The sequence below is a fragment of the Pseudomonas sp. S32 genome (assembly GCF_016648095.1).
GTDB lineage: Bacteria > Pseudomonadota > Gammaproteobacteria > Pseudomonadales > Pseudomonadaceae > Aquipseudomonas > Aquipseudomonas parafulva.
In genome coordinates, this window is sequence record NZ_JACVVF010000006.1 from 115,344 (window position 1) to 172,539 (window position 57,196).

Sequence of the window (57,196 nt, forward strand, 5' to 3'; positions counted from 1 at the left end):
GTCGCAATCTCAGGCAATCGATTCTGGTTGCCTTTCCGCCCTGGAGCAAGCCATGCAAGACCTCGATCCAATCGAAACCCAGGAATGGCTGGATGCCCTGGAGTCGGTCCTCGACAAAGAAGGCGAAGACCGCGCTCATTACCTGATGACCCGTATGGGCGAGCTGGCCACCCGTAGTGGCTCTCAGCTGCCGTATGCGATCACCACGCCATACCGCAACACCATCCCTGTCACCCACGAAGCACGCATGCCTGGCGACCTGTTCATGGAACGCCGCATTCGCTCGATGGTGCGTTGGAACGCCCTGGCCATGGTCATGCGCACCAACCTGAAAGACTCGGACCTGGGCGGACACATCTCCAGCTTCGCCTCCAGCGCCACCCTGTACGACATCGGTTTCAACTACTTCTTCCAGGCCCCGACCGAAGAACACGGCGGCGACCTGGTGTTCTTCCAGGGCCACGCCTCGCCAGGCGTCTACGCCCGCGCCTTCATGGAAGGCCGCATCAGCGAAGAACAGATGAACAACTTCCGTCAGGAAGTGGACGGCAACGGCCTGTCCTCGTACCCACACCCGTGGCTGATGCCTGACTTCTGGCAGTTCCCGACCGTATCGATGGGTCTGGGCCCGATCCAGGCCATCTACCAGGCACGCTTCATGAAGTACCTGGAAGCCCGTGGCTTCATCCCGGCCGGCAAGCAGAAAGTCTGGTGCTTCATGGGCGACGGCGAGTGCGACGAGCCGGAATCCCTGGGTGCCATTTCCCTGGCCGGCCGCGAGAAGCTGGACAACCTGATCTTTGTCATCAACTGCAACCTGCAGCGCCTCGACGGCCCTGTACGCGGTAACGGCAAGATCATCCAGGAACTCGAAGGCGTGTTCCGTGGCGGTGGCTGGAACGTCAACAAAGTGGTCTGGGGCCGTTTCTGGGACCCACTGCTGGCCAAGGACACCAACGGTGCCCTGCAGCGCCGCATGGACGAAGTCATCGACGGCGAGTACCAGAACTACAAGGCCAAAGACGGCGCCTACGTGCGTGAGCACTTCTTCAACACCCCAGAGCTCAAGGCCATGGTCGAAGACCTGTCGGACGACGAGATCTGGAAGCTCAACCGTGGCGGCCACGACCCGTACAAGGTTTACGCGGCGTACCACCAGGCTGTTAACCACAAAGAGCAGCCGACCGTTATCCTGGCCAAGACCATCAAGGGCTACGGCACCGGTGCGGGCGAAGCCAAGAACACCGCGCACAACACCAAGAAGGTCGACGTCGACAGCCTGCGTAAATTCCGCGACCGCTTCGACATCCCGGTCAAGGATGCAGAGCTGGAGAACCTGCCGTTCTTCAAGCCTGAAGAAGGTTCCGCCGAAGCCAAGTACCTGGCCGAGCGCCGCGCAGCCCTGGGCGGTTTCGTGCCGCAGCGCCGCGCCAAGAGCTTCAGCGTGCCTACCCCGCCACTGGAAACGCTGAAAGCGATCCTGGACGGCTCGGGCGACCGCGAAATCTCCACCACCATGGCCTTCGTGCGTATTCTGGCGCAGCTGGTCAAGGACAAGGAAATCGGCCAGCGCATCGTGCCGATCATTCCGGACGAAGCCCGTACCTTCGGTATGGAAGGCATGTTCCGCCAGCTGGGCATCTACTCGTCGGTCGGCCAGCTCTACGAGCCTGTCGACAAAGACCAGGTGATGTTCTACCGCGAAGACAAGAAGGGCCAGATCCTCGAGGAAGGCATCAACGAAGCCGGCGCCATGTCGTCGTTCATCGCTGCCGGTACCTCGTACAGCTGCCACAACCAGCCGATGCTGCCGTTCTACATCTTCTACTCGATGTTCGGCTTCCAGCGCATTGGCGACCTGGCCTGGGCCGCTGGCGACAGCCGCACCCGTGGCTTCCTGATCGGCGGTACTGCCGGCCGTACCACGCTCAACGGTGAAGGCCTGCAGCACGAAGACGGTCACAGCCACATGATGGCCGGTACCATCCCGAACTGCCGCACCTACGATCCCACCTACGGCTATGAGCTGGCGGTGATCATCCAGGACGGCATGAAGAAGATGACCGAAGAGCAACAGGACATCTTCTACTACATCACCGTGATGAACGAATCCTACCAGCAGCCTGCCATCCCGGCCGGTGCCGAGGAAGGCATCATCAAGGGCATGTACCTGCTGGAAGAAGACACCCGTGAAGCCGCACACCATGTGCAGCTGATGGGCTCGGGCACCATCCTGCGCGAAGTGCGCGAGGCAGCGAAGATCCTGCGTGAAGAGTTCAACGTCGGTGCCGACGTGTGGAGCGTCACCAGCTTCAACGAACTGCGCCGTGACGGCCTGGCCGTGGAACGCGCCAACCGCCTCAAGCCTGGCCAGAAGCCACAGCAGACCTACGTCGAGCAGTGCCTGACCGGTCGCAAAGGCCCGGTGATCGCGTCTACCGACTACATGAAGCTGTTCGCCGAACAGATTCGCCAGTGGGTGCCAAGCAAAGAGTTCAAGGTCCTGGGTACCGACGGTTACGGTCGCAGCGACAGCCGCAAGAAGCTGCGTCACTTCTTCGAAGTCGACCGCCACTTCGTGGTGCTGGCTGCCCTGGAAGCCCTGGCTGACCGTGGCGAGATCGAACCCAAGGTTGTGGCTGACGCCATCGTCAAGTTCGGTATCGACCCGGACAAGCGCAACCCCCTGGACTGCTGAGGAGTATTTTTAAGTGAGCGAACTCATTCGCGTACCTGACATCGGCAGCGGTGAAGGTGAAATCATCGAGCTGTTCGTCAAGGTCGGTGACCGTATCGAGGCCGACCAGAGCCTGCTGACCCTGGAGTCCGACAAGGCCTCCATGGAGATCCCGGCGCCGAAGGCTGGTGTGGTCAAGGAACTGAAGGTCAAGCTGGGCGACCGCCTGAAGGAAGGCGACGAACTGCTGGTACTGGAAGCCGAAGGTGCCGCTGCTGCGGCCCCTGAGGCACCGGCGGCCGAGCAGAAGCCTGCAGCAGAAGCAGCGGCGCCAGCGCCTGCCGCAGAAGCTGCCCCGGCCCCCGCTGCTGCACCGGCTGCGGCCAGCGTGCAGGACATCCACGTGCCGGATATCGGTTCGTCGGGCAAGGCCAAGATCATCGAGGTACTGGTGAAGGCTGGCGATACCGTCGAAGCCGACCAGTCGCTGATCACCCTGGAGTCCGACAAAGCCTCCATGGAAATCCCGTCCCCCGCCGCCGGCGTGGTGAAGGAAGTCATCGCCAAGCTGGACGATGAGGTTGGTACCGGCGACCTGATCCTCAAGCTGGAAGTGGCGGGCGCCGCGCCGGCTTCTGCTCCAGCCCCTGCGGCTGCGGCGCCGGCGAAGGCCGAGGCTGAACAGGCCCCGGCGGCAAGTGCTCCTGCGCCTGCCGCCCCTGCCGCTGCACCTGCACCTGCTGCCGCTGCGCCGGCTGCCAGCAGCAACGCCAAGGTTCATGCCGGCCCTGCCGTGCGCCAGCTGGCCCGTGAATTCGGCGTCGAGCTGGGCGCAGTGGCGGCCAGCGGCCCACACGGTCGCATCCTGAAAGAAGACGTGCAGGTTTACGTCAAGGCCATGATGCAGAAGGCCAAGGAAGCACCCGCAGCTGCCGGTGCCACCGGTGGCGCAGGCATCCCGCCGATCCCTGCCGTGGACTTCAGCAAGTTTGGTGAAGTGGAAGAGGTGGCCCTGACCCGCCTGATGCAGGTCGGTGCTGCCAACCTGCACCGCAGCTGGCTGAACGTGCCGCACGTCACCCAGTTCGATTCTGCCGACATCACCGAGCTGGAAGCCTTCCGCGTGGCGCAGAAGGCTGTGGCCGAGAAAGCAGGCGTGAAGCTGACCGTGCTGCCGTTGCTGCTCAAGGCCTGCGCCTTCCTGCTCAAGGAACTGCCAGACTTCAACAGCTCGCTGGCCCCAAGCGGCAAGGCGATCATCCGCAAGAAGTACGTCAACGTCGGTTTCGCCGTGGACACCCCGGATGGCCTGCTGGTACCGGTGATCAAGAACGTCGACCAGAAGAGCCTGCTGCAACTGGCTGCCGAAGCTGCGGCGCTGGCCGAAAAAGCCCGCACCAAGAAGCTGTCGGCTGACGAGATGCAGGGCGCCTGCTTCACCATCTCCAGCCTCGGCCACATTGGCGGCACCGGCTTCACGCCGATCGTCAACGCACCGGAAGTTGCAATCCTGGGGGTTTCGAAAGCCACCATGCAGCCGGTCTGGGATGGCAAGGCCTTCCAGCCCAAGCTGATGCTGCCGCTGTCGCTGTCCTACGATCACCGTGTGATCAATGGCGCCGCCGCCGCGCGCTTCACCAAGCGTCTGGGCGATGTGCTGGGCGACATCCGCACCCTGCTGCTGTAACGCTGCACGCTGCCCCTCCTGGCGAGGGGCAGGACTTTTTTCGAGCTGCCACGCTCGTACCTCAACCCCGTCGTTTGGCGGGGCTTTTTTTTGTCCGCCGAAAAACCCAAGGCGATCTAACTTTCCCGCTCACCCGGCCGATAACCATTACACACCCTCAAACATGGCCGCTTGCCAGCCATAGGGACATGATGCAACCTTGCCAGATTCGACGTGGTCCAACGGGCGCGTTCCCTCTTCAAGCGAGTCTTCGATGAAAAGCCAAACCGATGCCGCCAGCCGTGTGGCGGCCGAGGTCGTCACGCCGTTACCCGTGCCGTCGCGGCTGGGTATGCTGCGGTTCGAAAGGCTCAACGAGGCAAGCTGGTCGCTGTTGTACCTGGACCCGGCCTGTGAGCGCCAGTTTGGCCTGCACGCCGGCGATTTGTGCGCCCTGGTGGATGCCCCCTACGCCAGCCTGATGGAGCCTGAGGCCCGCTACCGGCTGCACGACGACATCCAACTGCAATTGGCCCAGCGTGCCTATTACCGGGTGCGCTACACGCTGCATACCCCAAGCGCCTCACTGCGCATGCTGGAAGTGGGCGAAGGCTACAAGCAACACAACCGCCAGTTGCTGCGCGGCTACCTGAGCGTGCTGGACGACCACCCCGAAGACACCGGCGAGACCGCCAGTGAGCTTGAGTCGCGCAACAACCGCCTGCAACTGGCCCTGCAACTGAACCAGCGTGCCCAGCAGGAACAACTGGAGCACCTGGAGCGGGTGCGCAGCCAGCAAGACCTCATCCTGCGCCTGGCACGCCAGCGGTACAGCGCCGAAAACTCACTGCTTGAAGCCGCCGAATTGATCACCCGCAGTGCCTGCGAAATCTACAAGATCGACTGCGCTGGCATCTGGCACCTGGAAGACCAGCGCCTCGAACCCATCACCGCCTGGTACAGCGACGTGCAGGCCTACCGCCAGCCCGAAGCCATTGACGCCAGCCGCTTCCCCGACTACCTGGACGCCCTGCACGCCAGCCGGGCCATCGACGCCCACAATGCCGGCCACGACCCCCGCACCCGCGCCCTGTTGCAAAGCATGGGGCCCGGCAACAAGGCGATGCTCGACGCCAGTATCCGCGTCGACGGCCAGGTGGTAGGCGTGCTGTGCCTTGAGCAGACCGGGCAGACGCGCGCCTGGCAGTCAGACGAAATTGCCTTTGCCGGCGAGCTGGCCGACCAGTTCGCCCAGGTGATCACCAACCACAACCGCCGTGCCGCCACCAGCGCGCTGCACCTGTTCCAGCGAGCGGTGGAACAAAGTGCAAGTGCCTTCCTGCTGGTGAACCGCGATGGCCAGGTGGAATATGTAAACCCGAGTTTCACCGCCATTACCCAGTACAGCACCGATGAAGTCCAGGGCCACCATCTGGGGGAGTTGCCCGCGCTGGAAAACCTCAACGAACTGCTGTTCGATTCCCCTTCCAGCCTGGCCATGGGCAACAGCTGGCAGGGCGAATTCAAAAGCCGGCGCAAGAACCTGGAGCCCTACTGGGGCCAGTTGTCGATCTCCAAGGTGTACGGCGACAACCGCGAGCTGACCCACTACATCGGCATCTACGAAGACGTCACCCAGACCAAGCTGGCGCAGCAGCGCATCGAGCGGCTGGCCTACACCGACAACCTGACCAACCTGGGTAACCGCCCTGCCTTCATCCGCAGCCTGGACGAATGCTTCGCCCGCGACGTGCAAAACGCCATGTGCCTGTTGTTGGTAGACATTGACAACTTCAAGCGCATCAACGACAGCCTGGGCCACCACACCGGCGACAAGCTGCTGATCAGCCTGGCCAGGCGCCTGCGCAACAGCCTGCACGCCGGCGGCATCCTGGCGCGCTTCGCCAGTAACGAGTTTGCCGTGCTGCTCGACGACACCAGCCTGGAAGCGGGCCAGAGCGTGGCGCAGCAGTTGCTGCATACCCTCGACAAGCCGATGTTCGTCGACAACCAGTTGATCAACGTCACCGCCTCGGTAGGCCTGGCCAGTGCGCCGCAGCACGGTGCCGACCCCACCAGCCTGATGAAGAACGCAGGCCTTGCCCTGCACAAGGCCAAGGCCAACGGCAAGCACCAGGTGCAGGTGTTCACCGAGGTGCTCAATGCCGAAGCCAGCTACAAGCTGTTCGTCGAGAACAACCTGCGCCGCGCGCTGACCCAGAACGAGCTGGAGGTGTTCTACCAGCCCAAGCTGTGCCTGCGCAGTGGCCGGCTGCTGGGCCTGGAAGCCTTGCTGCGCTGGAACCACCCCGAGCGCGGCATGATCCGCCCGGACCAGTTCATCAGCGTCGCCGAAGAAACCGGCCTGATCATCCCCATCGGCAAATGGGTGGTGCGCCAATCCTGTCGCATGAGCAAAGCGTTGCGCGAAGCCGGCATGGGCAACCTGCATGTGGCCATCAACCTGTCGCCCAAGCAGTTCTCCGACCCGGACCTGGTGGCCTCGATCAGCAGCATCATTCGCGAGGAGGGACTGCCGGCACACCTGCTGGAACTGGAACTGACCGAAGGGCTGCTGCTGGAGGCCAGCGACGACACGCACCGCCAGCTGGATGAACTGAAAGCCCTTGGCCTGACCCTGGCCATGGACGACTTTGGCACCGGCTACTCATCGCTGAGCTACCTGAAGAAGTTTCCGATCGACATTCTCAAGATCGACCGCAGCTTCATCAATGATATCCCGGACAACCAGGACGACATGGAAATCACCTCGGCGGTGGTGGCCATGGCGCACAACCTGAAGCTGAAAGTGGTGGCAGAAGGCATCGAGACGCCTGCCCAGCTGGCGTTCCTGCGCCGCCACCGCTGCGATATTGGCCAGGGATACCTGTTCGACCGGCCGATTCCAGGGCGCGAGCTTGCCGAGCGATTGAAGCGTTACCCACGCGGGCCGGTGGCCTGACAGCAGCATAAACCTCGGGCACTATAGAGCCCATGAGGGCCTCTTCGCCCACAAGCCCACCACGGATTTCGAATACTGTGAAAGGCCTGTGGGAGCGGGTTTACCCGCGAATGCCTCAGCCCCTATCCAACTGAAAAAACACAGAGGAACGGCCATGGTCCTGCGTTCGGAAATCCTGGTGAACAAAAACGTCATGCCTACAGCGGAACAGGCCCTGCCTGGCCGCGAAACGCCAATGAGCCTGCCCGAATTCCACTACGTGTTCGAAGGCACCCCGCTACTCGGCCCCTTCTTCGAAGGCGCTATCGACTTCGCCATTTTCGGCCTGGGTTGCTTCTGGGGCGCCGAGCGCCGCTTCTGGCAGCGTGAGGGCGTGGTCAGCACCGTGGTCGGCTACGCGGGCGGCTTCACCCCGAACCCTACCTACGAAGAAGTCTGCTCGGGCCTGACCGGCCACACCGAAGTGGTGCTGGTGGTGTTCGACAAGGACAAGGTCAGCTACCGCGAGCTGCTGGCCATGTTCTGGGAACTGCACAACCCGACCCAAGGCATGCGCCAGGGCAACGATGTCGGCACCCAGTACCGCTCGGCCATCTACTGCACCAGCCCGGAACAGCTGGAGCAGGCCAAGGCCAGCCGCGACGCCTTCCAGGCCGAACTGAGCAAGGCTGGCTTCGGCGAAATCACCACTGAAATAGACCAGGCACCGACGGTGTACTTCGCCGAGGCCTACCACCAGCAGTACCTGGCCAAGAACCCCCAGGGCTACTGCGGTATCGGCGGTACCGGCGTGTGCCTGCCGCCTAGCCTGCAGGGTAACTGAAGCATGAGCACGATGACCCTGTTTCACGCCCCCTTGTCGCCATTCGTGCGCAAGGTCATGGTGGTATTGCACGAAACCGGCCAGCTGCAGCGTGTGAAACTGCACACGGTGAATATAAGCCCGGTGAGCGGCGATGCGCAGCTCAACCAGGGCAACCCGATCGGCAAGATCCCGGCCCTGCGCCTGGATGACGGCACCGTGCTGCATGACAGCCGGGTCATCTGCGAATACCTTGACCAGCAGCACGTGGGCCAGCCGCTGCTACCCCGGGAGGGCTCTGCCCGCTGGCGGCGCATGACGCTGGCATCCCAGGCCGATGCAATCATGGATGCGGCGGTTTCCAGCCGCTACGAAAGCTTCTTGCGGCCTGAGGACAAGCGTTGGGGCGGGTGGCTGGAGGCTCAGGCCGAAAAAATCCGCCGCAGCCTCGCCGACCTGGAGCAGGAGCATCTGGCTGAGCTGGCATCCGGGTTCGACCTGGCAGCCATCGGCCTGGCGTGTGCACTGGGGTATCTGGACCTGCGCCAGCCCGAGTTTGGCTGGCGGGAGCGCCAGCCAGGGTTGGCAGCGTGGTATGCCGAGGTGAGCTTGCGGCCGTCCATGGTAGCGACCGCTCCAGCGGCCTGAGCGGCCTCATCGCGGGTTTACCCGCGATTGTCCCTGCCCATTTTTAAGATGCAAACCTCAACCCATTCAGCAACCCGGCTTGCCCGCCGTATACTTCTTGGCCGGGTTGACTGCAGCCTTGAACTCGCGCAGAGCTTTGGCGCCCACCAGCAGCGGGTAATTGAAGTGGCTGCGGTCCACGAGGTTGACCTCGACCGTACGCTTCACATCGCCCAGGCAAAGCTCAAGGTCTACCACCGGCCGTTTGGTTGCCTCGGGCGCATCCCCTTCATCGTCCTCTTCGGCGCGCGCCTTGATCTTGCTGATGCGCGATACCTTGTGCTCATACACCTTGCCGTCCGCATCCTGGGTGGCGAGGCGGAAGCGCACCCACTCCTCCCCGTCACGGGTGAAGCGTTCGATATCCTTGGCCGACAACGATGCCGTGTAGGCGCCGGTGTCCATCTTGGCTTTCAGCGTTTCACCGATCTCCGGCAGTGCGATGTTTTCGTAACGTCCATACACGGTAGGCTCGGCGGCCATCACCGGTAGCGCCAACAGTGACAGCAGGGCAAACAGAGGTTTCACAGGCAAGCTTCCTTGAAAGGGGTCGGTGCTTAGACTGCACCGGCAGAAGAGGTTCGCTGTCACAAGCCTAACCAACATAATGTGAAACATTTGTCTTCATCGCAGCGCATTGGACATTTGGCGTAGGCCAACGCCCTGCTTATCATTGCCAACAGTTTTCATCCCACAACAAGAGTTTCCTTATGCGTCGCCTGCTGACCGGCATTCTCACCACCACCCTGCTGCTGCTCAACACCCTGGTGTTGATCGGCCCGCTGCTGGTATTCGCCCTGATCAAACTGGTGCTGCCGGGGCGTGGCCGCGACTACGCCTCATGGGCAGTGATGTGGGTGGCCGAAACCTGGTCGGAAATCGACAAAGCCATCTTCGCCCTGTGCATCCCTACCCGGTGGGACATTCGCGGTGTCGAAAGCCTGCGCAAAGACACCTCGTACCTGGCGGTGAGCAACCACCAAAGCTGGGTCGATATCCCCGCATTGATCGAAAGCCTCAACCGCCGCACGCCGTTCTTCAAATTCTTCCTGAAAAAAGAGCTGATCTGGGTGCCGCTGCTGGGCCTGGCCTGGTGGGGCCTGGACTACCCCTTCATGAAGCGTTACAGCAAGGCGTTTCTGGAGAAGCACCCCGAGCTCAAGGGCAAGGACCTGGAAATCACCAAGGCCGCCTGTGAGCTGTTCCGGCGCCAACCGGTGACCGTGGTCAATTACCTGGAAGGCACCCGCTTCACCGAAGCCAAGCGGTTGGAGCAGCAGTCCCCCTATCGCCACCTGCTCAAACCCAAGGCGGGTGGCGTGGCGTTTGTGCTGGCGGCATTGGGCGAGCAGCTGGATGCCCTGCTGGACGTGACAATCGTATATCCCGGCAACAAGGCGCCGGGGTTCTGGGACCTGCTCAATGGCAGTGTCAGCCGGGTGATCATTGATATTCAGGTACGCGAACTGGACCCCGCGCTGTGGGCGGGAGATTACGAGAACGATCCGGAGTTTCGCCAGACGATACAGGCCTGGGTGAACCGGTTGTGGGTGGAGAAGGACCTGCGGATTGAGCAATTGCGGGGCGAAATGGGCTGAACTATTCGCCGCCTGGCTTGGGCCACTTCGCGGGTAAACCCGCTCCCACAGTGCCCGCGCCGACCGTCAGACCGAAGGCTGGACTAACGGCGCCGGCGCCGTCCACAAGCTACCCAGGTTCTGCAACAACGACCCGGCAATCCCTTGCTGCCCCAGGTACTGCAGAATCAACGGCGCGAACTGCCCGATCATGCCGGTATCCATGCCCAACGCCTTGAACGCGCTGTCCAGGTCATTGCGGTTTTCGACATTGCCCAGCGCATTGCTCAGCGCCGAGCGCTGCCCAGTATGCTTACCGAGCAGTTCACCGAGACCATTAAGGCTACCCAGTGCATTTGCGCCCGCCAGCAGGTCCAGACCGGGCACCGCCTTGGTCAGCTGGCCGTATTCATCACCACTGAGGTTGTTGCGCGCCAGGCCCAGCATGGCGCCAGCGCCGCCTAGCGCTTGTTCCGGGCTGATCTTGAGTTCGCTGCCGAGGGTGTTGAGCAGGTCGGCCTGCGCTTGCGGGGCCTGTACGTTGCCTTGCTCGCCCTGCATGGCCGAAACGACGTTGGCGGCGTCGTTGAGGTTGAAGGCGAACACCGGGCTAGCGGCCAGGGTCATCAGGGTTGCCAGGGTGACTGCTTTCATCGTAACGGGCCTCGTTGACCACAATGGTCGGAAACGACGTGTTGGACTGGAAGCCCAGGGGAATGTTTCAGGCCGCGCGTCGGCTGAAACGGCATAACGAACCTCCGCTTATGGAGGCTCACTGATACTTTTGCTAGTTGAGGCTCACCGATAATCGTCAAACACTCGACGCAGCCGCTGTAACGATCAGCCTGTTCATAATGGGGACCTGTGTCATGTTGAAAGATGCCAATTACCGTATGTTCCATGCTGGCGAGCATCTTGTCACAGTGGTCCATGCACACGGCGGTACATCCTTGCTACGCGCTGGACGACTACCGCTCGCCCAATTGAGCACAGAGCAGCCGCACGCCTCGTTGCTACTGGCTTCGGATGAGAAAGCGTCGGTGCTCAAGGTCCTGCAAAACCGCCATGGGCAGCCCATCACTTATGATGTGTATGGCTATGCCTTGTCGCACAGCGAGTCGTTACTGAGGTTCGATGGCGAATTTCAGGATGCCATCACCCACTTGATATACATGGGCAACGGTAAACGCTGCCGTGATCCAAGGATGAGTCGGTTTCTCCAGCCGGATGAGCTGTCGCCCTTCGGCAAGGGAGGGGTGAATACCTATGGGTACGTATCGGGTGACCCGGTCAACCGCATCGATCCGTCCGGGCAGTTCTCGTGGCTGATCAAGGCTTTTCGAAGGGTTCAAAAGTTTTTCGGCAAGGGTAAAAACTCACCACCTCAACACGAAAATTTCGAGATGGTCATTGTGAACGACCGGCAGCGCTCGCCACAACCTGGACCGTCGCGGCTGGCTTCACAAACCGTAATGACTCAGATGTCGAATGATTCGAGGACCGCAGGTACAACGACTACAACATTGATCAGTGCACCTGACGCCGGTTCGCGCAAATTTTTACGGTATGAAACTTCCCGTGAGGGAACCTATGTTGTCTATCGAACGGGTGGAGGGATTCTTGTGCGAGCACACTACCCAACACATGAAATCACCGTCCAACCGGACGGGTACACGCTACCTGACGGGTTCACAATTCCCTATAACAGAAGCAGGGTGGTTTCAAACCCCAGTTCGGCAAGAGACAGAGTGAGATGCTCGCAGTGAGCCCAGCGTGCTACGCGGCAGCGATACGGCCAGCATGGCAGCCGAAGCCAATTGCAGTTTTGCTGAGGGCACGCAAGGGTGGCGCTGTACGCGGGGCGCTAGCCTCCAAGTGACCAACGGGGCAGGTAGGGAGCTACCCGATGACAGACCTGATAATTCTGTCAGTTGCGTCCTCTAAGCAAGCCATGGACACTTTTCCTGTGACCTACCGAGACAACGGGAGCTGCCGATGAACACGCATACACCTACAGCGCTGTATTATTTTCAAGGCGGGCCGTCAGTTAGCGTTGAACACGGCAAGTCAGCGAACTCCGTTTTCCATAACGAAAACACGCCGCTTGCAGAGTTCCGATAAAACGCGTCTTTCTATAACACACCGCTTGCGATCAATGCCGCGAACTCGAGCCAGCAGCCAGGTCGAAAGCGAAGCGTAATAGAGCGAATTTCACGAGGCACTAAAGATGAATAACAAGCCAACGATGTATTTTTACCAGAATAAAAAAATAACCACCATCAAATCAGATAATCACGCTAGCTCCGTCCTTCGAAGCAATGAAGCAATTTTAGCTGAACGCCCCATGCAAACGCCGAATGCCACCCGTCTTTATGCAACTAGCGAGTCGGGATCGGTACTAAGATCTTCGCTTTCCGATTCAGCAGCACATAACTATTCCGCCTATGGCCATGGCGCAATGCTGAACAGCTCCATGTTTGCATTTAATGGCGAAATGTGGCAGCAGCCTTCAGCAAAATACCTCCTCGGGGATGGATACAGACTTTACAGCCCCGCGATCATGCGTTTTCTGTCGCCAGACATTCTCAGCCCCTTCGGTGAGGGCGGCATCAATCCCTTCAATTATTGTGGGGGTGACCCAATCAATTATACGGATCCATCAGGCGCTTTTCGCATATTTTTCAAAACCCGAGGCCGCCCGCGAGTTCCCAAGGCACTTAAAAAACTCCCGCCTCCAGAGCACGAGCCATCATCTCCAAACCCTCCACTTTACAATTCGATAGACGATGAATTGCCCCCTCCTTCTTACATTAGCACGATTACAAGCTCCCAGAGTGAACTAGCGACTGTCCTACCAGAGCCGAAAAAACAGCTGGGAAAATTTTCAAAACGGATCGGTCACTTCGACCAATACCTTGAACGACAAGAAATAAAACTCGAAAAAGCTGAAAAATACCACTTCAATATTTTACAGAGACAAGGACGTTACCCAGCGAACGACAGGATCCAACAAACCCTCAGCTATCTGGAGCGAAGAGCCGAATACGATATCAATTATTACAACAATAAAATAACGAAATTTACAATGGATAGAGATCACATCGTGTTTTGGGTGGAAAAGATTCGCACCGCCCGTTAGATAGCGCTCACCCTGCAGCGATGTATGAACAGACTGCAGTATAAGGACCCCTCAACCAGCCAAGGGGTCCTTATTCAACGCCTCACGCAGCACTAAACGTCCTGTGCGGGTCAATCACAAACTTCTTCGGCACGCCCGCGTCGAATTCGCCATACCCTTCCGGCGCCTGATCCAAGCTGATCACCTGCACCCCAACGATCTCAGCGATATTGATGCGGTCCCACATGATCGCCTGCATCAGCTGGCGGTTGTACTTCATGGTTGGGGTCTGACCGGTATGGAAGCTGTGCGACTTGGCCCAGCCCAAGCCGAAGCGGATGCTCAGTGCGCCGATCTTGGCGGCGGCATCCACCGCACCCGGGTCTTCAGTCACGTACAGGCCGGGGATACCGATTTGGCCGGCAACACGGGTGACCTGCATCAGCGAGTTGAGCACCGTGGCCGGGGCCTCATGCTTGGCGCCTTCATGGCCATGGCCGCGGGCTTCGAAGCCAACGGCATCGACAGCGCAATCCACTTCTGGCTCGCCGAGGATGTCGACGATCTGTTCGTGCAGCGGGGTGTCCTTGGACAGGTCGACCACTTCGAAGCCCTGGGACTTGGCGTGGGCCAGGCGAGCCGGGTTAAGGTCGCCGACGATGACGCAGGCAGCGCCCAGCAGGCGGGCCGAAGCAGCGGCAGCCAGGCCGACCGGGCCAGCGCCCGCGACGTAAACGGTGCTGCCAGGGCCAACGCCCGCAGTCACGGCACCGTGGTAGCCGGTTGGCAGGATGTCGGACAGGCAGGTCAGGTCACGGATTTTCTCCATGGCCTTGTCGCGCTCAGGCAGTTTCAGCAGGTTGAAGTCGGCGTATGGCACCAGCACGTACTCGGCCTGGCCGCCGGTCCAGTCGCCCATGTCTACATAGCCATAGGCACCACCGGCACGGGCCGGGTTGACAGTGAGGCAGACACCCGTGTGCATTTCTTTGCAGGAGCGGCAACGGCCGCAGGCCACGTTGAACGGTACCGATACCAGGTCACCGATCTGCATGCGCTCGACGTCGCTGCCCTTCTCGACGATTTCACCGGTGATTTCGTGCCCCAGCACCAGGCCGACCTGGGCAGTGGTGCGGCCGCGGACCATGTGCTGGTCAGAGCCGCAGATGTTGGTGGAAACCACCTTGAGGATCACGCCGTGCTCGATTTTCTTGCCGCGCGGATCTTGCATCTTGGGGTAGTCGATCTTTTGTACTTCGACCTTGCCAGCGCCGAGATACACCACTCCACGGTTACCAGACATGCTCTTACCTCGCTTGATTTGTACTTATGCAGCGGTGGTTGAACGCGCCGCCATCCATGGGCGGCATGTGTTACTGGAATGAAGGGAATTGTGGGCCGGATAAAGCGGGGTGCACTGACTGGGAGCGACAGGGAGATGCCTTTTAGCGGCAGGGGTGTCGTTGGCGGGTAAGAGAGGGATCAGACGGAGGCGGTGAGCTGTACCAGCTTTTCGCGGCTAAAGCCGCTCCTACAGGGACCGCGTCAACTTGCAGGAGCGGCTTTAGCCGAGAAGAGGCCGGTACAGGCTAGAGCACAACCGTCCGGTTGGCGTTGAGGAACACTCGTTTTTCGATGTGATACCCCACCGCCCTCGCCAGCGTCAGGCATTCGATGTCACGCCCCTTGGCGATCAGGTCTTCGGGGTAATGGCTGTGGTCCACCACTTCGACGCCCTGGGCGATGATCGGCCCTTCGTCCAGGTCGTTGTTGATGTAGTGCGCGGTGGCACCGACCATCTTCACACCCTTGTTGTAGGCCTGGTGATAAGGCTTGGCGCCTTTGAACCCAGGCAACAGCGAGTGGTGGATGTTGATTGCCCAGCCATCCAGGCGCCGGCACAACTCGGGCGACAGCACTTGCATGTAACGGGCAAGAATCACCAGCTCGGCACCCGTGTCCTCGATCACCTGCAGCACCTTGCGTTCTTGCCCGGGCTTGTCATTGGGGTCGAGGGCAAAGTGGTAGTAAGGGATCTTGTGCCAGTGGGCCAATGGCTCCAGGTCGGGGTGGTTGGACACCACCGCCACCACGTCCATGGCCAGCTGGCCAATGCGCTGACGATACAGCAGGTCATTCAGGCAGTGGTCGGCCTTGGACACCATGATCACCACCTTGGGGCGGTGGTTGGGCGCGGTCAGCTCGAAGGCCATGCCAAAAGCCTGGCTGCGTTCGGCCAGGCCTGCACGCAGGCCGTGTTCGTCAAAACCGTCAGGTACGCGAAACTCCACGCGGATGAAGAACCGCCCTGACAACCGGTCATCGAAGGAGTGGTGCTCCGTGACGTAGCAGCGTTGCTCGAAGAGATAACGCGTCACCACGTCGACGGTACCGAGCATGCTCGGGCAGTCGGCGGTGAGAATCCAGGTATCCGGTGCCCGACTCATGGTGTTTCTCCTTAGGCCTCGATGGCCAGACCGTACTCAGCCGATGCGTCCTGCAGCCACAACCACCAGTAGTCCGAGAAGCTGCGGCGGATTACCAGTTCCCAGGTGTCTTCGGCCGTACGGCGGATCACCAGTTGCGACTTGGCGAACACGGTGCCCACAGCCTTGCCGACCGGGAAGTTGTTCGGGTGTACATCGTAGCTGGTGGACTTCATCAGCACTTCGCGCACGTTCGGGCCGCGCAGCTCCAGCAGGCTCTGCCCACCGCTGACGTTGACCACCTGGATGTGCTGGCCTTCAAGGGCAGCACGCAGCTTTTGCTCCACCGCCAGTTCCTGGCCGCCGGGTACGATCAGCAGCCACTCATCCGGCCCCACCCACTGCAGCGACATGTCGTTGCTGGCGACCACGGTCAGCGCGACCGGCAGCTCGAGGCCCAGGGCCTTGTGCACACCAGCGGCGAATTCCGGGTTATGGCCGTCACCCCGCAGGGTGAGGTGGCCAAGGAACTTGCGTTCACGCAGGATCACGCCTGCATTGTTGCGGCCCTTGCCCACCAGGCTGGCCAGGTCGGCATGGTGCAGCGGCGACTGGGCCTTGGCCTCGGCGCCGGGGTTTTGCTGGAAGACGTTGATAGCGCTCATTTCTTACCTGCCTTGAATTCTGTAGGTCGCGTACGGTGCCATGGCGGGTGGTGCATCCTGTAGGAGTGGATTTACCCGCTCCTACAGGGACCTCATTACCCGCCCGGCACCGTTTGCCATCCGGGGACTTAGACGTTCTGCCGCTCACCCTTCGGATCGAAGAACACCGAAGACACGATTTCCGCCTCGATCACGCTGCCGTCAGCCTGTGGCGAGTAAACGCGCTCGCCCATGCGCTTGAGGCCGCCCTTGACCACGCCCATGGCAAACGAATAGCCCAGGGAGTTGGCGGCATAGCTGGAGGTCACGTGGCCGACCATGTCCATCGGAATGGCCTGCTTGGGGTCGAACACCAGTTGCGCGCCTTCAGGCAGCCACTTGGTGGGGTCGATCGGCTTCAGGCCTACCAGTTGCTTGCGGTTCTCGCGCACGCAGTCTTCACGGTTCATGCCACGCAGGCCGATCCACGAGAACGGCTTGTTGCGGCCCACGCACCAGCTCATGTTCAGGTCGTCCGGGTTCATCGAACCATCGGTATCCTGGCCCACGATGATGAAGCCCTTCTCGGCGCGCAGCACGTGCATGGTTTCGGTGCCGTACGGGGTCAGGTTGTACTTCTTGCCAGCCTCGATGATCTGCTCGAGTACGCCCATTGCGTAGTTGGCCTGTACGTTGACCTCGTAAGAAAGCTCACCGGTGAACGAAATACGGAACACCCGCGCCGGTACCCCACCCACGTTGCCTTCCTTCCAGGTCATGAACGGGAAGGCTTCCTTGTCCATGTCGATGTCGGTGAGTTCGCTCAACAGCTTGCGGCTGTTGGGGCCGGACAAGGTCATGGTGGCCCAGTGGTCGGTGACCGAGGTGAAGTACACCTTCAGTTCCGGCCATTCGGTCTGGTGGTACAGCTCCATCCACTGCAGCACACGTGCAGCGCCGCCGGTGGTGGTGGTCATGATGAAATGGTTGTCGCCAACGCAGGCGGTTACGCCGTCGTCGAACACCATGCCATCTTCCTTGCACATCAGGCCGTAACGGGCTTTGCCCACATCGAGCTTGGTCCAGGCGTTAGTGTAGATGCGGTTGAGGAACTCACGGGCATCCGGCCCCTGGATGTCGATCTTGCCCAGGGTCGAGGCGTCCAGCAAACCGACGCTGTCACGCACGGCCTTGCACTCACGGGCAACGGCAGCATGGATATCTTCGCCGGCCTTGGGGAAGTACCACGGGCGTTTCCACTGGCCGACGTCTTCGAACTCGGCACCGTTCTTCACGTGCCAGGCATGCAGGGCAGTGAAGCGTACGGGTTCGAACAGGTGACCACAGTGCCGGCCCGCTACCGCACCGAAGGTAACCGGTGTGTAGTTGGGGCGGAACATGGTGGTGCCCATTTCCGGGATGGTGATGCCCATCGAACGGGCAGCGATGGCCAGGCCGTTGATGTTGCCCAGTTTGCCCTGGTCGGTACCGAAGCCCAGTGCGGTGTAGCGCTTGACGTGCTCGACCGACTCGAAGCCCTCGCGGGTGGCCAGCTCGATGGCCGCGGCGGTGACGTCGTTCTGCTGGTCGACGAACTGCTTGGGTGCGCGGGCAGTGCCCTTGTCGTGCGGCACCTGGAACAGCGCCACAGTGGCATCTTCCTTGCGCGACACGGTTTTTGGCAGGGTGCCGACGGTGGCCTTGAAACCGGCTTCGGTGGCTGCGCGCACGCCGCCCTCAAAGCCATCGGCAATGGCGTCGCCCAGAGGGTACACACCGTTGATGCCGCCCACGCATTCACGTTTCTGCGGGGCCTTGCCCGGCACGAAGCCCAGAATGTCGTCACGCCATACCGGGCGACCGCCCAGGTGCGAAGCCAGGTGAACCACCGGGCTGTAGCCGCCGGATGTGGCGATCAGGTCGCACTCGAGGGTTTCGCCTGGGCTGGTGACCTTGTGTGCCTGCACATCGATGGCTGCCACGCGGGCACCCGTCACATGCTTGCTGCCCTTGGCCTCGATCACGGCGCTGGAGGTGAGAATGCGGATACCCTTGGCACGGGCTTCTTCCACCAGCGAGCCACGCGGGTTGTGGCGCGCATCGGCGATGGCCACCACCTGCAGGCCGGCGTCGTGCCAGTCCAGCGCGGTACGGTAAGCGTGGTCGTTGTTGGTCGACAGCACCAGCTTGCGGCCCGGCGCCACGCCGTAGCGACGCACGTAGGTAGACACGGCACCGGCCAACATGTTGCCCGGCACGTCGTTGTTGCCATAGACCAGCGGGCGCTCGTGGGCACCGGTTGCCAGTACTACACGCTTGGCGCGTACGCGGTGCACACGGTGGCGTACCTGGCCGATCGGCGCACGGTCACCCAGGTGGTCGGTGAGACGCTCGTGAATGGTCAGGAAGTTATGGTCGTGGTAGCCGTTGACCGTGGCGCGTGGCAGCAGGGTCACTTCCGGCAGGCCTTCGAGCTCTTTCACCACCGCACTGACCCACTCGGCAGCCGGTTTGCCGTCGAGGGTTTCACGGGTGTCGAGCAGGCTGCCGCCGAACTCTTCCTGTTCGTCAGCCAGGATCACCCGGGCACCGCTGCGCGCAGCGGCCAGGGCAGCGGCCAGGCCAGCAGGGCCGGCACCCACGATCAGCACGTCGCAGTGCTGGTTCATGTAGTCGTAGCTGTCCGGGTCGTTCTGCAGCGGTGCACGGCCCAGGCCGGCAGCCTTGCGGATGTACTTCTCGTAGGTCATCCAGAACGACTTGGGGTACATGAAGGTTTTGTAGTAGAAGCCCGGCGGCATCATGCTGCCGCCTACCTTGCCAAGGATGCCCATGACGTCGTTGTTGACGTTCGGCCAGCCGTTGGTGCTGGTGGCAACCAGGCCCGAATACAGGGCCTGCTGGGTAGCACGCACGTTGGGGATCTGGGTGGCTTCGCTGGAGCCGATCTGCAGGATGGCGTTCGGTTCTTCGGTACCTGCCGCGATGATGCCGCGGGGGCGCGAGTACTTGAAGCTGCGGCCCACGATGTCAACGCCGTTGGCCAGCAGTGCGGCCGCCAGGCTGTCGCCGGCATAGCCCTGGTAGGTCTTGCCGTTGAAGGTGAAGTTCAACACCTTGCTGCGGTCGATGCGGCCGCCGCTGGCGAGGCGATAGGTCTGGCTCATACGTTGACTCCCCGTTCGTTTACAGCAGCCGAGCGCTCAGGCGTGTGTTCACGGGCGCTGACCTGCGGCTTCTCGCCAATCTTGTAGGTTTCCAGAATCTCGTAGGTCTCGGTGTTGCGGGTGACGTTGAAGTACTGACGGCAGCCCGCAACGTGGTCCCACAGCTCGTGGTGAATCCCGCGCGGGTTGTCACGGTAGAACATGTACGTGCCCCACTCCTCGTCGGAGCAGGCGCTGGGGTCCAGCGGGCGGGCGATGTGCGCCTGGCCAGAGGCGTGGAACTCTTCTTCGGAGCGCAGCTCGCCGCAGTGGGGACAGAAAATATGTAACATGACGGTGTCTCCGGTTAGTGGGCGACGGCGGCGGCGCCGTGTTCGTCGATCAGTGCGCCGTTGTAGAAACGGTCCATGGAGAACGGCGCAGCCAGTGGGTGCATTTCGCCCTTGGCCAGGCTCGCAGCGAAGACGTTGCCCGAACCCGGGGTCGCCTTGAAGCCGCCAGTACCCCAACCGCAGTTGAAGAACATGTTCTTGACCGGGGTTTTGGTGATGATCGGGCAGGCGTCCGGCGAGGTGTCGACGATACCGCCCCACTGGCGGTTCATGCGCACGCGGGACAGGTTGGGGAACATCTCGACGATGGCCTGCAGGGTGTGCTCGATCACTGGGTACGAACCGCGCTGGCCGTAGCCGACCCAGCTGTCGATACCGGCACCGATCACCAGGTCGCCCTTGTCGGACTGGCTGATGTAGCCGTGTACGGCGTTGGACATGATCACGCTGTCGATGATCGGCTTGATCGGCTCGGATACCAGGGCTTGCAGCGGGTGCGATTCCAGCGGCAGGCGGAAACCGGCCAGCTTGGCCATGTGCCCGGAGTTACCGGCGGTGACCACACCGACGCGCTTGGCACCGATGAAGCCTTTGTTGGTTTCAACGCCGATGACCGCGCCGTTTTCCTTGCGGAAACCTGTCACTTCGGTCTGCTGGATCAGGTCCACGCCCAGGGCGTCTGCTGCGCGGGCGAAGCCCCAGGCCACGGCATCGTGACGGGCCACGCCGCCACGGCGCTGCACGGTGGCACCCAAAATCGGGTAGCGGGTGTTCTTGGAGCAGTCCAGGTAAGGGATCTCGGCCGCTACTTGAGCAGTGTTCAGCAGCTCGCCGTCCACGCCGTTCAGGCGGTTGGCACTGACGCGGCGCTCGGAGTCACGCATGTCCTGCAGGGTGTGGCACAGGTTGTACACGCCGCGCTGGGAGAACATGACGTTGTAGTTGAGGTCCTGGGACAGGCCCTCCCACAGCTTCATGGCGTGTTCGTACAGGTGCGCCGACTCGTCCCACAGGTAGTTGGAGCGCACGATGGTGGTGTTACGGGCGGTGTTGCCGCCGCCCAGGTAACCCTTCTCGATTACCGCCACATTGGTGATGCCGTGCTCCTTGGCCAGGTAGTAGGCCGTGGCCAGGCCATGGCCGCCACCGCCAACGATGACCACGTCGTACACCTTTTTCGGCGTGGGCGTGCGCCACATGCGCTGCCAGTTCTCGTGGTGGCTGAGGGAGTGCTTGAGAAGGCCGAAGCCCGAGTAACGTTGCATGGTGTGGGACTCCACTCAGCGGTAAACAGGGAAATCTGCGCACAGGGCCGCGACGTTCTTCGCCACATCGGCTTCCACGTCAGCGTCACCGAGGTTATCGAGGATGTCGCAGATCCAGCCGGCCAGGGCCACGCACTGGGCCACCTTGAAGCCACGGGTAGTCACAGCCGGGGTGCCGATACGCAGGCCCGAGGTCACGAACGGCGACTGCGGGTCGTTGGGCACGGCGTTCTTGTTGACGGTGATGTGCGCGCGGCCCAGGGCAGCGTCGGCGTCTTTGCCGGTGAGGCCCTGGCGAATCAGGCTGACCAGGAACAGGTGGTTGTCGGTACCGCCAGACACCACGTCGTAGCCACGGTCGACGAACACCTGGGCCATGGCTTGGGCGTTTTCGATGACTTGCTTCTGGTAGCTCTTGAACTCAGGCTCCAGCGCTTCCTTGAAGCACACGGCCTTGCCGGCGATCACGTGCATCAGCGGGCCGCCTTGGGCGCCTGGGAATACGGCAGCGTTGAGCTTTTTCTCGATCTCTTCGTTCGACTTGGCCAGGATCAGGCCGCCACGTGGGCCGCGCAGGGTCTTGTGGGTGGTGGTGGTGACCACATCGGCGAACGGGATCGGGTTCGGGTACAGGCCAGCGGCTACCAGGCCGGCAACGTGGGCCATGTCCACGAACAGCAGCGCACCGACTTTGTCGGCAATGGCGCGGAAGCGTGGGAAGTCGAGGGTCTTGGAGTAGGCCGAGAAGCCGGCAACGATCATTTTCGGCTTGTGCTCGACCGCCAGGCGCTCGACCTCGTCGTAGTCGATCAGGCCGGTGTTGGTGTCGATGCCATACTGCACCGCGTTGTACAGCTTGCCAGACGACGACACTTTGGCACCGTGGGTCAGGTGGCCACCGTGGGCCAGGCTCATGCCCAGGATGGTGTCGCCCGGCTGCAGCAGTGCCAGGTACACGGCGCTGTTGGCGGAGGAGCCAGAGTGCGGCTGGACGTTGGCGTAATCGGCACCGAACAGCTGCTTGGCGCGCTCGATGGCCAGCGCCTCGACTTTGTCGACGTGCTCGCAGCCGCCGTAGTAGCGCTTGCCCGGGTAGCCTTCGGCGTATTTGTTGGTCAGGCCGCTGCCTTGGGCCTGCATCACGCGCTTGGAGGTGTAGTTCTCCGAGGCGATCAGCTCGATGTGATCTTCCTGCCGCTGTTCTTCGGCATTCATCGCCGCCAGCAGTGCATCGTCGTAACCCTGGATCTGGTCTTGCTTGCTGAACATCTTGTCTCTCCCGGCAGCGATCATTTTTTGTTCGGAGGGTTCAACGACCCTTTGCGGCGATGGTATGACTGGCGGGGGCGTGTCAGATGCCTGCGCACGCCTTGCAATGGCGCGTTTACGACATTCGTTTTTTTGCGGGTGCTGTCGGGCTCTTCGCGGGTAAATCGGATCGCCGCACCGCCGCTCCCACTGGTACAGCAGAGCTCTGGAAGGTTGTACTGGCCCTGTGGGAGCGGGTTTACCCGCGAAGAGGCCAGCCCAGACAACCAGATACTCGACAATGCACAGCTTGTATAGGCAACTGCCAAAACGATGGTTTAGAGTGCTGCTCTGCGTCGTTCAAAGGACAGTGCCATGACAGACAAGAGCCAACAATTTGCCAGCGACAACTACTCCGGCATTTGCCCCGAAGCCTGGGCCGCCATGGAGCAGGCCAACCATGGCCACGACCGCGCTTACGGCGACGACCAGTGGACCGAACGCGCCACCGAGCACTTTCGCAAGCTGTTCGAAACCGACTGCGAAGTGTTCTTCGCCTTCAACGGCACCGCCGCCAACTCGCTGGCCCTGGCCTCGCTGTGCCAGAGCTACCACAGCGTGATCTGCTCCGAGACTGCCCACGTCGAAACCGACGAGTGCGGTGCACCCGAGTTCTTCTCCAACGGCTCCAAGCTGCTGACCGCGCCCAGTGTGAACGGCAAGCTGACACCCCAGTCGATCCGCGAAGTGGCCCTCAAGCGCCAGGATATCCACTACCCCAAGCCACGGGTGGTGACCCTCACCCAGGCCACTGAAGTGGGCACCGTCTACCGGCCCGACGAGCTGAAGGCCATCAGCACCACCTGCAAGGAGCTGGGCCTCAACCTGCACATGGACGGTGCGCGCTTCAGCAATGCCTGCGCATTTCTGGGGTGCAGCCCGGCAGAGATCACTTGGAAAGCCGGCGTCGATGTGCTGTGCTTTGGCGGCACCAAGAATGGCATGGCGGTTGGCGAGGCCATCCTGTTCTTCAATCGCCAACTGGCCGAAGACTTCGACTACCGCTGCAAGCAAGCCGGGCAACTGGCGTCGAAAATGCGCTTCCTCTCCGCCCCCTGGGTCGGCCTGCTGGAAGGCGGCGCCTGGCTGCGCTACAGCGCCCATGCCAACCGCTGCGCGCAGTTGCTGGCGTCATTGGTGAGCGATTTGCCAGGTGTGCAGCTGATGTTCCCGGTAGAGGCCAATGGCGTGTTCCTGCAAATGCCCGAACCTGCCCTCGAAGCATTGCGCAACAAGGGCTGGCGGTTCTACACCTTCATCGGCAGCGGCGGCGCACGCTTCATGTGCTCGTGGGATACCGAAGAAGCACGGGTGCGGGAGCTGGCGGCGGATATCAGGGCGATACTCACCCACTGACAGCCCGCGAACGCATCAGTGATTACGTGGTGGCATTCGCGGGCTAACCGCGCCGAGCAATGAGCACCTCAATGCTCGGCGATAGTCCGGGCGATGGCGTCTACCGTGGCGTCGATCTGAGCCTGGGTACGGGCAAGTGTCTGCTGGTGTTCGTTCTGCAGTTCAACCTGTTTGGAACACAGGTTGAGCGCCGCCAGCACCAGCAATTTGTCACCGATCAGCGTGGGGTACTGGCGCTTGGTTTGGGCCAATGCGGTGTTGAGCATCTGTACCGCCTGGGCGAGGGTTGCCTCCTGGCCTTCAGGCGCCTTGATCGAATAGTCGTTGCCCAGGATCGACACAACATTGATCGGTTGCGCTTGCAGCGTCATGCGCCCACTGCACCCGCGTTGGCACGCTCCAGCAGGGCCTGCAGGCGGGCTGCAGTGCTGCCGTTCTGTTCTTCCTGCTCCATCAGCGACAGCTGCAGGGTTTCGTTCTCTTCCTTTGCCTTGGCCAGTTCCTGGCCCAGGGTGGTGTTCTGCTCGGTGAGCTGAGCGTTCTTTTGCATCAGGTCGCTGACCAGCTGCTCGATTTGATTGAGGGAGGCTTCAAGCATGGGTCTATCTCAGGTTGTTGCGAGGGGCGCACACGATAAAGAAAAGTGCCGCCCATCGCCATTAAATATCGGATTCACAAGGTTTCCGCCCCGCAGATTGACAGGGTATCCACCTGCTTGTTCCGACCTGAGTCAACCACCGGTCAGTCAGGCTGCACGAACACACCCACAGCCTGGCCCTCAATAATCGATGCGCACATCCCCTTTCGGCACGCTGCAGCACGACAGGATGTACCCCTCGGCTTCATCTTCCTCGGTGATACCACCGTTGTGCTCCATTTCCACTTCGCCGCCCAGCTTGAGCACCTTGCAGGTACCGCAAATGCCCATGCCGCAAGCTTTCGGGATCATCAAGCCGACCTTGGCCGCTGCAGCGTGCACGGTTTCGCCGGGGGCGATGCGGATGCTCTTCTCGCTGCCGATGAACTCCACCAGGTTGAGGTCGGCAGCGTCCACTTCTGGCGCGTCGGCCGCCGCTTCAGCGTGCTCCACGGCATCGGCCTTGGCCTCGGCCGGGGTCGCCCCGAAGGACTCCTCATGGTAGTTGTCCATGTCGAAGCCCACCGCCTCGAGCATGCGCTTGACGGCCGTCATGTACGGGGTGGGGCCGCAGCAGAACACCACGCGCTCCATGTAGTCCGGGGCAATCAGCTCCATCAGGCGCTGGTTCAGGTAGCCACGGTAACCCGCCCAGGGCTCGCCCAAACCGTGTTTCTCGCAAATGATGTGCAGGCTGAAATTGGGCACGCGCGAGGCCATCTGTTCCAGCTCGCGGTGGTAGATGATGTCTTTCGGTGAGCGAGCGCTGTGCACGAACACCATGTCCACATTGGCGTTGGTGTCATAGAACCAGCGCGCCATGGACATCACCGGGGTAATGCCGACGCCACCGGACAGGTACAGCACCTTGGCGGCCGTGAAGTCGATGGCGTTGAACAGGCCGACCGGGCCGTGCACCGGCAGCTCGGCACCTTCGTGCATGGTGTCGTGCAGGAAGTTGGACACCAGGCCACCCGGCACACGTTTTACCGTGATGGAAAAACTGTACGGCACTGACGGCGAACTGGAGATGGTGTAGGAACGCATCACCGGCTTGCCTTCGATTTCCAGCTCCAGGGTCACGAACTGCCCGGGCTTGAAGAAGAACATGATCGGCTGGTCTGCCATGAAGCAGAAGGTGCGCACGTCCCAGGTCTCCTGGATGACCTTGACGCAGCGCACGATGTGGCGGCCGTTGGCCCAGGTCTGGGTAGTGACCGGATTGAGAAAGGTATCGGACATGTTCATCTCCAGCAGCCGACTATTGGCCTTTTTATGGCTTGGATGATGCGCAAGCTTGAAGCCATGAACATTCCTGCCAGCGACATCGGCGTACTTATCGCGACCAGCCCCGCACGGCAAGGGCTGTGGCGTCGTAATTCAATTCGGCCATGTCGCCCATGGATACGGTTCACGCCGCCTTCGGACGCACACTCCACCGCAAAACAACACGCTGTTCATGGTTAACAGCCTTGCGGCACCACAACAACGATTAGCCACCTTTTGCCGGCCGCAAACGGCCCCGAGGAATACACGATGGACGTCACCGCAACCCTGAGCCTGGGCGATCCACTGGAACCTGCACGCAAGGCCACCGCCGAGATGCTGCAGACCCGCGAGCGCACCTACTCGCTGCCCCAGCCTTTCTACACCGACGAGCGTCTGTTCCAGATCGACATGCAGGAGATCTTCCACAAAGAGTGGCTGATCGCCGGCATGACCTGCGAGATCCCGGCCAAGGGTAACTACCTCACCCTGCAGATCGGCAAGAACCCGATCATCGTGGTGCGGGGTACCGAGGGCAAGGTGCATGCCTTCCACAACGTTTGCCGCCACCGCGGCTCGCGCCTGTGCGTCAGCGAAAAGGGCAAGGTGGCGAAACTGGTGTGCCCTTACCACCAGTGGACCTACGAGCTTGACGGCCGCCTGCTGTTCGCCGGCACCGAGATGGGCGCCGACTTCGACATGAAGCAGTACGGCCTCAAGCCGGTCAATGTGAAAGTGGCTGGCGGCTACATCTTCATCAGCCTGGCGGAAAACCCGCCAGCCATCGACGAGTTCCTGGCCACGCTGGACCACTACATGGAACCGTACGACATGGAAAACACCAAGGTGGCGGTGCAAACCACCTTGATGGAAAAAGCCAACTGGAAGCTGGTGCTGGAAAACAACCGTGAGTGCTACCACTGCAACGGTTCGCACCCAGAACTGCTGCAAACCCTGCTGGAATGGGACGACACCAACGACCCACGCGCCAGCCAGGAATTCAAGGACCACGTGGCAGCCTCTGCCGCCGCCTGGGAAGCCGAGAAAATCCCGTACCTGCACAAGAGCCATGGCCTGCGTAACCGTATCGTGCGCATGCCGCTGCTCAAGGGCACCGTGTCGATGACCATGGATGGCAAGCAGGCCTGCCAGAAACTGATGGGCCGCATCAAGAACCCAGACCTGGGCTCGATGCGCATCCTGCACCTGCCCCACTCCTGGAACCACTGCATGGGCGACCACATGATCGTGTTCACCGTGTGGCCGATCAGCGCCCAGGAAACCATGGTCACCACCAAGTGGCTGGTGCACAAGGATGCCGTAGAAGGTGTGGACTACAACCCAGAGAACATGCGCAAGGTGTGGGACGCCACCAACGACCAGGACCGCCGCCTGGCCGAAGAGAACCAGCGTGGCATCAACTCCACGGCTTATCAGCCGGGCCCTTACTCCAAAACCTACGAGTTTGGTGTGGTGAACTTCATCGACTGGTACAGCGGGCGCTTGCTGAACAACTTGGGTGCGGAGCCTGCACCGTATCTGAAGGAAGTGTTGGCGCAGTAGCTGCGCTAGAAGTCGGGGTAGCGACAGATGTCGCTATCCTTCTTCAAGCCGACGTTAAGCGGATCTTATAGTTGCAGCATTACTTTGCAGCCTGTCCGAGAAGTCTGTGTTTACAGGGCGCACACGCCCCCTTAAAGAACTGTCAACGCTCCTCGTCGATCTCTGAGACAACGGCACGTGAACGAGTGTGGGGTCACTCGATTGCCACGGTTTCGCCTGCGCCAGCTTCCACGCTTCATAGGTAGAGGTGCCCAGCGACGCTATCGTCAGCGCTGCAAGCGCCCAGGTTTGCCAATCGGCGTCCGGATCAACTGTTCTGGTCACCCCGACGGTAAGCCCGGCCGTACCCGATAGGGCGCTAATACTCGATAGCACCCAGTCAGCGCGCGATGGCTTGGGGATACTCGGTAGAAGAGGATCTATGGCACTCCGTGGGAGCGAATTGATTCGCTTGTAGAAAGACCTGAAACGTAGGCCGCTGATAAAGACACCCATGAGGTTGGTGAAGATGCTCAGCACTGGCAGCACATACTCTTCTGGCTTTTCCCCAGTCGGGTCTCTGTAGTTAACTGGATCACCCACGCAGTAGGCATAAGTATTCAAGCCTCCATCACCAAATGGGCTGTATTTATCGGGTGTATGGAAGCGCATGATCGATGGCTTGTAGTGCCGGTACCCATTTCCCAGCGGGTAGCTGCACATCAGCGGATCACGCAACTCTCCACAAAAGGCAAGGCGTGACTCGAAGAGCCCGTTCCCAGCGCCATAGGGCGAATAGGCGCGATGAAGTGGGCGCCCGTTTTCTGATACGGAATGTCGGCGATCGTTGTTATGAAGAAAGGTCGGCATGATTACCCTAACTCGCGTGGCATGCGTGCAGGGTATATAGGGAGGCCGCGCTTGCGAACTGGCAGAAATGACAGGCAGTGAGTAGCCCCCATCGCCCCCTGTAGGAGCGGGTTTACCCGCGATCACCGGCAAAGCCGGTGCCAGCCATTGCGCTGATGCCTCGCGGGTTCAGTGAAAAGCCACGCCAATCAGCGCAGCACACCTTCCTCCACCAACAACTTCAGAATGGCCTCGGCACCTTCCTGCGGGGTGACGTCCTTCAGCACCTTGCCCCCACCACCACTGGCCTTGGCCGTCGCAGCCTTCATGCGGTCGGCGCCGCTTTTGGCCTTGATCACCTTCAACCGCTTGGGCCGTGGGCGCGCCGGCTGCAGGGCCTCTTCGCCCAGCAGTTCATCGTCCACCACCTGCACGTCCTGCGCCGCCAGTACACCGCGGCGTGCGGGCCCGAAGGCGCTTTGGCGCGGTTTGGGCGCGGCGTTGTCGACCGTGGCCAACAGCGGCAGGCGTACCTTCAAACGCCGACGCTGGCCACGTGGCAGCGCTTGCAACACCTGTGCTGTGCCGTTTTCGATGGACTCCACTTCGGCCAGCCCCACCACCAGCGGCCAGCCAAGCTTCTCGGCGAGCAGGAACGGCAGCATGCCAGACCCCTCCCCCGTTTCGGCCTGGCTGCCGGTAAGCACCAGTTGTGCACCGGCACCGCGCAAGTAATCGCCCAGCACCCCCAGCACATCCGCGCCAGCGGGTTGCTCAAGCACATCCAGGTGTTCCAGGCCCATCCCCAGGTAACCGCGCAGGGCTTCCTCGTGAGGGTCGCCTGCATGCACAACCTGCAGATCCCCGCCGGCCAGTTGCAGGCCCAGCTCCACTGCACGTGAATCCTGCTCGGCGCGGCGCGCACGACCCGAGCTTGGGTGGGCGCCGATCGAGACCAGGCTGATGACTTTCGTACTCATGCTCGTGCCCTTATGCCGCGTCGCGCTGGGCGCCGTTGCGGTAGTTATCCACAGCGTCGATCAGTGCCTGGAGAATCGCCGCACTGTCGCCAATGACCGACAGGTCGGCGCGTTTGATCATGTCGCAACCGGGGTCCATGTTGATCGCCACCACCTTGTCGCAGGCGCCGATGCCCTGCAGGTGCTGGATGGCGCCGGAGATACCCACCGCCATGTACACCCGTGCAGTTACCCACGTACCCGTGGCGCCCACCTGACGATCACGCGGCATGTGGCCATCGTCCACCGCCACCCGGGACGCGCCCTGGGTAGCACCCAGCGCGGTGGTGGCCTTGTGGAACAGCGGCCAGTCCTTGACGCCGTTGCCGCCAGAGACAATGAACTCGGCCTCCGCCATGGCGATCTTGGCCGGGTCAACCGCCACCGAGCCCAGGTCTTCGATACGCGAAATGCTGCGGGCAACGTTGGCAGACAACTCGACCGGCAACGCTTCGTGGCGCGTCTCGCTGACCGGCTCGGCACACTCGGCCGCGGCCAGGATCAACCGCGGAAGTGCACGCTGCATGTCTTGCTGGCCAGCGCCAGCACGGCCGATGCACTGGCCGTCCTTGATTTGCCACACACGGGTAGCCGGGCGTTCACCCAACGCCGCCCCCAGGCGCCGGCCCAGCTCACCACCGCCGGTGCGGCTGTCTGGCAGCAGCCAGTGGCGTGGGGCAAACTGGTTGTCCACCGCGCGCAGGCCCTGCACCAGTTGCTCTGGCGCATACCCCTGGTATTCATCACCATCGATTACCAGCAGGCGGTCTACACCGGCATTGGCGAAGCTGCTTTCCTTGTGCTCGCCGAACACGATGGCCAACACCGCACCGTCGTTGCCGGCCAGGCTGTGGGCCAGGCCCAGCAAGTCGCGGTCGTGGCTGCCAAGGCGGCCACCGACCATGTCCGGCACCACGGCAATGTAGAACGCGGGGTCGGCCACCTGATGCAGCGGCAACTGCACTTCGGCCGCCGCCGTGCGCCGCGCCCCGACGGTAGTGCCCTGCTGGGCGCCACTGCGGTCGATGCGCTTGAGCCCGTTCGGGCCGATGAAGCCTGCGGCGCTGGCGTGCGGGTTCTTGCGGATGAGGCCGTTGGGCCCCATCCAGCTGGTCTGTTGAGTCTGCATGGCTGCGTGCAGCGGGTGCAGACGGTTACGGGCGATCCACTCGGCGCGAGGGTCGCGGCGGATGATGTCGCTCATCAATGCACCTCCGCAGGTTCACGTTTGGTCTTGGCTGGCTTGCTGGCCGCCGCCTGGGCGTCTTCCTCGATCAGCACGTCGGCCACCAGTTCGGCCAGGTCCTTGATCAGTGGGCGCGGCTCCACCACACCTTCGAGCATCGCCGTGCACTGCGGGCAACCCACAGCCACCACTTCAGCCTCTGTGGTGCGGATGTCGTCCATGCGCATGTCGGGGATGCGCTGCTTGCCAGGGATGTCGGTGATCGGCGCACCGCCGCCACCGCCGCAGCAGCGTGAACGGAAGCCTGAGCGTTCCATTTCACGCACCTCGATGCCAAGCGCTTTGAGCACTTCACGCGGGGCTTCGTATTCACCGTTGTAACGGCCCAGGTAGCACGGGTCGTGGTAGGTGACGCTGCCACCTTTGTGCTGGCCAAGGTTGAGCTTGTTGGCGCCAATCAGCTCGGCAATGTAGGTGCTGTGGTGCTGCACCTGATAGTTGCCGCCCAGCGCACCGTACTCGTTTTTCAGTACGTGGAAGCTGTGCGGGTCGCAGGTAACGATGCGCTGGAACGTGTATTTGGCCAGGGTCTTGATATTGCGCTTGGCCAGTTGCTGGAACGTGGCTTCATCACCCAGGCGACGGGCCACGTCACCGCTGTCGCGCTCTTCCAGGCCCAGCACGGCGAAGTCCACACCCGAAGCCTTGAGCACCTTGACGAACGAACGCAGCGTGCGCTGGTTGCGCATGTCGAACGCGCCATCGCCCACCCAGAACAGCACCTCGGTGCTCTTCACCTCGGACAGCAGCTTGAGGTTCAGGTCGGCAGCCCAGTTCATGCGGCCACCCGGGGCGAAGCCGCCAGGGTTGTCAGTGGCGATCAGGTTGTCGAGCACCTCGGCGCCCTTGTTCGGGGTAGCGCCCTTTTCCAGTGTGAGGTGGCGGCGCATGTCGACGATGGCGTCCACGTGCTCGATCATCATCGGGCACTCTTCAACGCAGGCGCGGCAAGTGGTGCACGACCAAAGTGTCTCGGCATCCACCAGGCCATTGACGATCGGCTGGTGCGGGTGGCCGCCGTGCTCGCCGATCGGCTTGCCGGGGTAAGGGCTGCCGGCGAACTTGGCATCGGTACCACCGGCCAGGCCGATGACCATGTCCTGGATGAGCTTTTTCGGGTTCAGCGGCTGGCCGGCAGCAAAGGCCGGGCACATCGCTTCACACTTGCCGCACTGCACGCAGGCGTCAAAGCCCAGCAGCTGGTTCCAGGTGAAGTCCACCGGTTTTTCTACGCCCAGCGGCGCGTTCGGGTCTTCCAGGTCCAGTGGCTTGAGGCCAGTGCTGCGGCCACCCCCAAAACGCTCGGCGCGGCGGTGCCATGCCAAATGCAGGGCACCGGCGAAAGCGTGCTTCATCGGCCCGCCCCAGGTCATGCCGAAGAACAGCTCGGACACGCCCCACAGCACGCCCAGGCCCAGAATGCCGACCATCACCCAGCCGCCGGTATTGGCCGGCAGGATGCCAGCCACGGGCAAGGTGGCGATGAAGAAGCTGGCAGCGAACACCAGCAGGCTCTTGGGCAGGCGCATCCAAGGGCCTTTGGACAGGCGCGAAGGCGGGTTGAGGCGCCGTTTGAAGACGAAGATGGCGCCGGTGAACATGATCACCGTGGCCACCAGCAGGGCATAACCCAGAATCTTGCTGTGCAGGCCGAAACCGTGCACCAGGATGGCCAGCAGCGCCGACAGCACGAAGCCGCCAGCAATGGCCACGTGGGTCTTGGACATGTACTTGTCGCGCTCGACCACGTGGTGCAGGTCCACCAGGTAACGGCGCGGCATGGCCAGCAAGCCGCCGACCAGGTCGACCTTGGAGGCCCGGCCACGACGCCACATGCGCACCCGGCGCAGGGCGCCGAGCACCGCCAGGCCAAGGGCAGCGAACAGCAGGATGGGTAGAAGGGTGTTCAACATGGGAGGCTCCCACAACAGCTAGATTCTTGCGCCGTTCTGGCGCCTGGACTGGCCCCCTTGTGGGAGCGGGTTTACCCGCGAATGCGTCAGGTCAGACAACGATGTTGCTTGGGCTGACGCATTCGCGGGTGAACCCGCTCCCACAGGAAACCGCGCTCAGCGGCGGCTATTTTTAAAGATCAGAAGTCCTTGCACAGGCGCAAGGCGTCGTAGATCGCCGCATGCACGTTACGCTGGGCCACGCAGTCACCAATGCGGAACAGCAGGTAGCCCTCGCCTGGCTGGCTGAGGATCGGCTGCGGCTTGATGGCGAACAGCGCCTCCACATCGATCTGGCCTTTGTTGCGCGAGCCGTCCTTCAGGGCGTAGTACAGCTGCTCGTCAGGACGCACGCCGTTCTCCACCACCACCTGGTCCACCACGCGCTCTTCCTTGGCACCGGTGTATTCGTTTTCCAGCACCGCCACCAGCTTGTCGCCCTCGCGGTAGACCTTTTCCAGCATCATGTCGCCGGTCATGATCACTTCTTTGGGGTACATGCTGCGGTAGTAGGTGGGGAAGGTCGTACCGCCCATGGCCACACCCGGCTTGATATCGTCGGTGACGATTTCCACCTGGCAGCCCTTGTCGGCGATGAAGTCCGCCACCGACATGCCGGTGAACTCGCAAATGGTGTCGTACACCAGCACGTTCTTGCCCGGTGCAACCTTGCCGTCCAGTACGTCCCAGCTGCTGACCACCAGCCCTTCGGCAGCGCCCCAGTGGTCGTTCTGCTCCAGGAACGAGTGCCCGCCCACGGCCAGCACGATGATGTCCGGGCGCAGGTCCTGGATGGTGTCCACGTCGGCAGCGGTACCCAGGCGCAGGTCCACTTTCAGGCGCGCCAGCTCCAGCTGGTACCAGCGGGTGATACCGGCAATCTGGTCGCGCTGCGGCGCTTTGGCGGCGATGGTGATCTGGCCACCAATCTGGTCTTTCTTCTCGAACAGGGTCACATCGTGGCCACGTTCAGCGGCCACGCGGGCCGCCTCCATGCCGGCAGGGCCAGCACCCACAACCACCACCTTGCGCTTGGCACCCGTGGTTTTCTCGATGATGTGCGGCACACCCATGTATTCACGGGAGGTGGCGGCGTTCTGGATGCACAGCACGTCCAGGCCCTGGTACTGGCGGTCGATGCAGTAGTTGGCACCCACGCACTGCTTGATCTGGTCGATCTGGCCCATCTTGATCTTGGCGATCAGGTGCGGGTCGGCCATGTGCGCACGGGTCATGCCGACCATGTCCACGTAGCCGCCTTCAAGAATGCGCGTGGCCTGGTTCGGGTCCTTGATGTTCTGTGCGTGCAGCACCGGTACCTTGACCACTTCCTTGATACCTGCGGCCAGGTGCAGGAACGGCTCCGGCGGGTAGCTCATGTTCGGGATGACGTTGGCCAGGGTGTTATGGGTGTCGCAACCCGAACCTACCACGCCGATGAAGTCGAGCATGCCGGTGGCATCGTAATACGCAGCGATCTGCTTCATGTCCTCGTGGCTGAGGCCATCGGGGTGGAACTCGTCACCACAGATACGCATACCCACGCAGAAGTCGTCACCGACCTCGGCACGCACGGCCTTGAGCACTTCCATGCCGAACTTCATGCGGCCTTCGAAGCTGCCGCCCCACTCGTCGGTACGCTTGTTGACGCGCGGGCTCCAGAACTGGTCGATCATGTGCTGGTGCACCGCCGACAGCTCCACGCCGTCCAGGCCGCCCTCTTTGGCGCGGCGCGCAGCCTGCGCGTAGTTACCGATCACACGCCAGATCTCTTCCACCTCGATGGTTTTGCAGGTGGCGCGGTGCACGGGTTCACGGATACCCGAGGGCGACATCAGGGTGGGCCAGTTGAAACCGTCCCAGCGCGAGCGACGGCCCATGTGGGTAATCTGGATCATGATCTTGGCGCCATGCTTGTGCATGGCATCGGCCAGGTTCTGGAAGTGCGGGATGATGCGGTCGGTAGACAGGTTGACCGACGCCCACCATTCCTGCGGGCTGTCGATGGCCACCACCGACGAGCCGCCGCAGATGGCCAGGCCAATGCCGCCCTTGGCCTTTTCTTCGTAGTACTTCACATAGCGGTCGGTCGTCATGCCGCCGTCAGTGGCGTAGACCTCGGCGTGCGCGGTGCTGAGCACGCGGTTGCGAATGGTCAGTTTGCCGATCTGAATCGGCTGGAACATTGCTTCGAATGCCATGACGCTATCTCCGGCTTACAACGGCTTCGTTACGAACAGGCCATCTTCGTGGCCTTCTTCCGACCCGCCGTACACCTGTTCGGCAACGGTGCGGATCGAGCTGCCGCGGGCAGCGAGAATCTGGTCCATGGCGCCGGCGAACCAGCCGGTGAACATGTAGTCGACCTTACGGCCGCATTTGCCATAGACGTATACGAATGCAGAGTGCTTGAGCTTGACGCTGCAAGTGCCCTTGTCCAGGTCGATGTCCTGGATCTCGAACAGGCCCCAGCCACGCTGGCTCAGGCGTTTCATGTAGTGCTCGAATACTGCGACGCCTTCCAGGCCGTGGCACTCGGCTTCTTTTTCGCACCAGTGCCAGGCAGATTTGTAGCCGGCCTTGTAGAGGATCTCGGCGTACTTGTCGGCGCCCAGGACTTCCTCGATGCCCTTGTGGTTGTTGACGAAGAAATGCCGTGGCACGTACAGCATCGGCAGGGCGTCGCTGGTCCACACACCGGTTTCGCTGTCGACTTCAATTGGCAATTGCGGGGCGATCTTGGCCATGGAAACTCAACTCCAGAAAAATTTTTATTGGGTTGCCCCGGCGTTGCTGGCAGGGGCTTCAGGCTTGGAGAGCGGCTTATTCGCCCCAGACGTCTTTCAATACGTTGACCCAGTTCTCGCCCATGATCTTGCGGACCACGCGCTCGGAATGGCCGCGCTTGAGCAAGGTTTCGGTGAGGTTGGGGAACTCGCCCACGGTACGGATGCCCAGCGGGTTGATGATCTTGCCGAAGTTGGTCAGGCGGCGGGCGTAGCCCTTGTCGTGGGTGAGGTATTCGAAGAATTCCTTGCCATGACCCTGGGTGAAGTCGGTACCGATACCAATGGCATCTTCACCGACGATGTTCATGGTGTACTCGATGGCCTCGGCGTAGTCGTCGATGGTGGAATCGATCCCCTTGGCCAGGAACGGTGCAAACATGGTCACGCCCACGAAGCCGCCGTGGTCGGCGATGAACTTCAGCTCTTCATCGGACTTGTTGCGCGGGTGCTCCTTGAGCCCGGACGGCAGGCAGTGGGAGTAGCACACCGGCTTTTTCGATTCGAGGATGACTTCTTCGGAGGTTTTCGAGCCAACGTGGGACAGGTCGCACATGATGCCCACACGGTTCATCTCGGCAACGATCTCGCGGCCAAAGCCAGACAACCCACCGTCACGCTCGTAGCAGCCGGTACCTACCAGGTTCTGGGTGTTGTAGCACATCTGCACGATGCCCACGCCCAGCTGCTTGAAGATCTCGACGTAGCCAATCTGGTCTTCGAACGCATGGGCGTTCTGGAAGCCGAAGAGGATGCCGGTCTTGCCCAGTTCCTTGGCCTTGCGAATGTCAGCGGTGGTACGCACGGGCATCACCAGGTCGCTGTTCTCGCGGATGAGCTTCTGGCTGGCGGCAATCTGGTCGACGGTCGCCTTGAAGCCTTCCCAGACCGACACGGTGCAGTTGGCGGCGGTCAGGCCACCTTTGCGCATGTCCTCGAACAGCTCGCGGTTCCACTTGGCGATGATCAGGCCATCGATGACGATGCTGTCGGCGTGTAATTCGGCTGGGCTCATCAGGCGTCCCCTTTTATTGAATGGGTGGCGCCAAACCTTGTGCCGGCGCTTTGGGGCCAGCATATGCCTGCGGCCCGAGGCGCCCCGATGCAAAAACGACAGGGGGTTTGCCGAAAGCGTCAATGCGCGACAAGCCGCCCTCTGGCGGGGTTTTCGGCAATGAGAGACAGTCTCGATAACAACCTGGGCAGCCCTGTTGATGAACATTTTGCCGAAGAGCTATCGCCCGGCGAGCGGCTGAGCGAGAATCCGGCCATTCATCAGTTTGGCGAGGAGAATACGGATGAAAGCAATGGCATGGATGGTACTGCTGGCGGCGGTGTCTGGCGCCCACGCAGCGGAAGAAGAAAGCACCCCTTGCGACAATGTCGAAACCGACCAGCAGACCTATGCCTGTGCAGCCTTCAGCAAGCAGGCCGCCGAGCGGGAACTGCAAGCGGCTTATGATGACCTGATCCAGCGTGTGCGCGACCAGTACGCCGACCAGGGCAACCAGGTGAGCGCCCTGGTAGGGCAACTGGACGCGGCGCAGAAGCTGTGGGCCCAATTGCGCGATGCCGACTGCAAGGTGGAAACCTTTGCCGAGAAGAAAGGCAGCAAGGCCTTCCAGGCGGCGTGGGATACCTGTGTGGCGCAACGCAGCGATGACCGGTCGGAGTACCTGCAGTCCATTGGTCAGCAGTGAAGCTGGTCTGGCCTCATTGTGGATAAATCCGCGATGCGGCCCTCAGGCGAAAATCACACTGCCCTGCCCGCCCGATCCGTGCGCGGGCAACGCTGGTACCGCGCCCGGTAACAGCGGGTAAAGTAAGAAGCCGACTCAAACCCGCAAGCCACCCCCACCTCCAGCACGCTCATGTCGGTCTGGCGCAATAACTGCCGCGCTTTTTCCAAACGCAAACGCAGGTAGAAACCGCTAGGGGTATCGCCCAGATGCAGGCGAAACAACCGCTCCAGTTGCCGACGCGTCACCTGGACGCTTTCGGCCAGCACCTGGGTGTTGAGCGGCTGTTCGGTGTTGCGCTCCATTTCGCCGATCACCTTCACCAGCTTGCGGTTGCTGATGCCATAGCGGCTGGCAATCTGCATACGCTGGTGGTCCTGTCGCTGACGGATACGCCCGAGCACGAACTGTTCAGAAACCTCCACCGCCAGCTCAGCACCGTGGGCCTGTGCGATCAGGTCGAGCATCATGTCGATCGACGCCGTGCCGCCAGCGCAGGTGATGCGCCGCCGGTCGATCTCGAACAGCTCCTGGGTGGCTTGCAGGTCTGGGTAATTCTCGCGAAACGCATCCAGCGCCTCCCAGTGCACCGTGGCGCGATGCCCGTCGAGCAAGCCCGCATGGGCCAGCACCACGGCGCCGGTATCAATGCCGCCCAGCACTACCCCGCCGTGGTCCAGGCGGCGTAGCGCCTGCTGCAGCGCCGTGCCATAGCGGGCCAAGGGTTCGAACCCGGCCACGATCAACAGCATGGCGCAGGGCTCACCTGCCCCCAGTGCTGCGTCGGCGTTCACCGACATGCCGTTGCTGGCCTGCACTGGCCCGCCATCCAGGCTCAGCACCTGCCACCGGTACAACGGCCCGCGGAAGCGGTTGGCTACCCGCAGCGGTTCCAGCGCACTGATGAACCCCATGGCCGAGAAGCCGGGTAGCAATAGGAAATGAATGATTTGCGGCATTGCATGCTCCACGGCAAAGGTGGTCGCCTCCGTGCAACTGTTGGTCGCCAGGGTGCGATTTTCCACCCTGCCAGCAGCGTAGCGTGTTCACACCGCCCCAAAGAGGCCGGCCCCCATAAAAATATGCACTGCCGATGGAGAGCCACCATGCACAGCTTGATCCGCCGCAGCTTGTTAACACTCGCCCTGAGCAGCATCGCCGTTGCCCCCACCTACGCCGCTGACGCTGCAGCCTGCAAGAACGTGCGCCTGGGCGTGGTCAACTGGACCGACGTCATCGCCACCAGCGCCGTCGCCCAGGTGCTGCTCGACGGCCTTGGCTACCAGACCAAGCAGACCAGCGCGTCACAGCAGATCATCTTCGCCGGTATCCGCGACAAGCGCCTGGACATGTTCCTGGGTTACTGGAACCCGATCATGACCCAGACCATTACGCCGTTCATCGACGCCAACCAGGTGAAGGTACTGGCCAAGCCAAGCCTGGAGGATGCTCGCGCCACGCTGGCGGTGCCCAAATACCTGTATGACAAGGGCCTGAAAACCTTCGCCGACATCCATAAATTCGAGAAGGAACTGGGCGGCAAGCTCTACGGCATCGAGCCCGGCTCCGGCGCCAATACCCAGATCAAGGCGATGATCAGCAACAACCAGTTCGGCCTGGGCAAGTTCCAGCTGGTGGAATCCAGCGAGGCTGGCATGCTCGCGGCGGTAGACCGCGCCGTGCGCCGCAAGGAAGCGGTGGTGTTCTTTGGCTGGACGCCCCACCCCATGAACGTGAACATCGACATGGCTTACCTGGGGGACAGCCAGGGCGCACTTGGGCCTGATGAAGGCCGCGCGACGGTATGGACCGTAACCGCACCCGACTACGCCGAGCGCTGCCCCAACGCCAACCGCCTGCTGGCCAACCTCACGTTCAGCGCCGAGGACGAGAGCCGCATGATGCAACCGCTGCTCGACCACAAGGACGCGCTCGAATCGGCCCGCCAGTGGCTCAAGGACCACCCCGAAGACAAGGCCCGCTGGCTTGAGGGGGTGACCACCTTCGACGGTAAGCCGGCTGCGGACAACCTCAAGCTTACCGCCAACTGATCCAGCCCCTCCGCGGGTAAACCCGCTCCTACAGCTTACGCATAGTCCAGGGGACCAAACGGCCCCTTGTGGGGGCGGGTTCACCCGCGAAAAGGCCAGCACAGACAACACAAGGAACGCGCCATGAACCACGACGTCATCATCACCTGTGCCCTCACCGGCGCGGGCGACACCGCCTCGAAAAGCCACCTGGTACCCGTCACCCCGCAACAGATCGCCGCTGCTGCCGTGGAAGCCGCCAAAGCCGGCGCCACCGTCGTGCACTGCCACGTCCGCGACCCGCAAACGGGCCGCTTCAGCCGTGACGTGGCGCTGTACCGCGAAGTCATGGAGCGCATTCGCGAAGCGGATGTGGACATCATCGTCAACCTCACCGCCGGCATGGGCGGCGACCTGGAAATCGGCCCTGCTGAAAACCCCATGGCCTTCGGCCCGGGCACCGACCTGGTCGGCCCGCTGGAGCGCCTGGCCCACGTGGAGGCCCTGCTGCCAGAAATCTGCACCCTGGACTGCGGCACGCTCAACTTCGGCGACGGCAATTCGATCTACGTGTCCACCCCAGCCCAGCTGCGCGCCGGGGCCAAACGCATCACCGAGCTGGGGGTAAAAGCCGAGCTTGAGATCTTCGACACCGGCCACCTGTGGTTTGCCAAGCAAATGATGAAGGAAGGCCTGCTGCACGACCCGCTGTTCCAGCTGTGCCTGGGCATCCCCTGGGGCGCGCCCGCAGACACCACCACCATGAAGGCGATGGTCGACAACCTGCCGGCCAATGTCACCTGGGCCGGCTTCGGCATCGGCCGCATGCAGATGCCCATGGCGGCGCAGGCGGTGCTGCTGGGTGGCAACGTGCGGGTGGGGCTGGAAGACAACCTGTACCTCGACCGGGGCGTACTGGCCAGCAACGGCCAGTTGGTCGAGCGCGCGGTAGAGATCATCTCCCGCCTCGGCGCCCGCGTGCTGACCCCTGCCGAAGGCCGGGAAAAGATGAACCTCAAACGCCGCTGACTCTATTGGGAGACAACCATGACCTTCATCACCGAGATCAAGACGTTTGCTGCATTGGGCAGCGGCGTAATAGGCAGCGGCTGGGTGGCCCGCGCCCTCGCCCACGGCCTGGATGTGGTCGCCTGGGACCCGGCGCCGGGTGCCGAGCAGGCCTTGCGCAAACGTATCGCCAATGCCTGGCCTGCATTACAGCAACAAGGCCTGGCACCGGGCGCGTCACAGGCCCGTCTGCAATTTGTGAGTACCATCGAAGCGTGCGTGCGGGACGCTGACTTCATCCAGGAAAGCGCCCCCGAGCGCCTGGACCTCAAGCTGGACTTGCACGCCCAAATCAGCGCCGCCGCCAAACCCGATGCCATTATCGGCAGCAGCACATCGGGCCTGCTGCCCAGCGAATTCTACGAATCGGCCAGGCACCCCGAGCGCTGCCTGGTCGGCCACCCGTTCAACCCGGTCTACCTGCTGCCGCTGGTAGAAATCGTGGGCGGCAAGCACACCTCCCCTGCGGCCATCGACGCGGCGAAAACCATCTACACCGCCCTCGGCATGCGCCCACTGCACGTGCGCAAGGAAGTGCCAGGTTTTATCGCCGACCGCTTGCTGGAGGCGCTGTGGCGTGAAGCCCTGCACCTGGTCAATGACGGCGTGGCCACCACCGGGGAGATCGACGATGCCATACGCTTTGGCGCTGGCCTGCGCTGGTCGTTCATGGGTACCTTCCTCACTTACACCTTGGCGGGTGGCGACGCCGGCATGCGCCATTTCATGTCGCAGTTCGGCCCCGCACTCAAGCTGCCCTGGACCTACCTGCCAGCGCCAGAGCTGACCGACAGGCTGATCGACGATGTGGTGGAAGGCACCTCGGAGCAACTGGGCGAGCGCAGCATTGCAGCCCTCGAGCGTTACCGGGATGACACCCTGCTGGCGGTGCTGGGCGCCGTCCAGGCCAGCAAAGCCCGCCATGGCATGGCTTTTGGTGATTGAGGGGAATCCGATGCCGGCATTGATTACCTACCGCACCCAGGTTCACGAGGACTGGGTCGATTACAACGGGCACCTGCGCGATGCGTTCTACCTGCTGATTTTCAGCTACGCCACCGATGCGTTGATGGAACGCATCGGGCTGGATGCCGACCACCGAGAACAGAGTGGTAATTCGCTGTTCACCCTTGAGGCCCATATCAATTATCTGCATGAGGTGAAGCTGGGCACAGAGGTATGGGTGCAAACGCAGATCATCGCTTTTGATCGCAAGCGCCTGCACGTGTATCACACCCTGCACCGATCAGGGTTCGATGAAGTGCTGGCGGCCAGTGAACAGCTACTGCTGCATGTGGACTTGGCAGGCCCACGATCTGCACCTTTCAGTGAGCAAAGTATCGGGCTGCTGCAGGGGCTCGCTCAAGGGCAGCAGGATCTGCCAGCCGCAGTCTACGTACAGCGGGTGATTGGCATTACATGACCCAAAAAATAACCCCGGAAAGCCGTGAGCATCCGGGGCCAAGAGCGAGCAACATCCACTGTGCACGTGTGAGGGTGACCAAACCCTCCGCTTCGGTAGATGGCGTGAGTGTGCGCACTTCATGGCAGGGGGATTTAGCCGGAAACGACCTGTTCTTAGCCAAAGCGGCCACCCCTGCATTCTGAGGTTGCGGGCGTGTCGTACCCGTCACAGAATCGGTCGTAAATCACGCAGCACTCTCTTCGCGATAAAAGGGATAACAGCCATGATGCATGCCGATTTGATTGACCAGGACGACCTCGCAGGCCACCTGCGCGCACGCGGGTTCGACATACCAGCCGGGGCTACCGCGGAGCAGGCTTGCGAAGCTGTGGTGCGCGGGCTCACGGAACCCAATGCACGGGCGTTGAAAGGGATGGTGGAGCAGATGTACACCGGGAGCGCGACCATTTTGCCGGCGGTGCGCCAGGCAATCGACAAGCAACTGCTGCCGGCCTTGGCCCAGTTCAGCAAGCGCGCCTGAGGGACCTTTTCTCCGTACTGGCCCCTTCGCGGGTAAACCCGCTCCCACAGGGATCGAAGACCACAGGTACCTGTAGGAACGGGTTCACCCGCGAACGAGCCAGTGCCGTGTCAAAGCCTTACGCTGGCAAACGTCGACTCGTTGCGCGCCTGGCTCAAGGCAGCCATCGGCCCACTGTGGGGCGACAGGGTAATCGCCTGCGGGATCGGCATCATCGCTACCTGCTGGGTGGTGTTGGAGCCCACACGCTCGTCACGCGGCGGAATGCCGAAGTACTCGCGGTAGCACTTGGAGAAGTGCGGCGTGGAAACGAAGCCGCACACCGACGCCACCTCGATGATCGACATGGGCGTCTGCTTGAGCAACTGCCGGGCGCGGATCAGGCGCAGCTTCAGGTAGTAGCGTGATGGCGAACAATGCAGGTACTTCTGGAACAGCCGCTCCAGCTGGCGCCGCGACACCGCCACGTAAACCGCCAGCTCGTCCAGGTCGATCGGCTCTTCGAGGTTGGCCTCCATCAGGGCGACGATTTCCTGCAGCTTCGGCTGGTTGGTACCCAGCATGTGCTTGAGCGGTACGCGCTGGTGGTCCTGCTCGTTACGAATGCGCTCGTACACGAACATCTCGGAAATCGCCGCCGACAGCTCACGGCCATGATCGCGGCTGATCAGGTGCAGCATCATGTCCAGCGGCGCAGTGCCGCCAGAGCTGGTGAAGCGGTTACGGTCGAGGGTGAACAGGCGGGTGCTCATGTTCACCCGTGGATAGGCTTCCTGCATGGCGGCCAGGCATTCCCAGTGCACGCTGCAATCGAAACCATCGAGCAGGCCGGCACAGGCCAACGCCCAACTGCCGGTGCACACCGCACCCAGGCGGCGCGACTGGCGGGCCTGGGCTTGCAGCCAGGTGACATGCTCACGGGTAACGGTGCGCTGGATGCCCACGCCGCCGCAGACGATCACGGTGTCGATGGGGGGGGCGCTGTGCATGGCCGCGTCCGGGGTAATCTGCAAGCCATCACTGGCCCAGACCTGGCCACCGTCCACGGTGAGCGTGTGCCAGCGGTACAGCTCACGGCCAGACAGCTGGTTGGCCATGCGCAGCGGCTCCACGGCCGAGGCCAGTGAAATCAGGGTGAAGTTGTCCAATAGAAGAAACCCGATGGACTGGGGTGCTGTGCGGTTCTGGGTTGGGTTCCCGGAGGTGTACGACGTCATCGCGGTTTCTCCTCACACAAATGCAGGGTGTGCCTCAGGCGGGCACTGATTTCTTGTTATTGCCCCGCTTGATGGTGTGCAGGGCTGTTGACCAATATCTACGCAAACGCCGTGCCTGAAATTGAACGGCTATTCGAAAAAACCTGAAAACGACCTATTGAGTCGGCAAAATCAGGCGTTTCCTACAAGTCGGCGACTGCGCCAAAAGCGGCGAGCTAGGCGCCATGCGTGTAACCCCTGAGCAGTTTGGTGACACGGAATGTGCAGGCTGCCCAGAAACGACATTTTTAAGTGTCACCGACAATGCCAACATCGATTGCGACATCTGACGATCGGTAGGGGTAGTGCCGCGCCGAAATGGGGCAGGAAGGGTGCTTTTGCACCTTGTTAAAACGCTTTGGGGCCATTGCGGACGTGCCCGCAATGGCCCGTAACGCCAGCCTGAATACTCAGCACTCGATTGCGCTGACCGCCAGGCCACCGCGCGAGGTTTCCTTGTACTTGTCGTGCATGTCGGCACCGGTATCGCGCATGGTGCGAATGACCTGGTCCAGGGAAATGAAATGCTCACCGTCACCGCGCAGGGCCATTTGCACCGCATTGATGGCCTTGACCGCAGCAATGGCATTGCGCTCGATGCACGGCACCTGCACCAGCCCGCCCACCGGGTCACATGTGAGGCCCAGGTTATGCTCCAAGGCGATTTCTGCAGCGTTCTCCACTTGCGGTGGGGTGGCGCCCAGCACTTCGGCAAGGCCCGCCGCCGCCATGGCGCAGGCCGAGCCCACTTCGCCCTGGCAACCCACTTCGGCGCCCGAGATGGACGCGTTTTTCTTGCACAGGATGCCCACCGCTGCTGCCGCCAGGAAGAAGTCGACAACGTTGGACTCGTTCACCTCATCGCTGAAGCGCATGTAGTAATGCAACACCGCCGGGATGATACCGGCGGCACCGTTGGTGGGTGCCGTAACCATTCGCCCGCCAGCGGCGTTCTCTTCGTTGACCGCCAGGGCGAACAGGTTCACCCACTCCATGGCGCTCATGGTGGAGCCAATCACATTGGGCTTGCCGATTTCCTGCAGGCTGCGGTGCAGCTTGGCGGCACGGCGGCGGACGTTCAGGCCACCGGGCAACGTGCCTTCGTACTTCAGGCCATTGTTCACGCATTCCTGCATGGCAGCCCACAGCTTGTGCAGGCCCGCGTGGATCTCTGCCTCGCTGCGCCACACCTTCTCGTTGGCCATCATCAATTGCGACACGCTGAGGTCGTTTTGCTTGCACAGGCTGAGCAGTTCGGCAGCGCTGTTGAAATCGTACGGCAGCACCGTCTGGTCGGCGTCCAGCACACCGCTGGCAGCCTGGGCCGCATCCACCACAAAGCCGCCGCCCACCGAGTAGTAGGTGTCGCGGTGCAGCTCGCCCTGCTCACCTTCGGCGACCAGGGTCATGGCGTTCGGATGGTAGGGCAGGTTCTCGTCCAGCAGCAGCATGTCCCGGGCCCAGACGAATTCGATGGGGCGGCCATTGTCGAGCTGCAGGGTATTGGTTTCACGCAGGTCGGCGATGCGCGGGGCAATCTGGGTAGGGTCGATTGCATCGGGCCATTCGCCCATCAGCCCCATGATGGTGGCGCTGTCGGTGCCGTGCCCCACACCGGTGGCCGACAGCGAGCCGTAAAGGCGCACCTCGATCCGTTTCACGTGGTCCAGCTCGCCACGCTCGCGCAGCCCCTGTACGAACAGGGCGCCGGCACGCATGGGGCCGACGGTGTGCGAGCTGGAAGGCCCGACACCGATCTTGAACAGGTCGAACACGCTGATGGCCATTGTTGAATCACCTCTTGCTGGGCTTGTCTCTGCGCGCCATGCGCAGGGTGGGGCAACTGCTAGGCTCAAACAGCAGCCCACCTTGAATGCACGCATCATCGGGCTTTTACCGCCCCCCTCGCCGTCTGCAACCGACGTAGTTTTGTCCGCCAGCGCCGCGCTGTTCTGGCCTGGTAACAGCGCCCGCTACGCCGTTTTCCAGCGGCCTGGTGACGCAAAAATACGGCTGGAGGGGGAGAAGAACCTATAAGCGACATCGCCAATACTGGATACGACCCGTTGCGTACTGGATACGACCCCACCAGTAGGCGATTGCCCGGCGCTGGAGGATTATCGAAAGCGACTCGTAAAGCACGGCCACGCAACCTGCCCTCTGCAGGCCTGATCGACCGGTCCCTCAGAAGCCCGGCGAAACACGCGAACCCGAAGACAAAATCACAGGAGTCCATCCATGAAAGGTTCACCCTCGCTGTTGCTGGTGGCGTTGCTGTCCGCACCACTGCTGGCCCAGGCTGCAGAGCCCGAACAGTGTCAGACCGTAAGGTTTTCGGATGTCGGCTGGACCGACATCACGGTAACCACGGCTACGACCAGCGCTGTGCTCGAAGCCCTGGGTTACAAGACCCACACCACGATGATTTCGGTGCCGGTGACATACAAGTCACTGGCAGCCGGCAAAGACCTGGACGTGTTTCTCGGCAACTGGATGCCGACCATGGAAAACGACATCAAGCAGTACCGCGATGCCGGTACCGTCGAAACCGTGCGCGCCAACCTGGAAAACGCCAAATACACCCTGGCCGTGCCGCAAGCCTTGTATGACAAAGGCCTGAAGGACTTCAGCGACATTCCCAAATTCAAGGATGAGCTCGAGGGCAAGATCTACGGCATCGAACCGGGCAACGATGGCAACCGCACCATCCAGAGCATGATCGACAAGAACGCCTTCGGCCTGAAGGACGCCGGCTTCACCATCGTCCAGTCCAGCGAAGCCGGCATGCTGTCCCAGGTCGACCGGTCGCAGAAGCGCGGCGAGGCCATCGTGTTTCTGGGCTGGGAACCCCACCCCATGAACAACCGCTTCAAGATGCAGTACCTCACCGGCGGGGACGACTTCTTCGGCCCTGACTTCGGCAAGGCAACGGTGTACACCAACACCCGCAAGGGCTACGTGCAGGAATGCAGCAACGTGGGCCAGTTGCTGAAGAACCTGGCCTTCGACCTGAAAGACGAGAGCACCATGATGGGCTACGTATTGGGCGACAAGATGAAGCCCGACGCAGCCGCCAAGAAGTGGATCAAGGACAACCCCGGCAAGCTGGATACCTGGCTGGCGGGCGTGACCACCGTGGATGGCAAACCTGGCCTGGAGGCGGCCAAGGCGAAACTCACGCAATAAAAGAACTACGCAGTAGCGCTACCTCGGGGCAGGACCGTGCCCGCCCCGGGTTGATTTCAATCTACGCAGGTGGAAGCTCGCTATCATGCTTATCGATCAAAAAATACCGCTGGGCCAGTACATGTCCTCGTTCGTCGAGTGGCTGACCCAGCATGGCGCGAATTATTTCGACGCCATTGCGCAGGGCCTGGAATTCATGATCCATGGCGTCACCAGTGCCCTAACCTGGTTCAACCCGCTCGTTCTCATCGCCCTGTTCGCCGCCCTGGCCCACCTGATCCAGCGCAAGTGGTCGCTGACTGCATTCGTTGCCCTGTCGTTCCTGCTGATCCTCAACCTGGGCTACTGGCAAGAAACCATGGAAACACTGGCCCAGGTGTCGTTCGCCACGGTCGTGTGCGTGGCCATCGGCGTGCCGCTGGGCATCGTCGCGGCGCACAAGCCGATGTTCTACACCGCCATGCGCCCGGTCCTGGACCTGATGCAGACGGTACCCACCTTCGTCTACCTGATCCCTACCCTGACCCTGTTCGGCCTGGGCGTTGTGCCGGGGCTTATCTCCACCGTGGTGTTCGCCATCGCGGCGCCCATCCGCCTTACCTACCTCGGCATCTGCGACGTCCCGCAGGAGCTGATGGATGCCGGCAAGGCATTTGGCTGCTCGCGCCGCCAACTGCTCACCCGTATCGAACTGCCGCACGCGATGCCGAGCATCGCCGCTGGCGTCACCCAGTGCATCATGCTGTCGCTGTCGATGGTGGTGATCGCCGCCCTGGTGGGCGCGGATGGGCTGGGCAAACCTGTGGTCAACGCACTGAACACCGCTGATATCTCCCTGGGCTTCGAAGCGGGCCTGGCGATCGTGCTGCTGGCAATCATGCTCGACCGTATCTGCAAGCAACCGGAACTGCCGGCAAGGGGTGAAGCATGAGTATCATTCGGTTCGAAGACGTCGACGTCATCTTCTCCAACAAGCCGCGCGAAGCGCTGTCGCTGCTGGACCAGGGCAAAACCCGCGAAGAGATCCTCAAGCAGACCGGCCTGGTGGTAGGCGTGGAAAAGGCCAACCTGGATATCCAGAAAGGCGAGATCTGCGTACTGATGGGGTTGTCCGGCTCGGGTAAATCCAGCCTGCTGCGCTGCATCAACGGCCTGAACACGGTCAGCCGCGGCAAGCTGTTCGTGGAGCACGAAGGCAAGCACATCGACATTGCCCACTGCACGCCGGCCGAGCTGAAGATGATGCGCACCAAGCGCATCGCCATGGTGTTCCAGAAGTTCGCCCTGATGCCCTGGCTGACGGTGCGCGAAAACATCAGCTTCGGCCTGGAAATGCAGGGCCGCCCGGAGAAAGAACGACGCAAGCTGGTAGACGAGAAGCTGGAGCTGGTGGGCCTGGCTCAGTGGCGCAACAAGAAGCCGGACGAGCTTTCCGGTGGGATGCAGCAGCGCGTGGGCCTGGCCCGGGCGCTGGCGATGGACGCCGACATCCTGCTGATGGACGAACCGTTCTCGGCACTCGACCCGCTGATCCGCCAGGGCCTGCAGGATGAGCTGCTGACCCTGCAGAGCAAACTGAACAAAACCATCGTGTTCGTCAGCCACGACCTGGACGAAGCCCTGAAGCTGGGTAGCCGTATTGCGATCATGAAAGATGGCCGCATCATCCAGTACAGCAAGCCGGAAGAGATCGTGCTGAACCCGGCCGACGAGTATGTGCGTACCTTCGTCGCCCACACCAACCCACTGAACGTACTGTGCGGCCGCAGCCTTATGCGTAGCCTGGACAACTGCAAGCGGGTCAACGGCTCGGTTTGCCTGGACCCAAGCGGCGATTCGTGGCTGGACCTGGGCGAAGGCAATTCCATCACCCGTGCACGCCAAGGGCAGAACGGGCTGGAAATGCAGAACTGGGCGCCAGGGCAGGCAGTGGAAGGGCTGGGCCGCAGGCCGACCTTGGTGCATGCGGATATCGGCATGCGTGAAGCGCTGCAGATTCGTTACCACACCGGTAACAAGCTGGTGTTGCAGGAGAACGACAAGGTGGTCGGGATTCTGGGGGATACCGAGCTGTATCACGCCTTGCTTGGCAAGAACCACGGTTGACGTGATTGGGGCCGCCTTGCGGCCCATCGCGAGCTTTGCTCGCTCCTACGGGGAATTGCGCAGCAGCCCCAATCAATGGCTCAACGAACGACGATCCCGCGCGAAGCCATGTAGGCCTTGGCCTCAGGCACCGTGTACTCGCCAAAGTGGAAGATACTGGCCGCCAGCACCGCACTGGCGTGCCCTTCCAGGATGCCATCGGCCAGGTGTTGCAGGTTACCCACACCGCCCGAGGCAATCACCGGGATGCTCAGCGCATCGCTGATGGCCCGGGTAACGCCCAGGTCAAAGCCGTTTTTCATGCCGTCCTGGTCCATGCTGGTCAACAGGATTTCACCGGCCCCCAGCGCTTCCATCTTCATCGCCCACTGCACAGCATCCAGCCCGGTCGGCTTGCGCCCGCCATGGGTGAAGATCTCCCAACGGGGTTGTTCACCAGGGCCAGAAACCTGCTTGGCATCGATTGCCACCACGATGCACTGCGAACCGAAACGGTCCGCCGCCTCGCCAACGAACTCCGGGTTGAACACCGCAGCCGTGTTGATCGAAACCTTGTCGGCACCGGCATTGAGCAGGTTGCGGATGTCCTGCACGGTACGCACGCCGCCGCCCACGGTCAGCGGGATGAACACCTGGCTGGCCATGCGCTCCACGGTATGCAAGGTAGTGTCACGGCCATCGACGCTGGCGGTGATGTCGAGGAAGGTGATTTCGTCGGCACCCTGCTCGTTATAGCGACGGGCGATTTCCACCGGGTCGCCGGCATCACGAATGTTCTCGAACTTGACGCCCTTGACCACGCGGCCGTTGTCCACGTCCAGGCAAGGGATTATGCGTTTGGCTAAAGCCATGGGTCAGGCTCCTGACGGCAGCTGCAAGCGGCAAGCTTCAAGCTTCAAGTGAAGAGCGGCTGGTATAGCGCTCACCCTCTTGCAGCTTGCCGCTTGCCGCTTGCCGCTCTTAGTGGTTGTCGCAGAAGGCCTGGGCCTCGGCGACGTCGAGGGTGCCTTCGTAGATGGCACGGCCGGTGATGGCGCCGATGATACCCGGGGCCTTGGCGTCCAGCAGGGCCTTGATGTCGCCCAGGTTGTGGATGCCGCCCGAGGCAATTACCGGGATCGAAGTCGCTTCGGCCAAGGCCTTGGTGAAGGGCACGTTGCAGCCCTGCATCATGCCGTCCTTGGCGATGTCGGTATAGACGATCGCCGAGACGCCATCGGCCTCGAAGCGCTTGGCCAGGTCGATCACCTGCACCGAGCTGACTTCGGCCCAGCCATCGGTGGCGACGAAGCCGTCCTTGGCATCCAGGCCAACGATGACCTTGCCAGGGAACGCCTTGCACGCCTGGGCAACGAATTCAGGTTCCTTCACCGCCTTGGTGCCGATGATCACGTAGCTGACGCCCGCCCTGACATAGTGCTCGATGGTTTCCAGCGAGCGGATGCCGCCGCCGATCTGGATCGGCAGGGTGGGGTAACGCTTGGCGATGGCAGTGACCACCTCACCGTTGACCGGCTGGCCTTCGAAGGCGCCGTTGAGGTCGACCAGGTGCAGGCGGCGGCAGCCACCTTCGACCCACTTGGCGGCCATGCTCACCGGGTCGTCGGAGAATACCGTGGAGTCTTCCATGCGGCCCTGGCGCAGGCGCACGCAGGCGCCGTCCTTCAGATCGATAGCGGGGATAATCAGCATGTGTGTTCCTCAAAATTCACAAGCTGCAAGCCTCAAGCTTGCACGCGGGTCTTCAAGCTGCGCGCTCCTGCTTGGCGCTTGCAGCTCGAAGCTTGAAGCTCGGGGCTGGGGGTTTACCAGCGCCCGTCCCAGGCAACGAAGTTCTGCAGCAGCTGCAGGCCATGGGTATGGCTTTTTTCCGGGTGGAACTGCACGGCGAAGCGCGAGCCATCGGCCAGGGCGGCGGCGAAGTCGACGCCATAGTGGCCACGGCCGACTACCTGCCCCGGCTTGCCGGCATTGATGAAGTAGCTGTGCACGAAGTAGAAGCGTGCCCGGTCAGGGATGTCGTGCCACAGCGGGTGGTCGATGCTCTGGCTGACTTCGTTCCAGCCCATGTGCGGCACCTTCAGGTGCTCGCCGTCTTCTTGCAGGCCTTTGCCAAAGAAGCGCACCTGCCCAGGGAACATGCCGATGCAGTCGACACCGTCGTTTTCTTCGCTGTGCTCCAGCAGGGCCTGCATGCCTACGCAGATACCCAGAAACGGGCGGTCCTGGCTGACTTCGCGCACCAGGCTGTCAAAGCCCAGGCGGCGGATTTCGGCCATGCAGTCGCGGATGGCGCCCACACCGGGGAACACCACGCGGTCAGCCTCACGGATGACAGCGGCGTCGCTGGTTACCACTACCTTGCCGGCACCGACGTGCTCCAGCGCCTTGGCCACCGAGTGCAGGTTGCCCATGCCATAGTCGATTACGGCTACCGTCTGCATTTACAGGCACCCTTTGGTGGATGGCATCTGCCCGGCCATGCGCTCGTCGAGGGTGATGGCCATGCGCAGCGCGCGGCCGAAAGCCTTGAACACGGTTTCGATCTGGTGGTGGGTATTGTGGCCACGCAGGTTGTCGATGTGCAGGGTCACCAGGGCGTGGTTGACGAAGCCCTGGAAGAATTCTTGGAACAGGTCGACATCGAAGCCACCGACGCTGGCACGGGTATACGGCACATGCATCTGCAGGCCAGGGCGCCCGGAGAAGTCGATGACCACCCGCGACAGGGCTTCGTCCAGCGGCACGTAAGCGTGGCCATAGCGGAATATGCCTTTCTTGTCGCCGATGGCCTGGGCGAACGCCATGCCAAGGGTAATACCGACGTCTTCGACGGTATGGTGATCGTCGATATGCAGGTCGCCCTTGCACTCGATATCCAGATCGATCAGCCCGTGGCGGGCGATCTGGTCCAGCATGTGTTCAAGGAAAGGCACACCGATATCGAATCGGGCCTTGCCACTGCCATCGAGGTTGATCGAGCACTTGACCTGGGTTTCCAGGGTGTTGCGCTCGACGGAAGCCTTACGTTCGACCATCACCAGCTCCGCAAAAATCATGGGGCGAAAAGGGCTCCATTATAGGCCCAGATGGCGCCGGCTTGGAACGCGCATGACATATGGCAGGGCCAGTAATTGCGGGGGGTAGATGGTGTTACAGGTCTATACAAGTGGGTAGGGCCGCCAGGTGCTCGCCGCTAGAGGTCTGTACCTGTGAGATCGAGCGCCGCACTCGCCACGACGAACACCTTGCAGCCCCCTGCGTCCCTGCCGGAAGGCCGCCCACCCGCGATCAGGTCAATGGAACAACACGGCAGTCTTCTGCAAGGTGATCCACACGCCCCACGCCAGCGGCACAACCACCACCGCCCACGCCAGCAACACCAACGGCAGGCTGCCCGGTGCAGGCTTCCACTCCAGCGAGCGTGCCTCATCGGCGCCCTTGTCATGGCTGAGCGCACGCTCGGCGGCGAGCTCGGCATCGGTCATGAAGTGCTTGTCTGCCACCGGGCGTACCAGCATGTTGCAGATGAAGCCCAGCACCAGCAGGCCGGCCAGGATGTACAGCGTCATGTCGTAAGCCGCCGCCCGCGCCACGCCCGCCGCCAGCTGCGACTCGCGCAGGTAGGTGATGAGCACCGGCCCCAGTACACCCGCCGCCGCCCAGGCAGTCAGCAGGCGACCATGGATGGCGCCGACCATCTGCGTACCGAACAGGTCAGCCAGGTAAGCAGGCACAGTGGCAAAGCCACCACCGTACATCGACAGGATGATGCAGAAGGCCGCGACGAACAGTGCCACGTTGCCCAGGTGCCCCATGTTTGGCACCAGGCTGTACAAGCCCACGCCCAGGGCAAAGAAGGCAAAGTAGGTGTTCTTGCGGCCGATGTAGTCCGAGAACGATGCCCAGAAGAACCGCCCACCAATGTTGAACAGGCTCAGCAAACCCGTGAAGCCCGCAGCGATGGCTGCAATCTGCGCCAGTTGCGCAGCGTTCAGCTCGCTGAAGGTCAGCTCGTTGCCCAGCAGCTTGCCGGCGAACACTTCCTGCAGCAGAGGCGAAGCCATGCCGATAATGCCGATACCGGCCGACACGTTCAGGCACAGCACCAGCCAGATCAACGCGAACTGCGGCGTTTTCCAGGCCACGCTGACGTGCACGTGGCGGTCTGTGACCATGCTGTTGCCTGCTTTCTTCGCAGGGGCAACCCAGCCTTCGGGCTTCCAGCCGGTTGGCGGCACCCGGTACGCCAGGGCGCCGGCGGTCATGAACACAAAGTAGATCGCCGCCATGGCCACGAAGCTCTGCCACACGCCCACTTCATGCGCGTTGCCGAAGTGGCCCATCAGCGCAGTGGCCAAGGGTGCACCCACCATCGCGCCGCCGCCAAAGCCCATGATCGCCATGCCGGTGGCCATGCCGCGTTTGTCCGGGAACCACTTGATCAGCGTCGAAACCGGCGAAATATAGCCCAGGCCCAGGCCGATACCGCCAATAACCCCCGAGCCCAGCCACATCAGCCACAGCTGATGGGTTTTCACGCCAATGGCAGAGATGAGCATGCCGCCGCACCAGCACAGGGCCGATACCAGGCCGGCTTTACGCGGGCCCGCGTGCTCCAGCCAGCCGCCCAGCACGGCCGCCGAGCAGCCCAGGAAGACGAAGAACAGGGTGTAGATCCAGCTGAGCATCGAAATCGGCCAGTCGCAGTCGGCACTGAACAGCTTGGCGATGAAGCTCATGTCCGGGGCACACGCCACCGGTGCGCTTATACCCAGGGCCTGGGACAGCGGCAGCCAGAACACCGAAAAGCCATAGGCCATGCCGATGCACAGGTGAATGGCCAGTGCCGCCGGCGGTACCAGCCAGCGGTTGAAGCCCGGCCGGGCGATAATGCGCTCCTTGGACAGGAAGCCTGGCGCGCTGGCCGGTGCCCCCGTCGAGACAGTAGTACTCATGGACGTGATCCTTTTTTTATAGGTAAGTGCAGGCAAAGCGGCGCAAGGGTAGCAGCATCAGCGCTGGATGAAAGCAATCTGATATCGCTTATTGTGGCGCAGCTGAACCGGTCCTGCCTGGCAAGATCCAAACACTCCTCTGCTTGCCACAGCGGCAGTGCCGATTGAAGCCGTCCTATCCGATGCATGCGTAGGATAGGCGCTGCGGCGCTATACTCTGCCGCTTGAATTCAAAATCGGACTACAAGGACTCGCCCATGAAAGCGTTCGGCAAAATCCTGGGCCTCGGGCTTCTCGGGTTGTTGCTGATCATCGTGGCGCTGGGCTTCGCCCTGACCCACCTCTTCGATCCCAACGACTACAAAGACGAGATTCGCCAGCTGGCACGCGACAAGGCTCATGTGGAGCTGACCCTCAACGGGGACATCGGCTGGAGCCTGTTCCCATGGCTTGGGCTGGAGCTGCATGAAGCCAGCATCGCCACCCTGAACACGCCCAAGGAGCCCTTCGCCGACTTGCAGATGCTCGGCCTGTCTGTGCGCGTGCTGCCTTTACTGCGCCGCGAAGTGCAGATGAGCGACGTGCGCGTCGAAGGCTTGAACCTGACCCTGGCTCGCGACGAACAGGGCCATGGCAACTGGGAAGATATCGGCAAGCCGCTGCCGGCCCAGGGCGAGCCGGGCAAGGCTGCGCAAGCCGACGCCACGCCTGCGGCCGGCGCCCAGCCTCGGCCTGCCGACGGTAACGAGCGCCCGGTGAAGCTGGATATCGACAGCCTCACCGTGAACAACGCCCGGGTGCAGTACACCGACGCGCGCACCGGCAACAGCTACAACGCCGAAAGCATCCAGCTGAGCACCGGCCCCGTGCATGAAGGCGTGAACATCCCGCTCAAGGCCAGCGCCTTCATCAGCGCCAGCCAGCCGAACATCAAGGCCCGCACCGAGCTTGCCGGCGAGCTGCGGTTTGATCGCAAGCTCAAGCGTTACAACCTGGAGGACATGCGCCTGTCGGGCGAAACCTCGGGTGAGCCTACCGGCGGCAAGACCGTAACCTTTGCCGCCCAGGGCCAACTGCTGCTGGACCAGGGCGCCAACGTAGCCTCGTGGAACGGCCTGAAGGTGTCGGCCAACCAGCTGCGCGCCCTTGGCGAGCTGAACCTGCGTGACCTGGATAACGCGCCGCAAGTGAGCGGCGGCCTGTCCATCGCCCAGTTCGACCTGCGCGCGTTCATGGACAGCATCGGCCACCCGCTGCCAGCCACCAATGACGCCACGGCATTCACCAAGCTGGAACTGGTGACCCGCCTGCAAGGCACGCCTGCCAGCCTGGCCCTTGAAGACCTGGCGGTGAAGCTGGACGCCAGCGCCTTCACCGGCCGCGTAGCCATCGAGGACTTCGCCAAGCAAGCCCTGCGTGTGCAATTGAAGGGCGACACCTTCGACGCCGACCGCTATCTGCCGGCCAAAAGCCAGGAGGCCAAAGGCGCCACCGCCGCGCGCCAGGCCGAAGTGCAGCAGCAGGAGGCCAGTGCCGTGGCTGGTGCCGGCAGCACGCCGCTGCCCAACGCCCCCACCCAGGTTGCCTGGAGCAATGACAAGCTGCTGCCGGTGGACCGCCTGCGGGCCCTGGACCTGCAGGCCGACCTGAGCTTCGGCGCCTTGACCCTGGACAAGCTGCCGATCAGCAATGCCCGCCTCACCGCCAACGGCCAGGGCGGCCTGCTGACCCTGCAAACCCTGCGCGGTGACCTGTACAACGGCAGCTTCGAGGCCAAGGGCACGGTCGACGTGCGCCCTGCTGTGCCGCAACTGGGGGTGAACACCCGTATCCAGCGGGTGCCGGTGGAGCACTTCATCAAGACCGACGGCAAGCAGCAGACCCCGCCGGTGAAAGGCCTGCTGACCCTGTCCAGCGACCTGACGGCCACCGGCAACAGCCAGAAGGCGCTGGTGGACACCCTCAACGGCAACGCCAACTTCACCATCAATGACGGCGTGCTGGTCAATGCCAACCTGGAACAGCAGCTGTGCCAGGCCATCGCCACGCTCAACCGCAAGTCGCTCAGTGGCGAACCACGTGGCAAGGACACCCCGTTCCAGGAGCTGCGCGGCAGCGTGGTGGTGCGCAACGGTGTGGCCAGCAACCCGGACCTGAAGGTGCGTATCCCTGGCCTTACCGTGAACGGCCACGGTGACGTGGACCTGCGCGTGCTGGGCATGGACTACAACGTGGGCGTGATCGTGGAAGGCGACCAGCGCGCCATGCCCGACCCTGCCTGCCAGGTGAACGAACGCTACGTGGGTGTGGAACTGCCGCTGCGCTGCCGTGGCCCGCTGGAGCTGGGTGCCAAGGCCTGCCGCCTGGACCAGGAAGGCATGGGCAAGGTCGCGGCCAAGCTGGCCGGCAACCGCCTGAAGGACAAGATTGATGAAAAGCTCGATGAAAAACTCGGAGACAAAGTGAGCCCGGAACTTAAAGACGCGCTCAAGGGGCTGTTCAAGCGATGACCCCCGAGCAGTTCTCCAGCGCTGTGCTGGGCTGGTATGACCAGCACGGCCGCCACGACTTGCCCTGGCAACAGGGCATCAACCCGTACCGGGTGTGGGTGTCCGAAATCATGCTGCAACAAACCCAGGTGAGCACCGTGCTCAACTACTTTGACCGCTTCATGCAGGCGCTACCGACCGTGCAGGCGCTGGCCGAAGCCCCGGAAGACGAAGTGCTGCACCTGTGGACGGGCCTGGGCTACTACACCCGCGCCCGCAACCTGCAGAAGGCCGCCAGAATGGTGGTAGAGCAGCACGGCGGGGAGTTCCCGCGCAGCGTCGAACAGCTCACCGAGCTACCCGGCATCGGCCGCTCCACCGCCGGGGCCATCGCCAGCATCAGCATGGGCATCCGTGCGCCGATCCTGGACGGTAACGTGAAGCGCGTACTGGCGCGCTTCACCGCCCAGGCCGGCTACCCGGGCGAGCCCAAGGTCGCCAACCAGCTGTGGGCAACGGCCGAGCGCTTCACCCCGCAACAGCGCGCCAACCACTACACACAGGCGATGATGGACCTGGGCGCCACCCTGTGTACCCGCAGCAAGCCCAGTTGCCTGATCTGCCCGGTGCGCAGTGGCTGCGAGGCGCACCTGCATGGCGAAGAAACCCGCTACCCCGAGCCCAAGCCACGCAAGGCCTTGCCGCAGCGGCGCACGCTGATGCCGCTGCTGGCCAATGCCCAGGGCGCCATCCTGCTGTACCGCCGCCCCTCCAGCGGCCTGTGGGGCGGGTTGTGGAGCCTGCCGGAGCTGGACGACATCGCCCAGCTCGACGACCTGGCCTACCAGCACGGCCTGCGCCTGGCGGGCAGCCGCGCCCTGGGCGGCCTTACCCACACCTTCAGCCACTTCCAGCTGGCCATCGAGCCTTGGCTGGTGCGCGTCGACCCGGTCGGCGAGCACGTGGCCGAGGCCGACTGGCTCTGGTATAACCTCGCCACCCCACCCCGCCTGGGCCTCGCTGCCCCGGTGAGGAAGCTGCTGAAACGCGCAGCCGACGAACTGATTGCAGGAGATGCCTGATGACCCGCACCGTGATGTGCCGCAAGTACAACGAAGAACTGCCCGGCCTGGA

General features: G+C 62.2%; 49 protein-coding genes (1 of these 49 running past the window's edge). 22 read left to right on the forward strand and 27 right to left on the reverse strand.

What is annotated here, in order from left to right:
• Positions 1 to 52: 52 nt before the first annotated feature.
• The 5 genes from aceE to IAE38_RS05345 all read left to right on the forward strand — a co-directional run bounded on the left by aceE (position 53) and on the right by IAE38_RS05345 (position 8,755).
• Complete coding sequence (gene aceE, locus IAE38_RS05325; RefSeq protein ID WP_201162157.1) at positions 53 to 2,698, forward strand: pyruvate dehydrogenase (acetyl-transferring), homodimeric type; 2,646 nt, start codon at positions 53 to 55, stop codon at positions 2,696 to 2,698.
• Positions 2,699 to 2,711: 13 nt separating this feature from the next.
• On the forward strand, positions 2,712 to 4,364 hold the full coding sequence (gene aceF / locus IAE38_RS05330; protein ID WP_201162159.1) for a dihydrolipoyllysine-residue acetyltransferase: 1,653 nt from the start codon (positions 2,712 to 2,714) through the stop codon (positions 4,362 to 4,364).
• Between the two features lie 253 nt (positions 4,365 to 4,617).
• On the forward strand, positions 4,618 to 7,305 hold the full coding sequence (locus tag IAE38_RS05335; protein ID WP_201216397.1) for a putative bifunctional diguanylate cyclase/phosphodiesterase: 2,688 nt from the start codon (positions 4,618 to 4,620) through the stop codon (positions 7,303 to 7,305).
• Between the two features lie 154 nt (positions 7,306 to 7,459).
• Positions 7,460 to 8,128 (forward strand): peptide-methionine (S)-S-oxide reductase MsrA, encoded by a 669-nt coding sequence (msrA, locus tag IAE38_RS05340; protein WP_028635269.1) that lies wholly within the window; start codon positions 7,460 to 7,462, stop codon positions 8,126 to 8,128.
• Positions 8,129 to 8,131: 3 nt separating this feature from the next.
• Entirely contained in the window at positions 8,132 to 8,755 is a 624-nt protein-coding gene (locus IAE38_RS05345; protein WP_201216399.1) for a glutathione S-transferase, read from the forward strand.
• Between the two features lie 66 nt (positions 8,756 to 8,821).
• Here the strand turns inward: IAE38_RS05345 and rloA2 are convergent, their stop codons facing one another.
• Complete coding sequence (gene rloA2, locus IAE38_RS05350; protein WP_201162164.1) at positions 8,822 to 9,322, reverse strand: retropepsin-like aspartic peptidase RloA2; 501 nt, start codon at positions 9,320 to 9,322, stop codon at positions 8,822 to 8,824.
• Positions 9,323 to 9,504: 182 nt separating this feature from the next.
• Here rloA2 and IAE38_RS05355 point away from each other — a divergent pair, with 182 nt between their 5' ends.
• Complete coding sequence (locus tag IAE38_RS05355) at positions 9,505 to 10,392, forward strand: acyltransferase (RefSeq protein WP_201216401.1); 888 nt, start codon at positions 9,505 to 9,507, stop codon at positions 10,390 to 10,392.
• Positions 10,393 to 10,458: 66 nt separating this feature from the next.
• Here the strand turns inward: IAE38_RS05355 and IAE38_RS05360 are convergent, their stop codons facing one another.
• Positions 10,459 to 11,025 carry a DUF2780 domain-containing protein gene (locus IAE38_RS05360; RefSeq protein WP_201216403.1) on the reverse strand — a complete coding sequence of 189 codons (567 nt, stop codon included), beginning with the start codon at positions 11,023 to 11,025 and terminating at the stop codon, positions 10,459 to 10,461.
• 215 nt (positions 11,026 to 11,240) lie between these two features.
• Between IAE38_RS05360 and IAE38_RS05365 the strand changes: the two genes are divergently transcribed.
• Together IAE38_RS05365 and IAE38_RS05370 are read left to right on the forward strand one after the other, a co-directional pair.
• The gene (locus IAE38_RS05365) at positions 11,241 to 12,137 is read left to right on the forward strand and encodes an RHS repeat-associated core domain-containing protein (RefSeq protein ID WP_201216405.1); all 897 of its coding nucleotides are present in this window, start codon (positions 11,241 to 11,243) and stop codon (positions 12,135 to 12,137) included.
• Positions 12,138 to 12,598: 461 nt separating this feature from the next.
• Positions 12,599 to 13,510: an RHS repeat-associated core domain-containing protein gene (locus IAE38_RS05370; RefSeq protein ID WP_201216407.1), complete on the forward strand. Its 912-nt coding sequence runs from the start codon at positions 12,599 to 12,601 to the stop codon at positions 13,508 to 13,510.
• 82 nt (positions 13,511 to 13,592) lie between these two features.
• On the opposite strand, the gene fdhA is transcribed toward IAE38_RS05370, so the two are convergent.
• From fdhA to IAE38_RS05405, 7 genes are all read right to left on the reverse strand, one after another.
• Positions 13,593 to 14,792 carry a formaldehyde dehydrogenase, glutathione-independent gene (gene fdhA, locus IAE38_RS05375; RefSeq protein WP_201162173.1) on the reverse strand — a complete coding sequence of 400 codons (1,200 nt, stop codon included), beginning with the start codon at positions 14,790 to 14,792 and terminating at the stop codon, positions 13,593 to 13,595.
• A gap of 286 nt (positions 14,793 to 15,078) precedes the next feature.
• A complete protein-coding gene (purU, locus tag IAE38_RS05380; protein WP_201162182.1) occupies positions 15,079 to 15,936 on the reverse strand; it encodes a formyltetrahydrofolate deformylase in 858 nt (285 codons plus the stop codon).
• Between the two features lie 11 nt (positions 15,937 to 15,947).
• Positions 15,948 to 16,580 carry a sarcosine oxidase subunit gamma gene (locus IAE38_RS05385; protein WP_028635274.1) on the reverse strand — a complete coding sequence of 211 codons (633 nt, stop codon included), beginning with the start codon at positions 16,578 to 16,580 and terminating at the stop codon, positions 15,948 to 15,950.
• A 128-nt stretch (positions 16,581 to 16,708) separates the two neighbouring features.
• Positions 16,709 to 19,726 carry a sarcosine oxidase subunit alpha gene (locus tag IAE38_RS05390; RefSeq protein ID WP_028635275.1) on the reverse strand — a complete coding sequence of 1,006 codons (3,018 nt, stop codon included), beginning with the start codon at positions 19,724 to 19,726 and terminating at the stop codon, positions 16,709 to 16,711.
• Positions 19,723 to 20,058, reverse strand: coding sequence for a sarcosine oxidase subunit delta (locus IAE38_RS05395; RefSeq protein WP_028635276.1), 336 nt, complete (start codon positions 20,056 to 20,058; stop codon positions 19,723 to 19,725). The genes IAE38_RS05390 and IAE38_RS05395 overlap by 4 nt, the downstream gene beginning before the upstream one ends.
• A gap of 14 nt (positions 20,059 to 20,072) precedes the next feature.
• Complete coding sequence (locus IAE38_RS05400) at positions 20,073 to 21,323, reverse strand: sarcosine oxidase subunit beta family protein (RefSeq protein WP_028635277.1); 1,251 nt, start codon at positions 21,321 to 21,323, stop codon at positions 20,073 to 20,075.
• A 15-nt stretch (positions 21,324 to 21,338) separates the two neighbouring features.
• On the reverse strand, positions 21,339 to 22,592 hold the full coding sequence (locus tag IAE38_RS05405) for a serine hydroxymethyltransferase (RefSeq protein WP_028635278.1): 1,254 nt from the start codon (positions 22,590 to 22,592) through the stop codon (positions 21,339 to 21,341).
• Positions 22,593 to 22,946: 354 nt separating this feature from the next.
• On the opposite strand from IAE38_RS05405, the gene IAE38_RS05410 reads away from it, so the two are divergent.
• On the forward strand, positions 22,947 to 23,987 hold the full coding sequence (locus tag IAE38_RS05410; RefSeq protein WP_201216409.1) for a threonine aldolase family protein: 1,041 nt from the start codon (positions 22,947 to 22,949) through the stop codon (positions 23,985 to 23,987).
• A gap of 68 nt (positions 23,988 to 24,055) precedes the next feature.
• On the opposite strand, the gene IAE38_RS05415 is transcribed toward IAE38_RS05410, so the two are convergent.
• From IAE38_RS05415 to gbcB, 3 genes are all read right to left on the reverse strand, one after another.
• Entirely contained in the window at positions 24,056 to 24,358 is a 303-nt protein-coding gene (locus tag IAE38_RS05415; protein ID WP_201162186.1) for a cell division protein ZapA, read from the reverse strand.
• Positions 24,355 to 24,585, reverse strand: coding sequence for a hypothetical protein (locus IAE38_RS05420; protein WP_028635281.1), 231 nt, complete (start codon positions 24,583 to 24,585; stop codon positions 24,355 to 24,357). Before IAE38_RS05420 ends, IAE38_RS05415 begins: the two co-directional genes overlap by 4 nt.
• Before the next feature lie 180 nt (positions 24,586 to 24,765).
• Positions 24,766 to 25,866 (reverse strand): glycine-betaine demethylase subunit GbcB, encoded by a 1,101-nt coding sequence (gbcB, locus tag IAE38_RS05425; protein WP_201162188.1) that lies wholly within the window; start codon positions 25,864 to 25,866, stop codon positions 24,766 to 24,768.
• A gap of 294 nt (positions 25,867 to 26,160) precedes the next feature.
• Between gbcB and gbcA the strand changes: the two genes are divergently transcribed.
• The gene (gene gbcA, locus IAE38_RS05430) at positions 26,161 to 27,453 is read left to right on the forward strand and encodes a glycine-betaine demethylase subunit GbcA (RefSeq protein ID WP_028635283.1); all 1,293 of its coding nucleotides are present in this window, start codon (positions 26,161 to 26,163) and stop codon (positions 27,451 to 27,453) included.
• A 54-nt stretch (positions 27,454 to 27,507) separates the two neighbouring features.
• On the opposite strand, the gene IAE38_RS05435 is transcribed toward gbcA, so the two are convergent.
• The 7 genes from IAE38_RS05435 to IAE38_RS05465 form a co-directional block, all read right to left on the reverse strand.
• Complete coding sequence (locus IAE38_RS05435; RefSeq protein WP_201162189.1) at positions 27,508 to 28,302, reverse strand: RHS repeat-associated core domain-containing protein; 795 nt, start codon at positions 28,300 to 28,302, stop codon at positions 27,508 to 27,510.
• Between the two features lie 188 nt (positions 28,303 to 28,490).
• Positions 28,491 to 29,261 carry an electron transfer flavoprotein subunit beta gene (gene etfB, locus IAE38_RS05440; RefSeq protein WP_028635284.1) on the reverse strand — a complete coding sequence of 257 codons (771 nt, stop codon included), beginning with the start codon at positions 29,259 to 29,261 and terminating at the stop codon, positions 28,491 to 28,493.
• 10 nt (positions 29,262 to 29,271) lie between these two features.
• Entirely contained in the window at positions 29,272 to 30,504 is a 1,233-nt protein-coding gene (gene etfA, locus IAE38_RS05445; RefSeq protein WP_201162191.1) for an electron transfer flavoprotein subunit alpha, read from the reverse strand.
• Complete coding sequence (dgcB, locus tag IAE38_RS05450) at positions 30,504 to 32,459, reverse strand: dimethylglycine demethylation protein DgcB (protein ID WP_201216411.1); 1,956 nt, start codon at positions 32,457 to 32,459, stop codon at positions 30,504 to 30,506. Before dgcB ends, etfA begins: the two co-directional genes overlap by 1 nt.
• Before the next feature lie 179 nt (positions 32,460 to 32,638).
• Positions 32,639 to 34,699, reverse strand: coding sequence for a dimethylglycine demethylation protein DgcA (gene dgcA, locus IAE38_RS05455; protein WP_060482833.1), 2,061 nt, complete (start codon positions 34,697 to 34,699; stop codon positions 32,639 to 32,641).
• 15 nt (positions 34,700 to 34,714) lie between these two features.
• Entirely contained in the window at positions 34,715 to 35,245 is a 531-nt protein-coding gene (locus IAE38_RS05460; RefSeq protein ID WP_060482832.1) for a DUF5943 domain-containing protein, read from the reverse strand.
• Positions 35,246 to 35,321: 76 nt separating this feature from the next.
• Positions 35,322 to 36,299, reverse strand: coding sequence for a dipeptidase (locus IAE38_RS05465; RefSeq protein WP_028635289.1), 978 nt, complete (start codon positions 36,297 to 36,299; stop codon positions 35,322 to 35,324).
• A gap of 283 nt (positions 36,300 to 36,582) precedes the next feature.
• On the opposite strand from IAE38_RS05465, the gene IAE38_RS05470 reads away from it, so the two are divergent.
• Positions 36,583 to 36,984, forward strand: a complete 402-nt coding sequence (locus tag IAE38_RS05470) for a lysozyme inhibitor LprI family protein (RefSeq protein ID WP_201162195.1) — start codon at positions 36,583 to 36,585, stop codon at positions 36,982 to 36,984.
• Positions 36,985 to 37,037: 53 nt separating this feature from the next.
• Here the strand turns inward: IAE38_RS05470 and IAE38_RS05475 are convergent, their stop codons facing one another.
• Entirely contained in the window at positions 37,038 to 37,982 is a 945-nt protein-coding gene (locus IAE38_RS05475; RefSeq protein ID WP_201216413.1) for a GlxA family transcriptional regulator, read from the reverse strand.
• A 147-nt stretch (positions 37,983 to 38,129) separates the two neighbouring features.
• Between IAE38_RS05475 and choX (IAE38_RS05480) the strand changes: the two genes are divergently transcribed.
• The 5 genes from choX (IAE38_RS05480) to IAE38_RS05500 all read left to right on the forward strand — a co-directional run bounded on the left by choX (IAE38_RS05480) (position 38,130) and on the right by IAE38_RS05500 (position 42,067).
• The gene (gene choX / locus IAE38_RS05480) at positions 38,130 to 39,074 is read left to right on the forward strand and encodes a choline ABC transporter substrate-binding protein (protein ID WP_201162198.1); all 945 of its coding nucleotides are present in this window, start codon (positions 38,130 to 38,132) and stop codon (positions 39,072 to 39,074) included.
• A gap of 123 nt (positions 39,075 to 39,197) precedes the next feature.
• A complete protein-coding gene (locus tag IAE38_RS05485; protein WP_028635293.1) occupies positions 39,198 to 40,082 on the forward strand; it encodes a 3-keto-5-aminohexanoate cleavage protein in 885 nt (294 codons plus the stop codon).
• 18 nt (positions 40,083 to 40,100) lie between these two features.
• Complete coding sequence (locus IAE38_RS05490) at positions 40,101 to 41,066, forward strand: L-carnitine dehydrogenase (protein WP_201216415.1); 966 nt, start codon at positions 40,101 to 40,103, stop codon at positions 41,064 to 41,066.
• Between the two features lie 10 nt (positions 41,067 to 41,076).
• Complete coding sequence (locus tag IAE38_RS05495) at positions 41,077 to 41,544, forward strand: thioesterase family protein (protein WP_201216418.1); 468 nt, start codon at positions 41,077 to 41,079, stop codon at positions 41,542 to 41,544.
• Positions 41,545 to 41,809: 265 nt separating this feature from the next.
• Entirely contained in the window at positions 41,810 to 42,067 is a 258-nt protein-coding gene (locus IAE38_RS05500; protein WP_028635296.1) for a hypothetical protein, read from the forward strand.
• A gap of 110 nt (positions 42,068 to 42,177) precedes the next feature.
• Here the strand turns inward: IAE38_RS05500 and IAE38_RS05505 are convergent, their stop codons facing one another.
• A complete protein-coding gene (locus IAE38_RS05505) occupies positions 42,178 to 43,284 on the reverse strand; it encodes a GlxA family transcriptional regulator (RefSeq protein ID WP_028635297.1) in 1,107 nt (368 codons plus the stop codon).
• 449 nt (positions 43,285 to 43,733) lie between these two features.
• Entirely contained in the window at positions 43,734 to 45,110 is a 1,377-nt protein-coding gene (locus tag IAE38_RS05510) for an L-serine ammonia-lyase (protein WP_028635298.1), read from the reverse strand.
• Positions 45,111 to 45,561: 451 nt separating this feature from the next.
• Between IAE38_RS05510 and choX (IAE38_RS05515) the strand changes: the two genes are divergently transcribed.
• The 3 genes from choX (IAE38_RS05515) to choV all read left to right on the forward strand — a co-directional run bounded on the left by choX (IAE38_RS05515) (position 45,562) and on the right by choV (position 48,615).
• Positions 45,562 to 46,509, forward strand: coding sequence for a choline ABC transporter substrate-binding protein (choX, locus tag IAE38_RS05515; protein ID WP_201216420.1), 948 nt, complete (start codon positions 45,562 to 45,564; stop codon positions 46,507 to 46,509).
• Between the two features lie 82 nt (positions 46,510 to 46,591).
• Positions 46,592 to 47,440 (forward strand): choline ABC transporter permease subunit, encoded by an 849-nt coding sequence (gene choW, locus IAE38_RS05520; RefSeq protein WP_174435893.1) that lies wholly within the window; start codon positions 46,592 to 46,594, stop codon positions 47,438 to 47,440.
• Positions 47,437 to 48,615 (forward strand): choline ABC transporter ATP-binding protein, encoded by a 1,179-nt coding sequence (choV, locus tag IAE38_RS05525; RefSeq protein WP_060482826.1) that lies wholly within the window; start codon positions 47,437 to 47,439, stop codon positions 48,613 to 48,615. Before choW ends, choV begins: the two co-directional genes overlap by 4 nt.
• Positions 48,616 to 48,695: 80 nt before the next feature.
• Here choV and hisF read toward each other — a convergent pair whose 3' ends face one another.
• The 5 genes from hisF to IAE38_RS05550 form a co-directional block, all read right to left on the reverse strand.
• On the reverse strand, positions 48,696 to 49,466 hold the full coding sequence (gene hisF / locus IAE38_RS05530; protein ID WP_028635302.1) for an imidazole glycerol phosphate synthase subunit HisF: 771 nt from the start codon (positions 49,464 to 49,466) through the stop codon (positions 48,696 to 48,698).
• A gap of 109 nt (positions 49,467 to 49,575) precedes the next feature.
• Positions 49,576 to 50,307, reverse strand: coding sequence for a 1-(5-phosphoribosyl)-5-[(5-phosphoribosylamino)methylideneamino]imidazole-4-carboxamide isomerase (gene hisA / locus IAE38_RS05535; RefSeq protein ID WP_028635303.1), 732 nt, complete (start codon positions 50,305 to 50,307; stop codon positions 49,576 to 49,578).
• 113 nt (positions 50,308 to 50,420) lie between these two features.
• Positions 50,421 to 51,059 (reverse strand): imidazole glycerol phosphate synthase subunit HisH, encoded by a 639-nt coding sequence (gene hisH, locus IAE38_RS05540; RefSeq protein WP_201216422.1) that lies wholly within the window; start codon positions 51,057 to 51,059, stop codon positions 50,421 to 50,423.
• Positions 51,060 to 51,653 (reverse strand): imidazoleglycerol-phosphate dehydratase HisB, encoded by a 594-nt coding sequence (hisB, locus tag IAE38_RS05545; protein ID WP_028635305.1) that lies wholly within the window; start codon positions 51,651 to 51,653, stop codon positions 51,060 to 51,062.
• Between the two features lie 258 nt (positions 51,654 to 51,911).
• Positions 51,912 to 53,573 (reverse strand): OFA family MFS transporter, encoded by a 1,662-nt coding sequence (locus IAE38_RS05550; protein ID WP_201216423.1) that lies wholly within the window; start codon positions 53,571 to 53,573, stop codon positions 51,912 to 51,914.
• Between the two features lie 257 nt (positions 53,574 to 53,830).
• Between IAE38_RS05550 and IAE38_RS05555 the strand changes: the two genes are divergently transcribed.
• The 3 genes in view from IAE38_RS05555 to IAE38_RS05565 are tightly spaced (each overlapping or abutting the next) and all read left to right on the forward strand, a layout consistent with a single transcriptional unit that may run on beyond the window.
• Positions 53,831 to 56,083: an AsmA family protein gene (locus IAE38_RS05555; protein WP_201162212.1), complete on the forward strand. Its 2,253-nt coding sequence runs from the start codon at positions 53,831 to 53,833 to the stop codon at positions 56,081 to 56,083.
• Positions 56,080 to 57,144: an A/G-specific adenine glycosylase gene (gene mutY / locus IAE38_RS05560; protein ID WP_201216425.1), complete on the forward strand. Its 1,065-nt coding sequence runs from the start codon at positions 56,080 to 56,082 to the stop codon at positions 57,142 to 57,144. The genes IAE38_RS05555 and mutY overlap by 4 nt, the downstream gene beginning before the upstream one ends.
• Positions 57,144 to 57,196, forward strand: the beginning of a protein-coding gene (locus IAE38_RS05565; protein WP_028635309.1) for an oxidative damage protection protein. The gene runs 220 nt beyond the window's last position; 53 of the gene's 273 nt are visible here — the first part of the coding sequence; its start codon is at positions 57,144 to 57,146; the stop codon falls past the right edge of the window. Before mutY ends, IAE38_RS05565 begins: the two co-directional genes overlap by 1 nt.

What these genes read in the sequence shown, in the direction of transcription:
- aceE (WP_201162157.1), top strand. Translation starts at nt 53, where the DNA reads ATGCAAGACCTCGATCCAATCGAAACCCAGGAATGGCTGGATGCCCTG.
- IAE38_RS05335 (WP_201216397.1), top strand. Translation starts at nt 4,618, where the DNA reads ATGAAAAGCCAAACCGATGCCGCCAGCCGTGTGGCGGCCGAGGTCGTC.
- msrA (WP_028635269.1), top strand. Translation starts at nt 7,460, where the DNA reads ATGGTCCTGCGTTCGGAAATCCTGGTGAACAAAAACGTCATGCCTACA.
- IAE38_RS05345 (WP_201216399.1), top strand. Translation starts at nt 8,132, where the DNA reads ATGAGCACGATGACCCTGTTTCACGCCCCCTTGTCGCCATTCGTGCGC.
- IAE38_RS05355 (WP_201216401.1), top strand. Translation starts at nt 9,505, where the DNA reads ATGCGTCGCCTGCTGACCGGCATTCTCACCACCACCCTGCTGCTGCTC.
- IAE38_RS05360 (WP_201216403.1), bottom strand. Translation starts at nt 11,025, where the DNA reads ATGAAAGCAGTCACCCTGGCAACCCTGATGACCCTGGCCGCTAGCCCG.
- IAE38_RS05365 (WP_201216405.1), top strand. Translation starts at nt 11,241, where the DNA reads ATGTTGAAAGATGCCAATTACCGTATGTTCCATGCTGGCGAGCATCTT.
- IAE38_RS05370 (WP_201216407.1), top strand. Translation starts at nt 12,599, where the DNA reads ATGAATAACAAGCCAACGATGTATTTTTACCAGAATAAAAAAATAACC.
- fdhA (WP_201162173.1), bottom strand. Translation starts at nt 14,792, where the DNA reads ATGTCTGGTAACCGTGGAGTGGTGTATCTCGGCGCTGGCAAGGTCGAA.
- purU (WP_201162182.1), bottom strand. Translation starts at nt 15,936, where the DNA reads ATGAGTCGGGCACCGGATACCTGGATTCTCACCGCCGACTGCCCGAGC.
- IAE38_RS05385 (WP_028635274.1), bottom strand. Translation starts at nt 16,580, where the DNA reads ATGAGCGCTATCAACGTCTTCCAGCAAAACCCCGGCGCCGAGGCCAAG.
- IAE38_RS05390 (WP_028635275.1), bottom strand. Translation starts at nt 19,726, where the DNA reads ATGAGCCAGACCTATCGCCTCGCCAGCGGCGGCCGCATCGACCGCAGC.
- IAE38_RS05395 (WP_028635276.1), bottom strand. Translation starts at nt 20,058, where the DNA reads ATGTTACATATTTTCTGTCCCCACTGCGGCGAGCTGCGCTCCGAAGAA.
- IAE38_RS05400 (WP_028635277.1), bottom strand. Translation starts at nt 21,323, where the DNA reads ATGCAACGTTACTCGGGCTTCGGCCTTCTCAAGCACTCCCTCAGCCAC.
- IAE38_RS05405 (WP_028635278.1), bottom strand. Translation starts at nt 22,592, where the DNA reads ATGTTCAGCAAGCAAGACCAGATCCAGGGTTACGACGATGCACTGCTG.
- IAE38_RS05410 (WP_201216409.1), top strand. Translation starts at nt 22,947, where the DNA reads ATGACAGACAAGAGCCAACAATTTGCCAGCGACAACTACTCCGGCATT.
- IAE38_RS05415 (WP_201162186.1), bottom strand. Translation starts at nt 24,358, where the DNA reads ATGACGCTGCAAGCGCAACCGATCAATGTTGTGTCGATCCTGGGCAAC.
- IAE38_RS05420 (WP_028635281.1), bottom strand. Translation starts at nt 24,585, where the DNA reads ATGCTTGAAGCCTCCCTCAATCAAATCGAGCAGCTGGTCAGCGACCTG.
- gbcB (WP_201162188.1), bottom strand. Translation starts at nt 25,866, where the DNA reads ATGTCCGATACCTTTCTCAATCCGGTCACTACCCAGACCTGGGCCAAC.
- gbcA (WP_028635283.1), top strand. Translation starts at nt 26,161, where the DNA reads ATGGACGTCACCGCAACCCTGAGCCTGGGCGATCCACTGGAACCTGCA.
- IAE38_RS05435 (WP_201162189.1), bottom strand. Translation starts at nt 28,302, where the DNA reads ATGCCGACCTTTCTTCATAACAACGATCGCCGACATTCCGTATCAGAA.
- etfB (WP_028635284.1), bottom strand. Translation starts at nt 29,261, where the DNA reads ATGAGTACGAAAGTCATCAGCCTGGTCTCGATCGGCGCCCACCCAAGC.
- etfA (WP_201162191.1), bottom strand. Translation starts at nt 30,504, where the DNA reads ATGAGCGACATCATCCGCCGCGACCCTCGCGCCGAGTGGATCGCCCGT.
- dgcB (WP_201216411.1), bottom strand. Translation starts at nt 32,459, where the DNA reads ATGTTGAACACCCTTCTACCCATCCTGCTGTTCGCTGCCCTTGGCCTG.
- dgcA (WP_060482833.1), bottom strand. Translation starts at nt 34,699, where the DNA reads ATGGCATTCGAAGCAATGTTCCAGCCGATTCAGATCGGCAAACTGACC.
- IAE38_RS05460 (WP_060482832.1), bottom strand. Translation starts at nt 35,245, where the DNA reads ATGGCCAAGATCGCCCCGCAATTGCCAATTGAAGTCGACAGCGAAACC.
- IAE38_RS05465 (WP_028635289.1), bottom strand. Translation starts at nt 36,299, where the DNA reads ATGAGCCCAGCCGAATTACACGCCGACAGCATCGTCATCGATGGCCTG.
- IAE38_RS05470 (WP_201162195.1), top strand. Translation starts at nt 36,583, where the DNA reads ATGAAAGCAATGGCATGGATGGTACTGCTGGCGGCGGTGTCTGGCGCC.
- IAE38_RS05475 (WP_201216413.1), bottom strand. Translation starts at nt 37,982, where the DNA reads ATGCCGCAAATCATTCATTTCCTATTGCTACCCGGCTTCTCGGCCATG.
- choX (WP_201162198.1), top strand. Translation starts at nt 38,130, where the DNA reads ATGCACAGCTTGATCCGCCGCAGCTTGTTAACACTCGCCCTGAGCAGC.
- IAE38_RS05485 (WP_028635293.1), top strand. Translation starts at nt 39,198, where the DNA reads ATGAACCACGACGTCATCATCACCTGTGCCCTCACCGGCGCGGGCGAC.
- IAE38_RS05490 (WP_201216415.1), top strand. Translation starts at nt 40,101, where the DNA reads ATGACCTTCATCACCGAGATCAAGACGTTTGCTGCATTGGGCAGCGGC.
- IAE38_RS05495 (WP_201216418.1), top strand. Translation starts at nt 41,077, where the DNA reads ATGCCGGCATTGATTACCTACCGCACCCAGGTTCACGAGGACTGGGTC.
- IAE38_RS05500 (WP_028635296.1), top strand. Translation starts at nt 41,810, where the DNA reads ATGATGCATGCCGATTTGATTGACCAGGACGACCTCGCAGGCCACCTG.
- IAE38_RS05505 (WP_028635297.1), bottom strand. Translation starts at nt 43,284, where the DNA reads ATGACGTCGTACACCTCCGGGAACCCAACCCAGAACCGCACAGCACCC.
- IAE38_RS05510 (WP_028635298.1), bottom strand. Translation starts at nt 45,110, where the DNA reads ATGGCCATCAGCGTGTTCGACCTGTTCAAGATCGGTGTCGGGCCTTCC.
- choX (WP_201216420.1), top strand. Translation starts at nt 45,562, where the DNA reads ATGAAAGGTTCACCCTCGCTGTTGCTGGTGGCGTTGCTGTCCGCACCA.
- choV (WP_060482826.1), top strand. Translation starts at nt 47,437, where the DNA reads ATGAGTATCATTCGGTTCGAAGACGTCGACGTCATCTTCTCCAACAAG.
- hisF (WP_028635302.1), bottom strand. Translation starts at nt 49,466, where the DNA reads ATGGCTTTAGCCAAACGCATAATCCCTTGCCTGGACGTGGACAACGGC.
- hisA (WP_028635303.1), bottom strand. Translation starts at nt 50,307, where the DNA reads ATGCTGATTATCCCCGCTATCGATCTGAAGGACGGCGCCTGCGTGCGC.
- hisH (WP_201216422.1), bottom strand. Translation starts at nt 51,059, where the DNA reads ATGCAGACGGTAGCCGTAATCGACTATGGCATGGGCAACCTGCACTCG.
- hisB (WP_028635305.1), bottom strand. Translation starts at nt 51,653, where the DNA reads ATGGTCGAACGTAAGGCTTCCGTCGAGCGCAACACCCTGGAAACCCAG.
- IAE38_RS05550 (WP_201216423.1), bottom strand. Translation starts at nt 53,573, where the DNA reads ATGAGTACTACTGTCTCGACGGGGGCACCGGCCAGCGCGCCAGGCTTC.
- IAE38_RS05555 (WP_201162212.1), top strand. Translation starts at nt 53,831, where the DNA reads ATGAAAGCGTTCGGCAAAATCCTGGGCCTCGGGCTTCTCGGGTTGTTG.
- mutY (WP_201216425.1), top strand. Translation starts at nt 56,080, where the DNA reads ATGACCCCCGAGCAGTTCTCCAGCGCTGTGCTGGGCTGGTATGACCAG.